The following is a 57,671-nucleotide window of genomic DNA, read 5'->3' as shown; positions in this document are numbered from 1 at the left end:
AAGCGTTGGTACATCTCGTCAACCAACCACTGGTTCTGTCCGAACTGGGAAGTAGAGCTGCTGCTCACGGCAGGTGTTCGCCTCGTTTCTTTCTTCGGTACCCGATCAGAGCGCCTATACACATGAGGCTAGCCTCCGCGCGTCGAGCTCGGGCATCCGGTCCGTCGCGTGTCGGCTGTCTCACATTGTTGCGATGCGGTCACCATCGATGACGGTTCTCGACGACGAATTATTCCCCTGATGACTGGCCGCCGCATCACAGAGCCTCGAGTAGTGCCCGCCCGAATGTCGAAGTGTGCTGTGAGCACCGGTTTCGACGATCCGGCCACCGTCGACCACCACGATCAGATCCGCCCGGGCGGCGGTCGCCAGGCGATGCGCGACCACCACCGACGTGCGCTTTCGAGTGACCATTCGGTTCGATTCGAGGACCACGCGCTCGGTCGCCGGGTCGAGGGTCGCGGTCGCCTCGTCGAGCAGGAGCAGGTCCGGATCGACCATCTCGGCACGCGCGAGCGCGATGAGCTGACGCTGACCCGCGGACAGCCCCTGCCCGCGTTCGCCGATCGGCTGGTTCATGCCGCCGCGCAGCGCCGCGATGGTCGGCAGTGCACCCACCGCCCGCGCCGCCGCCTCGATCTCGCCGCGGCTCGCATCCGGTCGTCCGTACGCGATGTTGCTCGCCACGGTGCCGGTGAACAGGTGTGCCTCCTGGGGGACGACCCCGAGCCGGCCCCGGTACGTGTGCAGCGGGTAGCGGCGGAGGTCTTCCGCGTCGACCCGGACCGATCCGGACGTCGGATCGTAGAAGCGAGCGAGCAGCTTCACGACGGTCGACTTGCCTGCGCCGGTGCGGCCCACCAGCGCGACCGTCGTGCCGGCGGGGATGTGCAGGTCGATGTCGCTGAGGGCATCCGAGTCGGCGCCCTGGTAGCGGAAGGTCACGTCGTCGAACGTCACGTCGCCGCGCAGATGACCCTCGATCGGGACGGTGTCGCCGGCGTCGGCCGTTTCGATCGAGCTCGGGGTGGCGAGCAGGTCGGCGATCCGCCGCAACCCGACGGCGGCCTGCTGGTAGCCGTCGAACACCTGCGACAGCTGCTGGATCGGCCCGAACAGCAGGCCCAGGTACAGCACGAACGCGACGAGCGTGCCGGCCGTCGCGGAACCGTCCGCGACACGATGCGCGCCGACGAACACGACCGCGGCGAGAGCGAGGTCCGACAGCAGCGTGATGAACGGGAAGTACACCGAGATGGCCCGCTGCGAGCGCATGCGGCTGCGGCGGTAGCTGTCCGCGCGCTCGGCGAACCGCTGCGCCGCGAACCCTTCACGGCGGTAGGCCTGCGCCGCTCGCAGGCCGGCGATGTTCTCCTGGAAATCGGCGTTGACGATCGAGATTCGTTCGCGGGAGACCGAGTACGCGGTACCGGACACGCGGCGGAACACGATCGTCGCGACCGCGAGAGGGATGAGTGCGGCAAGGGCGACCAGCGCGAGTGTCGCATCGGTCACCAGCAGGGCGACGGCGATACCGCCGAGCGTGAGCAACGCGACCACCGCCGTCGACAGTCCCGTCTGGATGAACGACGACAGCGCGTCGACGTCGGTCGTCATGCGGGTCATGATCCGGCCCGACAGTTCACGTTCGTAGTAGTCGAGGCCGAGTCGCTGCAGGTGTGCGTAGCTGCGCACCCGCAGCCCGAACAGCACGCGCTCCCCGGCACGGGAGGTGATCACCGTGAGCACCGCGACCACGAGCCAGCCGACCAGCGCGAGCAGGGTGCCCACGGCGGTCGCGGCCCACAGCGGACCCGAGTCGGCGGCGGCCACGCCGTGGTCGAGCGCGTACCGGACGATCGACGGGAACGTGATGCCGATCAGCGAGTCCAGGGCCAGACACGCGACGACGCCCGCCAGGATCCAGCGCACCGGATGCAGCAGCCGACCCAGTCGGAACTCGGAGTCGTCGCGGCGCAGCCCGGTGGTGTCGGTGTGCGGGTCCTCCTCGGCCGGCGGCAACGCCTCGACGGCGCGGAGCAGTTCGGGGGTCGCGGCGACACCACCCAGGGCGCCGGCCATCGGGCCGCCGCCGTGGCCGCCGCCCCCGTGCCCGGTTCCCGGACCTGCCTGCGCGGACCCGTTCCCGGCGGTCGCCGCGTCGTCCGCCGTGCCCGCGTCCACGGCCGGCCACAACTGCGCCTCGGTGGGCTCCGCGATCGGTGCCGTGACTGCGGCGAAGCCGTCTCCGTCCGGGTCTGCGGGGTCGGCCGGGTCGGGCGCCGCGAGCAGCGTGCGGAACAGCGCGCACCGCTCGTCCAGTTCGTCGACTGTTCCGATGTCGACGATGCGGCCGCCGTCGAGGACCGCGACACGGTCCGCCAGGGTCAGCGTGGACCGTCGGTGCGCGAGGATCAGCGTCGTCCGGCGCCGACCGTCGCGGAGTGCGTCGAAGATGACAGCCTCGGTGTTCGCGTCCACCGCCGACGTCGCGTCGTCCAGGATCAGGACCCGGGGATCGACGAGCAGGGCGCGGGCCAGCGCGACCCGCTGGCGTTGCCCGCCGGACAGCGTCAGGCCGCGTTCGCCGACCACGGTGTCGTAGCCGTCGGACAGTGACGAGATGAACTCGTCGGCCTGGGCCAGTTTCGCGGCGGTGCGGATCTCCTCGGAGCTGGCGTCGGGCCGGCCCAGTGCGATGTTCGCAGCGACGGTGTCGGAGAACAGGAACGGCTCGTCGAAAACGAGGCCGACCGCCTCGCGGAGTTGGTCGGCGCGCAGCGCCGACACGTCGAATTCCCGGCCGTCGCTCGTGAGGGACACCGTCCCGGCGCTCGGGGTGTAGAAGCGCGGTAGGAGCAGCGACAGTGCGGTCTTGCCCGAACCCGCCGGACCCACGACGGCCACCGACTCGCCCGGCGCGATCGACAGGTCGAGACCCGAGAGCACGCTGCGGTCCTCCTCGAAGGCGAACTCGACGTCGCGCAGTTCCACGCCGAGGGGACCGCTCGGGAGATCGACGGGGTGCGGCGGATCGGAGACGTCGGGCTCGGTGTCGATCACCTCGTAGACCCGCTCGACGGCGGCCCGGGACAGCTGCGCCATGATCACGACCTGCGACAGCGTCCGGGTCGCGGTCGTCATCATCGTGACGTACGCCGCGAACGCCAGGAACGTGCCGACGGTGATCGTGCCGTGGAGGGCGAGGTAGCCGCCGAGCGCGACCACACCGACGAGACCGAGTTGGGGGAGCGCGGCCATCGACGGCGCGAACCGCGCGTTGATCCGTGCCGCCCGCATGCGTTCGGCGTACAGCGTGCGGCCGAGGTCCTCGAGCTGGTCGACCGCCCGCGCCTCCTGCCCGAACCCCTTGACGACCCGGACACCGGTGACGGTCTCCTCGACGTGCTGGGCGAGGTCGGCGGCCCGCTGCTGCGCCGACCATGTCGCGGCGAACAGGACCGGGCGCACCAGGTAGACCACCAGGGCCACCGCGGGGACCACGACGAGGGCGACCAGCGTCAGCAGCGGCGACAGCCAAGCCATGATCCCCAGCGCGAGGACGAACTGCAGCACCACTCCCGCCGACATCGGCACCATCGCCAGCAGTCCCTGCACCAACTGGAGGTCGGTGATCGAGCGGGAGACCACCTGGCCGGTCCGGATCTGGTCCTGGCCGCGGCCGTCGAGGCGCTGCAGCGATCCCAGCAGCCCGAGGCGGAGGTCGTGCTGCACGTCGAGGGAGAGCCGGCCGGCGAGCATCCGGCGGCCGTACTGACAGCCGAAGCGGACGACAGCGAGGACCGCGATGAGTCCCGCCACACCGGTGATGACCTTGGTGACGGTGGATTCGCCCGCTGACGCCGCGTCGAGCGCGACCTTCGTCAGCAGCGGGAAGACGATGTCGATGATCGCCGCCACCACCGTCACGGTGAGCGCCCCGACCGCGGTTCTGCGGTGGTTCCAGCACTCGGCTCCGAGTCGTCGTATCCAGCCGCGGTGCTCGCCGGACACCGTTGTCGCGTCGTGTGTACCCATCGCGATCAACGGTAGTCCGGCCCGGTGACAGGTCGTGTCGAGGCCGGTGTCCGTGTTGCCCGCGGTGTCAGGTGATGTCGCGCGAGCGGGTGGCCCACCAACCGAGTCCGCACGACGCGACGGCCCACAGACACAGCACCAGCAGCGACAGCGGCCAGCCGGGCATGCCGTCGAGGGCGCTGTGGTCGATCGTGCCGACGAAGGCGGTGACGGTGACCGAGCCCGGGAGCCATTGGGCGACCGCGTCGGCACCGAGCCCGGCCAGCACCAGGCGCACGATGCCTTCGCCCATCACGTACCAGACCACGAGCCCGACGGCGCTGGCGATCGACGAACCCGTCGCGAGAGCCAGACCGGCGCCGATCAGCGCCCACAGCGTCGACGCGACCAGGCCGATCGCCAGTACACCGACGATCGTCCCGTCGATCTCGAAGTTGTCCGACAGGGCGAGCAGCAGGGGCACGCTCACGACCTCGATGACGAGGCAGTAGAGGAGGCCGAACAGGGCCGTCACCGCGAGCTTCGCGGCCAGGACGCCGTCGCGCCCCCGGGCGGTGAGGAAGGTCGTGGTGAGCGTGTTGTGGCGATACTCAGTGCCGGCGTTGACGGCCCCGAACAGCGCCGAGAACAGGAACACCAGGCCCAGCGCGACGAACAGTCCGATCGCGGCGGCGGCGGTGTTCGCCTCCTTCGAGGCGACCTCGTCCGCGACCGCATTGAACATCGGGATGCTGATCGCGCTGGACATCACGCCGACCAGCAGCGGGGCCAGGCCCAGCGCCCACCAGAACCTGAGCGATGTGACTTTGCGGAACTCCGCGGTGAGCAGGCGTGTGGTCACTGTCCGCCTCCGTCGGTCGGACCGAACCACTGCTGGGGCGGCGGAGTCGGCGTGTATCCCGGTGGGGCGCCGTATCCCGGCGGCGGGGGACCGGGCGGACCCTGCGGCGGCAGGCCGGGGCCGAAGCCGTGACCGGGGGCCGCGTACTGCCCCGACGTCATCGCCAGGAAGACCTGCTCGAGATCGACGTGCTCGGTGGACGCGCCGAACACCGTCACCTCGACGTCGGCGGCGACCCGTCCCACCGTGGCGGGGTCGGATCCGGAGATCGCGATCCGCCCGTCGGCGAGGTGCTGGATGTCGATGATTCCGGCGGCCGCGAGGGCTGTCGCGAGCCGGACCGGGTCGGAGCACGCGACGAGCAGTCGTGCGCGGTGGGCTCCTCGGAGCTGATCCATGGCGCCTTGGAACACCAGCGACCCACGGCTGACGATCACCAGGTGATCGACCATCTGCTCGACCTCACGCAACTGGTGGCTCGACACCAGCACGGTGCGACCGGACCGGGCGAAGGCGACCAGGAAGTCGCGCAGCCACGCGATGCCCTCGGGATCGAGACCGTTGGACGGCTCGTCGAGCACGAGGATCTGCGGATCGCCGAGCAGGGCGGTCGCGAGGGTCAATCGCTGGCGCATGCCCAGGGAGAAGGTGCCGGCCTTGCGGTCGGCCGCGTCGGCCAGCCCGACCAGGTGCAGCACGTACAGGGCTCGATCGTCCGGCACGCCGATCGCAGCGCAGTACATCCGGAGATGGTGGAGTGCGGTGCGTTTCGGGTGCAGCCCGCGGGAGTCGAGGACGGCGCCGACGGCTCGCGCGGGCTCGTCGATCGCACCGAACGGCCGACCGAAGATCGTCGAGCCTCCGGCGCTCGGGCGCACGAGCCCGAGCAGCATCCGCAGAGTGGTGGTCTTTCCCGCCCCGTTGGGCCCGAGGAACCCGGTGACCGAGCCGTGCGGGACCGAGAAGCTCAGGTCGGACACGGCCCGAATCGTCTTGAACTGTTTGGACAGTCCCCGCGCCTCGATGGCCGGCGCGGCCGGTCCCGCCGGCCCGTAGCTCCCCGCCGGCCCGTAACTCCCTGCCGGCCCGTAGCCCCCGGGCGGACCGAACTGCATGGCTGAACTCACGAATCCCCCTCCGTGGCGATCACAGTCGATCGAGTTCTTGAGAGAGTACCGGCCGGTCTGCACTACGCACTCGGCGCTGTGCGGCGCCGAGTGCGTAGGTCTGCAGCTGGGACTACTTGTTCAGGAGAGCTTCCATCTGGGCGATCTCCGCCTGCTGGCTCGCGACGATCTGCTGGGCCAGGTCGCGCACCTGCTGGCTCTCACCGGTCTGGAGGATCTGCTCGGAGCTGGCGACCGCGCCCTGGTGGTGCTCGATCATCATCTCGAGCCACATCCGGTCGAACTCGGGTCCGTTCGCGTTCTCGAGGGCCTGCATCTGCTCGCCCGTCATCATCCCTTCATGACCGCCCTCCATGCCGGGCGTGCCGGACATCGATGCCATGGGGGCCGAGGTGCCGTGGCCCATACCGTCGTGGTCAGAGCCGTCGCGGTCCATGCCGTTGGGGCTGGCGGTGGCACCGGGCGTCCCGACATGGCTCGGTTCGGGAACGCCCCAGGCCTTCAGCCAGCCCTCCATCTGCTCGATCTCGGGGGCCTGGGCCTTCTCGATCTGGGCGGCGAGGGCGACGACGTCGGGATTCCCGCTCCGGCTCGGCACCAGTTCGGCCATCGCCACGGCCTGCTCGTGGTGCGGGATCATCATCTCGACGTAGGCGACGTCCGCGTCGTTGTGCGGGCCGCCCTGTTCGGCGGTTCCCGCCGCGCTCGCCGGCGTGGTCGTCGAGGTGCCGGTGGCCGAGGTGGCGGTGCCCGAGTCGTTGTTCGAACAGCCGACGACGAGGGTGACGGCGGCCGCCGCCGCACCGATTCCGGCGAGCATGCGCTTGGTTTTCATGACGTGTCGTTCCTTACGTGTGTGCACTCGTGTGCGGGATCAAGGACCGGACTGCGGCCGGAACGACCCGAAGGTCGCGCCGCAGTGGCCCTGTCACACCCGCAGGATGCACAGTGACGAGAGGAAGACCGAGGTGGACGGCGCGAAGGGCGGACCGCGTCCCGCCCGGCGCGCCGGCCCGGAAGCACGGCGCGGGCGCACGCGCTGTTCCCGCGCGGTCCGCAGCAGCAACCACACGGCGAGGGTGAGCGTCGCGGCGAGGAGTACCGCCAGACACATGTGGAAGCTGTCGTGGTCCGGCGGGTGGATCGGGGCGTCGGCGGAGCCGTCCGACCCCGTGCCGCTCTGGTGGCCGAGTGCGTGATGCGCGGAGTCCGCGCCCGACGGTGTCGAGACGAGGGGGCCGGTCGTGACGTGGTGCATCGCCAGGACACCGAACGCGAGCGCACACAGTGCCGCGAGTCGAGCGAACGACACTCGGACCTGGGCACGCATGGCTACAACTGTACCGATCGGCACGGTGCTCACCGTTCGAGAAAGGGGATGACCTCCGCGAGAAATTCGCTGGGGCAGTCCAGCTGTGGGCAGTGCCCGCAACTCGGGATGATCGCAACCCGGCGGTCGACGGACCGGGTGATCCGGTGGGCCGCGCGGGCGGGGGTGAGCAGGTCGTTGGCGCCCCACAGCAGGAGGGCCGGGACGGTCAACTCGTCCACCATCGTCGCGACGGGCAACTCCGCGATCTCCCGGATGACGACCCGCCCGATCGCGAGCAGGTCGGCTACCTGCGCCTTGGTGGCGTAGTGCTGGGTGTAGTCGGCGAGCACCCGGGCATCGGCCCGGCGCGGATGTCGCAGCGCTGCACCGGCATACAGGGTGCCGATCATCTGCTGCAGGTACCGGTCGGGCACCGGGCCGGTGAGCGCCCGCGTCACGCGATCCACACCGAACCGTGCGCCGCGGGTCCACGAGCGCGGAATCCCGGTCACCCCCGGCATGTCCGCGAGGACCACGTCGGTCACCAGGTCGGGGCGCGCGGAGGCGAAGGCGAGGGCGGTCACCGCGCCGAGCGAGTTGCCGATCACACTCACCGGTCCGGTCTCGTCGTCGACGAGGGCGGCGAGGATGTCGACGTAGCCGTCGATCAGCGGCTCGGACCACGATCCGGCGCTGAGGCCGAAACCCGGCAGGTCGACGACGAGGACCCGGAAGCGCTCGCCGAGCGTCGGCACCACTTTCTGCCAGGTGCCGCCGTGATCCGAGTAGCCGTGGAGCAGCACCACCGTGCGATCGCCCGATCCGGAGGTGAGTACGTGGGGAATCTCGGGGGATACGGGGAACACGACGACATCCTTTCGTCGGAGCTGACCCGGTCTCAGGACCGCATGCGGCGAGCCTCGCCCGGCAGTGGTGGGACCACCTGCAGTCGTGCTGCGCCGTCGACCGCGCGGAGTCGGTCCGGCCAGAGGGCCGGTGCCGGGCCGAATGCCTCACGCGCATTGTCGACGACGCCGCGGCCGATCGCGCGATTTCCGGCACCACCGATCACCGCGCCGACCCCGGCGGGGAGCAGCTTGCCGAGGATCAGGGCACTGCGCTTGGCCGCGTACTTGGTCACGAACTTGCGGACCAGCGAGCTGTTCATCGCCCGCATCGTGCTCGGCGGAATCCGGCCGGTGACAAGTCGTGCCCAATTGGTCGCCGTCAGGCCGGTCGCACGCTCGACGATCTCCATGCCCGATTCGCCCAGGGCCACCGCCAGCACGAGCGCGCGGCGCTGCTGGTGATCCTGCGGGGAGATGCCGTGCACCGCGGCGATCGCGAGGGTCAGCAGGGCCGACGCCTCGAGGAAGAACGCGGTCTCGGCGCCCACCGCCGCGATCGAGGTCACGGTTCCCACGGCCGGAACGGCCGCTGCCGCCCCCACCGCGCTGCCGCTGCCGGTGACCGCGGTCAGGAACATCTTCTCCATCCGCGCGACGATCTGTGCCGGGTTCTCGTCGGGATGGGCGCGGCGGACCCGCTCGACGTACTTGGCCACGGCCGGAGCCTGCAGCCGGCTGGCATTGTCGAGGACGGAGACGATGGTCGACTCCACACGTCCCTGCTTCTCGCCCATCATCAGTCCTCACTTCGGTATCCGGCGGTCGGTCGTCCGGTCACGCGATATCCGACTGTCTCGCTATCCGACTATAGGGAAACCGGGCTGTCGACCCCCGAATTCCCGGGGCCGGGACGGAGGCTCCGGGATACGCTGGACGGGTCTGTGACCGCGAGTGGAAGCAGGTGTCGGATATGGCCGAGACGACCAGGGTGTGGCCGGGAGGCGGCATCATGCTCGGCTCGCCCCGCGCCGACTCCGTCCTCGTCGACCTGCCCAGCGGGGTAGGCGCGGTGTACCTCGTCACCGACGATCCCGGCGGGCTCTACACGCGCGCCGTCGACGCCGGTGCGTCGGTGGTGCAGGGGCTCGAGGACGAGGACTACGGTTCCCGGGGATTCACGTGCCGGGATCCGGAGGGCGTGTACTGGAGCTTCGGTACCTATACCGGTGAATAGCGGGTCAGTCCCGCTGCGCGCTCGCCCAGTGTGACAGCGGCACAACCTCTTCCGGTCGTGGCGGGTGCGGCGCAGTGCCGCTGCCGAACGGCCGGCCGCCGAGTGCTTCGCGGCCGTGCGGTTCGAGCCAGTGCGACAGGTCGGGGCCCTTGGGCACGATCTGCGTCGGATTGATGTCCTTGTGGACGATGTAATAGTGCTGCTTGATGTGGGTGAAGTCGATCGTGTCCCCGAAACCCGGGGTCTGGAACAGATCCCGCGCGTAGTTCCACAGCACCGGCATCTCCGACAACTTGCTCCGATTGCACTTGAAGTGGCCGTGGTAGACCGCGTCGAACCGGGCGAGCGTGGTGAACAGGCGGACGTCGGCCTCGGTGATGGTGTCGCCCACCAGGAACCGCTGCGTCGACAGACGTTCGGTCAACCAGTCGAGGCGCTCGAACAGACGGTCGTACGCGCCGTCGTACGCCTCCTGTGAGCCGGCGAAACCGCAGCGGTAGACGCCGTTGTTGACGTCGTGGAACACCAGTTCGGACACCTCGTCGATCTCGCCGCGCAGGTCCTCCGGATACAGGTCCGGGGCCCCCTCGCGGTGGAATTCCTTCCACTCGGTGGACAGGTCCAGCGTGATCTGCGGGAAGTCGTTGGTGACGACCTGCCCGGTCTCGATCTCGACGATCGCCGGCACCGTGATCCCGCGCGAGTATCCGGGGAAGCGGGCGAAGTACGCGTCCTGCAGTCGGGGGATCTTCAGCACCGGGTCCACCCCGCCGGGATCGAGATCGAACGTCCAGCTGCGTTCGTCGTGGGTCGGCCCGCAGATCCCCATGGACAGAACGCCTTCCAGCCCCAGCAGACGTCGCACGATGATCGACCGGTTGGCCCACGGACATGCGCGGGCCACGATCAGGCGGTACCGGCCGGGCTCGACGGGATAGCCGTCACGGCCGTCGGCAGTGATCCGTGTCGTGATGTAGTTCGTGTCGCGGGTGAACTCCTTGCCCGGTTCCACGAAATCGGCTCCGACGTCTTCGGTGTCTTTCCTGTCCGTGCTCTCGCTCATCGCGCATCAGCTCCGTGTCTCGGCCTCGCCGCTGCCGTGTCACCCCCACTTCACACGGTACTGGGAGCGACCTCGATCGACACCGAGGTTCCGAGTTCCTCGTATCCCAGCGTGGAGGCCAGTCGGCGGGAAGCGACGTTGTCGCGGTGCGCACGCCACTGGGGGATCAGCCCGGCGTCGAGCGCATCGTTGGTGGCCAGCAGTGTTGCGGTCGCACCGAACCCACGCCGGCGGGCACCGGGTGCCGTCAGCGCGCCCATGTCCGCGACGATGCCCTGCCACTCCGTGTAGCCGGCCGAGGAAAGTGGACGGTGGGCGTCGTCTACGACGGTGAACCAGGCGCCCTTGTCGGCGAGTCCGGCCTCCGCGACGTCGTCGGGCGGGCAGAGGTTCTGCAGTTCGAGAACGTGCGCGAGGTCGTGCGAGACAAGCGGTTCCTCGACCGCGATGTCCGTCCCGAAATCCGCGGCCCAGGCCAGTTCGGTGGGTCCGCCGCTGCGACCCGCGTGATCCTTCGCGAGTGCGGACAGAGCGCCGGAGCGGGCCAGCTCGTCGTCGGACCATTCTTCCGCGCGTTCGGTGGCCCACGCCGGGCCCACGAGCGCGCTGGCACCGGCGATCGTCACGAACCGGATCCGGTTCGCGGTCTCGTCGACCCGCACGTGGCGGGTGCCGGGGGAGTCGAGGGCGCGGTCGGGGAGACCGAGTTCCCGAGACCAGGCGAGCCGGATGATGTCGATCTGATGCGCGTCCACGGGCCCAACGGTAGTGCGGGTTCGCGGCGTACCGTCGAAGCTGCAGGGAGCGCGAGGGAGCGTGACGGTTGATGGCGACCACCGTCCGGAGCAAGGTCGGGAATCTGCCCTCCGCGCTGACCACGTTCATCGGACGTCGGCGCGAGCTCACTGCGGTCAAGCGTTTGCTCTCGTCGGCGCGGCTGGTGACGTTGACGGGTATCGGGGGTGTCGGCAAGACTCGGCTCGCGCTGCGGGTGGCCGAGGACGTGCGGCGCGATTTCGCCGACGGTGTGTGGCTCGTCGAGCTCGCGGAACTGCACGACCCCGAGCTGGTGCCCGACACCGTCGCCGCCGTCTTCGGGCTGCACGACCAGGCGGCCCGGTCTCCGATGGACCTGCTCGTCGAGCACTTCGCGGATCGGGACGCGTTGTTGATTCTGGACAACTGCGAGCACCTGGTGGCCGCGGCCGCCGAGTTGACGTCGGTGCTCCTGCGCGAGTGCCCCCGCGTACGGGTGCTCGCCACCAGCCGGGAGCCGCTCGGTGTGGGTGGGGAGGCGATCTTGCGGGTGCCGCCCTTGGCGGTTCCGGATCCGGACGCACCACCGACACTGCACGCGCTTCCCCGGTACGAAGCGGTGACGCTGTTCGTCGATCGAGCACGCTCGGCGCTGCCGGATTTCGTTGTCACCGAATACAATCGAGTTGCGATTGCTCGCATCTGCCATCGCCTGGACGGTTTGCCCCTGCCGATCGAGTTGGCCGCTGCCAGGGTCCGTGCCCTGTCCCCGGACCAGATTCTCGAGCGCCTGACGGACAGGTTCCGGCTCCTCACCGCGGGTAGCAGGGTCGCTCCGACGCGGCAGCAGACTCTGCGCTGTTCCGTCGACTGGAGTTACGAGTTGTGCACGCCGAAGGAACGTCGGATGTGGACTCGGTTGGCGGTGTTCTCGGGTGGTTTCGAACTCGATGCTGCAGAGGGCATCTGCGTGGATGACGCCGCGCCGGGGGAGGTTCTGGACGTCGTGGCCTCGCTGGTCGACAAGTCGATCCTCCTCGTGGAGGGTTCCGGCCCGGTGGTGCGGTACGGCATGTTCGAGACTCTGCGCGACTACGGCCTGGAGAAGCTCGAGGAATCCGGCGAGCACGTGCGCTGTCGGCGGCACCACCGCGACTGGTTTCGTGGCTTCGCCGAGCGCGCGGCGGCCGGCTGGATCGGGCCCCGACAACCGGAGTCGATCGCCCGACTCGACCGGGAACAGGCGAACCTGCGTGACGCGCTGGAGTTCTGCGTCACCGAACCGGGCGAGGCAGACGCGGGGGTGGGCATGGCGGTCGCGATCTTCCCGTTCTGGTTCTGTCGCGGGATGTTCGGCGAAGCCCGACGATGGCTCGCGCGGACGCTCGAGCGGGCCGAGGACCGTCCCGATCGGGTCCGGGTGGGGGCGATGTGTGCGGCGAGTCAACTGGCGGGCATGCAGGACGACTTCGCGGCGGGTGCGGACTTGATCGCGCACGCCGCACACCTCGCCGAGCTCATCGGAGATCCGCTGGTCGACGCGACGGTCGCACACGCCTGTGGTCGCCAAGCGATGTTCCGGCGTGAGTTCGAGCGCGCGACCGGCTTCTTCGAGCAGGCGGTCGGTCCGTTTCGGGAGGAAGCCGATCCGCATCGGCTGATCTGCGTCCTGCAGGGTCTCGGACTGGTCGGCGGCATGAGCGGCGACATCGCGCGAGCGAAGGCCTGTCACGAGGAGGTCGTCGCGATCACGGCCGCACGTGGTGAGTGCGAGTTCCGGGCGCGGGCGATGTTCATGCTGGGCGTGGCCTTGTGGTGGCAGGGCGACCGTGCTCGCGCGTCCGGATTGTTCGTCGAGGCGCTGCAACTGACCCGCCGGGTCGACGATCACTTCGGGGGCGCGGGCTGCCTCGAGTCGATGGCGTGGGGGGCCGCGGCTCTCCGGGAAGGCGAGCGAGCGGCGATCCTGTCCGGTGCCGCGGAAGCCCTTCGGCAGTCCATGGGTGTGTCCGTCGCGCTGATAACGACCATGCTCGCCCCCCACGAGGAATGCCGGCGGTTGTGCCGTCAGATTCTCGGCGACCGGGCGTTCGAGGCAGCGTTCGCGAACGGGGCGGCACTCGAGTTCGCCGAAGCCGTCGACTACGCGCTCGGCCGCCGGGACGGGTTCGAACTGTCCCGCGCCGAGATGGAGGCCCCGACGGCGCCGATGCGGATCGTGATGCCGACCCCCGAGACGCCGGCGCTGACCCGCCGCGAAAGTCAGGTCGCGGATCTCGTCGCCCGCGGGCTGACGAACCGCGAGATCGCGGAGAAGCTGGTGATCTCGCCGCGCACCGCGGAGGGTCACGTCGAACGCGTGCTCGCCAAGCTCGGATTCGGCTCACGCGCCCAGATCGCGGCCTGGGTGGCCGAACACGATCGAACCTGACCTGGTCATTCCGTGTGTGGCGCGGATACCCGCCGTAGCGAAGCACGTATGGATACCGGTAGATCTACCGTCCCCGACGGGACGATTCCAGGGCACGCTGCGACCTGTCCCATCCGGTTCCGGAAGTCGAGGTCGTCCTGTGCGCCAGTATCCACCCGTTCACAGTTCGATCGAGGCCCGCTCTGCGGAGGTCCGCTGGCGGGACGTCGTGGTGGACGGGCGGAACGCGCCGTACGGCGTGGCCGGATCGGGGTCACCGGTGGTGTTTCTCCACGGGTTCGGGCTCACCCACCGCACCTATGCGGGCGCAGTCGAGCGACTCGCGGCCACCGGTGTGCGCGTGTACGCGCCCGCGTTACCCGGCTTCGCCGGCACCGACGCGCTGCCCCCGCACCGGGACGGGTTCGGAGGCTACGCGCGGTGGCTGGACCGGTTCCTCGACACGGTCGGTGTCGACGGGCCCGTGATGCTCGTCGGGCACTCGTTCGGCGGCGGGGTGGGGATCGCGTCGACGCACGACCTCGGGGCGCGGGTGTCGAGGTTGGTGCTGGTCAATTCTGTGGGTGGTGGGGCCTGGGCGCCCGGTGGGCCGCCGCGCGAACTCCGCGAACGTCCCCTCTGGCGGTGGGGCGCATCCGCGGCCGTCGACGCTGTCCTCGCCCGGACCCCGGCGAGCGCGATCGCGTCGATCGCCGGCGACGCGCTGCGCAACGCGGTCCGCAACCCGGCAACGCTGTGGCGGATCGGTGAACTGGCCCGCGGCGCCGATCTGCGGGCCGAGGCGTCCCGGATCGCCGAGCGCGGCGTACCGACCACGATGGTGTGGAGCCACGGCGACACGTTCATCCCCCGCGCCAGCTTCGAGTCACTGCGGGGAGCGCTGCGCGACCCGCACGTGCACCGGGTCCCCGGCTGTCACGGCTGGCTGATCGGCGATCCGGACAGCTTCGGCCGGGCGATGACCACGGTGCTGGGGCTGCCGATCGCGCCGGCCGCGTGACGGTGGCATTCTGTGCCCATGACCGAACCTGACGCCGTGTCCGCCGCAGGATCCCGTCCGACCCGACTCGAGCGCGTCATCACCGACGCCGGTGCCGAGATCGCGATCCTCACCTTCGCGCACGGGCCGCTGAACCTGTTCGACCGGGCCATGTTCGACGCTGTCATCGCCGACATCGCGGACCTCACCGCCCGGCCGCCGCGGGCGGTGCTGTTGCGGGCCGAGGGCAAGGTGGTCTCGGGCGGCGTGGATGTCCACGTGTTCGACGGGCTCACGGTGGAACAGGGCACCGCACTGTGGCAGTCGCTGTTCGCGCAGATCGGGCATCCACTCGAGACGTTGCCGTGCCCCGTCGTCTTCGCCGCCCACGGGTTGACCCTCACCGCCGCGTTCGAGATCGCGCTCGCGTGCGACATCGTCGTTGCCGGTCCGAAGGCGAAGTTCGGACTGGTCGAGACCGTTGTCGGGTTGACGCCCTCGATGGGCGGCCCGCAGCGTCTGGCCGAACGCGCCGGATCGGGACGCGCCCGGGAGTTGGTGATGACCGCGGACCTGTACGACGCGGCGACCATGCACGAGTGGGGTGTCGTCAACTACGTCCACGAGGACGTCGACGGCGCGGCCCGGTCGCTGGTCGCGCGCCTCGCGGACGGTCCCACCCGCGCGCATGCCGCCACCAAGGAGATTGTCTCGGCGTGGCGTTCCGGCGGTGTCGCGCACGCGGATTCGATCACACCGGAGACCTCCGGTGCGCTGTTCGCGACGGCCGATCTGCAGGGGGCCGTCCGCAGCTTCCTCGACGTCGGGCCGGGGCACGCGACGTACACCGGGGAGTAGCGGCGCGCCGAGGGTGCGGTTCGACGGACGCGAGTGTGACGGCGGTCATATAGTCGTGCTGGTGGAACCTACTCGGTGGAGGTGGGCATGGCGTCGCTGCTCGAGTACCCGGCCGGGCCCGGTCGCCTGCGGGACGACCGCTTGGTGCGCGGTACGGACGGTCTGCTCCGATACACCGGGCTGACCTCCTCGCTCACCGAACTCCTCGACGTCGCCGCGCACCGCTTCGGCTCCCGGGAGGCCGTCGTCGAGGTCGGCGGTGCGCGCCTCACGCACGCACAGTTGTGGACGTCGGCGTCGCGGGTTGCCGGGGGTCTACTCCAGCAGGGGATCGACATCGGTGACCGTGTCGCGATCCGCATGCCGAACGGGGCCCGCTGGGTGCAGGCGTTTCTCGGTGTGCTGCTGGCCGGGGGAGTGCCGGTGCCGATCCATCCGGGCCACGGCGTCGAGGAGACGTGGCACATCATGGCCGACAGCGGCAGTGTCCTCGTGCTGGACGGCGAACTGCCGCAGGGGGTTCCGTTCATCGACGACGGTGCGGGACCCGACGATTCGGCGCTGCTGTTCTATACCGGCGGCACGACGGGCCCGCCGAAGGGTGTCGAACTCTGCCACGAGAACGTGCTCTCGACGATCGAGTCGGTGATCCGGGCCTGGGACCTGGATGTGGGAGCCGCCGGAGCCGTCGGCGGCGTACGCCACGCGATCGCGTTGCCGCTCAGCTCGGCGGCGGGCTGCGTGTCGCAGTTGCTTCCGACGCTCGTCGTGGGCGGCACCGTCGTCCTGCAATCCCACGCCGACGTCGGCGGTCTGCTCCACGCTCTCGATGTCGAACGAGTCGAACGTCTTTCGGTGGCCGCGCCTCTCTACCGGCAGATGGTCCGGGCGCCCGGCCGCGAGTTCGATGCGGTGCGGTTCCTCGCACTCGACGACGAACCGCTCTCGACCCCGATGCTGCGTCGCCTGCGCGACCGCTTCCCGGCAGCCGACGTCGCCTCCGGCTGGGCGATGACCGAGACGGGTGGTGCCGGACTGATCCAACGGGTCGGTGCCGCCTCCGGTGACGACCACCTACTCGAATCACCTCACGGGGGAATGGAGTTCGCGGTCGCCGAATCCGATCCGGGTATCGGCGAGTTGTGGTGCCGAGGCCCCAGCGTGATGCGGGGCTACTGGGGTGATCCCGCGACCACCGCCCGCACCACGGTCGGGGGATGGCTGCACACCGGTGACGTGATGCGGGTCGGTCGCAACGGTTCGTTCCGCATCGCGGGCCGTGCCGGGGATGCGATCGAGTTCCCCGGCGGGGTCGTCTACAGCCGAGAGGTCGAGGTCGCGCTGCTCGAATGCCCCGGGGTGTCCGAGGCTGCGGTGGTGGGGGTGACCACCGCCGGCGGGCCGGACCTGGGCGTGGCCGTCGTCCGGGAGTCCGGCGCCGACGCCGGTCTCGACACGGTCCGTGAGCACGTCCGAGCCGTGCTGTCGGGGTATCGCCCGTCGCGTCGCCTGTGCGCGAGCGTGCCCATGCTGCCGCGCACGTCCACGGGACGCGTCGACCGGCGGTCGGTACGGTCTTGGCTACAGCGTGTGCACGGTTCGCCAGGTTTCTGCTCCACGACGAAGGGATATGTCGATGTCGGATGAGGTCCTGCTCGACCGCCGCGATCGGGTGCTCGTGATCACGATCAACCGTCCGGAGGCGCGCAACGCGATCAACGGCGCGGTGAGCCGCGGTCTCGCCGCCGCCGTCGACGAGTTGGACGAGGATCCGGATCTGTCCATCGCGATCCTGACCGGTGCCGGTGGGAACTTCTGCGCGGGTATGGATCTCAAGGCATTCGTGGCCGGCGAGAACGTCGTGGTGCCGGGCAGGGGCCTCGGCTTCACGGAGGCGCCGCCGCGCAAGCCGATCATCTCGGCCGTGGAAGGGTATGCGCTGGCGGGCGGCACGGAACTGGTGCTCGCGACGGATCTGGTGGTGGCGTCGCGCGAGGCCAAGTTCGGCATTCCGGAGGTCAAGCGCGGGCTGGCCGCCGGGGCCGGTGGCCTGTTGCGGCTGCCCGAGCGGATTCCGTACCAGAAGGCGATGGAGTACGCCCTGACCGGCGATCCGTTCACGGCCGCGGAGGCCGCCGCGTACGGGTTCGTGAACACGCTGACCGAGCCGGGCGGCGCGCTCGACGGCGCGCTCGCGCTCGCCGACCGGATCACGGCCAACGGCCCGCTCGCCGTCGCCAAGACCAAGGAGGTGCTCGTCCGTGCCCGCGACTGGCCCGCCGCCGAGGCGTTCACCAGGCAGCTCGAGGTGATCGGCCCCGTGTTCGGTTCCGAGGACGCGCGGGAGGGGGCCACCGCGTTCGCGGAGAAGCGGGCCCCCGTGTGGAAGGGGCGTTGACGAACATGGCCGCGTTGCCGTTCGCGGAGTTGCACATGCACATCGAGGGGGCTCTCGGCCCGGAGCTGATCTTCGCGTTGGCCGAGCGCAACCGCATGCACCTGCCCTACGTGGACCTGGCCGATCTCGAATCGCGCTACGAGTTCACCGATCTGCAGTCGTTCCTCGACCTGTACTACGCGAACATGGCGGTGCTGCGGACGGCGGAGGACTTCGCCGACCTCACCCGGGACTACCTGCGCCGTGCGGCCGCCGCGGGAGTGCGGCACGCGGAGATCTTCTTCGACCCGCAGGCCCACGTCTCGCGCGGTGTTCCGCTGCAGGTGGTGCTGGACGGGATCCTCGACGCGCTCGCCGCCAGTGAGCGGGAGTTCGGCGTGAGCAGCGGCCTGATCGCGGCGTTCCTGCGCGACCAACCCGTGCACGACGCGGAGGAGGTGCTCGCGGAGATCCTGAGACTGCAGGCGCCGATCATCGGCGTCGGACTCGATTCCGCGGAGGTCGGCTACCCGCCGACGCTGTTCGAGGACGTCTTCGCCCACGCCCGCGCCGAGGGTCTGCACGTGGTGGCGCACGCCGGCGAGGAGGGCCCGCCCGAATACATCTGGCAGGCATTGGATCTCCTCGGCGCCGAGCGGATCGACCACGGTGTGCGCTGTCTCGAGGACCAGGCACTCGTGCAGCGTCTGGTGGACGAGGAGATCCCCCTGACCGTGTGCCCGCTGTCGAATGTCCGTCTGCGCGTGGTGGATACGATCGCCGAACATCCCCTGCGCACGATGCTGCGCGCGGGTCTGCGGGTGACCGTCAACTCCGACGACCCCGCCTACTTCGGCGGTGATGTGGGCGAGAACTTCGCACAGCTGCGGGCCGGGATCGGGTTGACCGACGACGAGGTCGAGACGCTGGCACGCAACTCGATCGAGGCGTCCTTCGCGTCGCCCGCCCGCAAGGCCGAACTGCTCCGCACCTAGGCGGACGGGCGGTCCGGGCGCCCCCGACGGGCGCCCGGACCGGGATCTGGTGGATGCGCTGGTGCGTGTGGCGGGTACCGGTCAGCGCACGGCGGCCGCGGCCTTCTTCTCGGTGGGCTCGCCCTCGTTGGCCAGACGGCCCCCGGAGTTCTCGAGGTGGGCACGGACGAACCACTGGAACTTCTCCAGTTCCGCGGTCTGACCGATCAGCATGTCCTCGGTGATCGGGTCGATCTCGCCGACCTTCGCAATCGCCTTCCGATTGTGCTCGATCACGCCGGTGTACACGAGATCGAGAGCAGCGAGGTGCGCCTGGGCGCTGTCGCGCCCGACGGAGTAGTCGTCCCACGACCGGTCCTTCTCGATGGCGCCGGGCGTGCCCTGGGGGGAGGCACCCAACGCTGCGATCCGTTCGGCGACCGCGTCGGCGAAGCCGCGGACCAGGTCCACCTGCGGGTCGATCATCTCGTGGACGCCGATGAAGTTGGGGCCCACGACGTTCCAGTGGATGTGCTTGAGCGTCAGGTGGAGGTCGTTGTAGGCGCTGAGTCGATTCTGGAGCGTGTTCGCGACCGTGGCGCCCTGGTCTGCGGTCAGTCCGGGAACGGTGAAGTTCGTCATCGTCTGTCCTTTCGATCCTGTGTCCACACCTGCCGGCCGATTCGAACTCTTTGTCGGCCGAGCGATGTTGTCCTGTTCAACAGTACTACAAAATCTATGTCCTGCACGGTAGATAAGTTGACGCAGGTGGGGCGAGAATTTTCGAACCCTGGTCGGTGGGCGAGCGCGGTGTCAGGATCGACGCGTGGACGTCGAGGAAGTGGCCGACGAGCTGTACGGGCTGGATCCGTCCGTGTTCGTCGCGGCCCGCACCGGCCGTGTCGAACAGGCGAAGGCGAGGAAGGATCGTGACGCGGCCCGGGCGCTGGCGGCGTTGAGGAAGCCCACGACCGTCGGGTGGCTCGTGAACCTGCTGGCCCGCGAGTCGCCCGACGACGTCTCCGCGGTGCTGGCGCTCGGGGATGCGCTGCGACAGGCGCAGCGACGCCTCGACCCTACGGCGCTCCGCGAACTCTCCGATCAGCGGCAGCGGGTGGTGCGGGCGCTCGCGGAACGCGCGGGCCGGTTGGCTGCGGAGCGTGGCAGGGCGGTGGGCGAGGCGGCACTGCGAGAGGTCGCGCAGACGCTGCATGCCGCGATGGCGGACCCGGACCTGGCGCGCACCGTGGAGCGGGGACGGGTGCTCTGTGCCGCGAGGTACAGCGGTTTCGGGCCGGCCGTCCTGGAATCGGTGGGTCGCGGAGAGCGCTCGGCGGCGGGCGCCGCGGCGGCTCGGAAAGGCTCTGGCGCAGTGAGTCTCGGTGCGGACGCCCGGGAGGTCGCGCGGGCCGAGCTCACCGCCGCCCGCGCCTCGGCCGAGGCGGCGCGGGAGGCGACGGACGTCGCCGAGCGTGAGGTGTCCCGGCTCGATGCGGAAGCCGCGGAGATCGCGGACCGGATGGAGGTCCTGCGGCGCGACCTCGAACATCTGGAACAGCGCGACGCGTTCGTTCGGGAGTCGGCGCACGCGGCGAACGCGGCTGCGCGGTCGGCGCGAAGCGATCTCGAGCGTGCCCGCCGCTGGGAGTCGGAGGCGGAGGCGGCTGTCGAGGACGGCAACTGAGGTGCGTATTCTCGTATTCCAAGGAGTGATGGAATATGAGTGAGTCCGATGCGGACATGTACGACCAACTCGCACGCACAGCGAAGGCGATGGCGAACGGCAAGAGGCTGGCACTACTCGAGTTGATGGCGCAGGGCGAGCAGTCCGTCGAGACCCTCGCTCGGGGAGCGTCGCTCAAGGTGACGAGCGCGTCCTCGCACCTGCAGATCCTCAAGAGTGCCGGCCTGGTGCGCACGCGGCGCGAGGGCACCACGATCTTCTACCGGCTCGCCGGGCTCGACGTCGCGCGGCTGTACGTGTCGATGAAGGACGTCGGTGCGGCGCACCTGCCCGGACTCGCGCACAGCGAGGGGACCGAGTTCTCCGACGAGCTTGCGACGCAGATGCGTTCCGGATCCGTCGTCGTTCTCGACGTCCGGCCGCACGCGGAGTTCACGGCGGGACACCTGCCCGGCGCGGTATCCATCCCGCTCGACGAGCTCGGCGCGCGCGCCGATGAACTGCCGGTGAGGACGCACGTCGTCGTGTATTGCCGTGGTGAGCTGTGCGGAATGGCCCGCGCCGCCGCCGACCTCCTCCGGCAGCGGGGACTGAGCGCGGCCGCGTTGGACGAGGGCATCCTCGAATGGCGGGCCTCGGGCATCGAACTCGCCGGGACCGCCGGAGACGCCTCGTGACGGCGCAGCGGGCGCTCGTGACGCCGGACCTTGCCGCCAGTCAGCGCCGGATCCTCGCGGTCCTGGTCGCGGCGCAGATCCTCAGCGGTGCCGGCCTCGCCGCCGGGATCACCGTCGGCGCGCTGCTGGCCCAGGACATGTTGGGCGGCACCGGCCTCGCCGGTGTGCCGAGTGCCCTGTTCACGATCGGTTCCGCGGCCGCCGCGGTCTCCGTCGGCCGGATCTCGCAGCGCTTCGGCCGTCGACCCGGTCTCGCGCTCGGCTACGGTACCGGCGCGCTCGGCAGTGTGGGAGTGGTCGCGGCGGCGGTCGCCGACAATGTCGTGCTGTTGCTGATCTCGCTGTTCGTCTACGGCGCCGGAACGGCGACCAACCTGCAGGCGCGCTACGCCGGTGCCGACCTGGCCGCCCCGGCCCACCGGGGCCGCGCCGTGAGCACGGTGCTCGTGGCGACCACCGTCGGTGCGGTCGTCGGCCCGAACCTCGTGACGGTCATGGGTGATTTCGCCGAGGGGCTCGGAATCCCGGCACTCGCAGGACCGTTCATCCTGGCCGCAATCGCGTACGCAGCCGCCGGCGCGGTGCTGTGGGTGATGCTGCGCCCGGATCCGCTGTTGCTGGCGCGTGCCGCCGCCGACACTGCGGACCACGCGGCCGGCCCTGACATCGAACCGTCCTCGGCGCGCACGTGGAATCCGTCCGTCGTGCTGGGCACGACCGTCATGGTCGTCACGCAGCTGGTCATGGTCGGTGTCATGACGATGACCCCGATCCACATGCAGCATCACGGGCACGGAACCGGGGCCGCAGGCCTGGTCATCGCGATCCATGTCGCCGCGATGTACCTGCCCTCGCCACTGTCGGGGAGGCTCGCGGACCGGTTCGGCCCGCGGGTCGTGGCCGCCGCGGCCGCGGTGACGATGCTGGCCGCGGGTGTCACGGCCGCCGCCGCTCCGGTGCACTCGGTGCCGGCGCTCGCGGTCGCGCTGGCGCTGCTCGGGCTGGGCTGGAACTTCGGGCTCATCAGCGGCACGGCGATCATCACCGATGCGGTCCCGCTGGCGACACGTGCCCGCACGCAGGGCACCGTCGATCTGACGATCGCGATCGCCGGCGCGGGCGGCGGACTGTCGTCCGGTGTCATGGTCGCGGCCACCAGTTACGGCTGGCTGGCGCTGCTCGGGGCGGCGATCTCGTTGCTCATCGTCCCCGCGCTCGCCCTGCACGCGCGCCGGGTCTGACGAAACTGAAGGCGGCCGGCTCCGAAAGGAACCGGCCGCCTTCACGACGTGCGGGAGGTGCTAGATGCGCTCGTAGATGGTGGCGTTCGCGGTGCCGCCACCCTCACACATGGTCTGCAGGCCGAAGCGGCCGCCGGTGCGCTGCAGGTGGTGGACCAGCGTGGCGGCCAGACGCGCACCGGAGCCACCGAGCGGGTGGCCGAGCGCGATCGCGCCGCCGAGCGGGTTCATCTTGTCCATCGACGCGCCGGTCTCGAGCTGCCACGCCAGCGGCACCGAACCGAACGCCTCGTTGACCTCGAACGCGTCGATGTCGTCGATCGACAGACCGGCCTTCTTCAGCGCGAGCGCGGTGGCCGGGATGGGGCCGGTGAGCATCTTGACCGGGTCGTCGCCGGCGACGACGGCGGTGTGGATGCGAGCGAGCGGGGTCAGGCCCAGGGCCTTCGCCTTCTCGGACGTCATGACCAGCACGGCGGCCGCGCCGTCGGAGATCTGCGAGGCGCTGCCGGCGGTGATGACGCCGCCCTCGAGGAACGGGGACTTGAGCTGGCTGAGCTTCTCGGTGGTGGAGCGGCGGCGGATGCCCTCGTCGGCGGAGAAGACGGTGCCGTCCTCGAGGGTGACCGGGGCGATCTCCGCCTCGAACGCGCCGGCGTCCTGTGCGGCGGCGGCACGCTCGTGCGAGGCAACCGAGTACTCGTCGAGCTGCTCGCGGGAGATCCTCCACTCCTGCGCGATGAGCTCGGCGCCGACGCCCTGGTTGAAGCGGCCGTTGAAACCGGGTGCCTCGAGCTGGGCGGCGTAGCGAGTGCGGGCGGGACCTGCGGAGTCGCCGGTGCCCGGAACGTTCGAGGAGCCGAGCGGCACCGCGGTCATCATCTCCACGCCACCGGCAACGATGATGTCGGCCTGGCCCGAGATGACGGACGCGGCCGCCATCGAGATGGTCTGCTGCGACGAACCGCACTGGCGGTCGACGGTCAGGCCCGGCACCGACTCGGGCCAGCCGGCGCCGAGGACGGCCATGCGGCCGATGTTGCCGGTCTGCATGCCGACGCTGTTGACGTTGCCCCAGTAGACGTCGTCGACGATCGCCGGGTCGATGCCGGTGCGCTGGGCAATCGAGCGCAGGACGTGGGCGGACAGCTCCACCGCGTGCACGTCCGCGAGCGAGCCCTTCCGCTTGCCGATGGGGGTACGAACTGCCTCGACGATCACTGCGTCACGCATGGCGCCTCACTCTCGATGAAGTCGGTCGAATCTAAAGAGTTAAACGAATGTACTTCATCGGTGGTGCGGCCTCAGGAGCGGGCGGCGATTCCGGTGCCGGCCATCCGGCCCGCCAGTGCGAGCAGGTCCCGGTCCCGGCCGGGTGGACCCACCAGGGACAGGCCCACCGGCAGGCCACCCGGCGAGGTCACGGGCACGGTCACCGTGGGCAGTCCCGCGACGGCCGCAACTGCGACGAGCATCCCGGTGGTCCGAAGCTTCTCCGCGACAAGGACATTGCCGGGATCGTCGGCGGTCGACGGTGCCGGGGACGCCGCCGTCGGCATAACGAGGACACGGGCGCCCAGATAGTCGCGGACGGAGCGGCCCGCGGCGCCGAGTTCGTCGAGGCTGCGCCGATACGTGGATTCGGAGATCTTCGACGCCGCGAGGAAGTTCGCGCGGGCCTCGTCGCCGACCGACCCGACGGCCGTCGACACCCAGGCGCCGTGCTGCTGCCACGCCTCGTAGCCCTGCACGGTGGTCACGGCGTCGTACCAGTCGGGGAGTTCCGCGATGTCGAGGTCCTGCTCCGACAACGGCGGTAGCGCCGACCGCCTCCACGATGCGAGCGCCTCCCGGACCGCGGGTTGGACGTGCTCGTCGGCGACGGCGGTCACGCCGGGCGCCGTCACCGCGGCACCGAACGGACTCGCCGACGCCGGGGGGAGCAGCGCGTCGCCGACGGCGATCAGGGTCGTCGGGTCGGCGCACACCCAACCGACCCGATCGAGGGTCTTCGAGAGCGGCATCATGCCGAGTACCGAGACGGTGCCGTGCGTCGGGCCGAAACCCCACAGCCCTTGATAGGAGGCAGGGATCAGGACGGATCCGGTGGTGTCGGGGCCCAATCCGACGGACGCGCTGCCGAGCGCGACGGCGGTGGCCGCCCCCGAGGTCGCGCCTCCCGGAATGCGGCCGGACGCGGCGGGATTGGCCGGCGTCCCGTAGGCCGCGTTCACGCCGGAGTGGCCGAAGCCGAAGTCGACGGTCTGCGTGATTCCGGCAACGGCGGCGCCCTGCCCGAGCAGGCGGGAGATGCTGTCGGCGGTGGTCGTCTCGGTGGGCGCCAGCCCCAGCCATCGGGGATTGCCCGCGCCGACCCGCTGGCCCTCGACGGCGAACAGGTCGGTCACGGCGACCGTACGGCCCGCGAGCGGCCCGGAACCGCTACCTGCGATCAGCGGATCGCCCTGGAGTCGCCACGTCGCGGTGTCGGCGGGCTTGGTGTCCCCGCCGGGTAGTGGCGGCACGCCGGGGTCGCGGAGGTCGTCGCCACATCCCGCCAGCAGCGTCGCGCCGCCCACCGCGGCGCCGAGCGCGCCGGCCCGCAGGAACGAACGACGGTCGAGGCGAGGGGAGTTCGGTCCGGTCGGCACGCCGCTCACAGTAGCGACGCGCCGACCGGATCCGGACGGTTCGAGCCCCGTGTCAGGCGAGAACCTGGCGGAGGTACTCGTTGTCGAACGTTCGCGACGGGTCGTGCTTGTCGCGGACCGTGCAGAAATCGTCGAACCGGGCGTACGTGGGGCGCAGGTCGTCCGCGGTGCGGCTGTGCATCTTGCCCCAGTGCGGACGGCCGTCGACCGCGCGGGCGATCGCCTCCACCGCGTCGAAGTACTCGCGGTGATCGCGGCGGTGGTACTGGTGCACGGCGATGTAGGCGCTGTCGCGGCCGTTCGCGGTGGACATCCACACGTCGTCGCCGGGAGCGAAGCGGACCTCGACCGGGAACGCGATGTTGCAGTCGGACCGGTCGAGCCAGTTCGAGATCTCCCGGAGGGTGTCCTTCACGGCCTCCTGCGGCACCGCGTACTCCATCTCGCGGAACCGCACCCGGCGCGGCGACGCGAACACGCGGTAGCTGCGGTCGGTGAACTCGCGGGCCGACAGTGCCCGCGCGCTGACCTGGTTGACCTGCGGAATCGTGGCAGGGAACGCCGACGTCAGCCGGTTGACGCCCTCGAAGAGCGTGTTCGACATCAGCTCGTCGTCGATGAAGCCGCGGATGCGGCCCACGGGTTCGAGCGGCGTGTCGCCGGGCAGTCGTGTGTTCCGCTTCGTCAGAACGCGATTGGTGTGCGGGAACCAGTAGAACTCGAAGTGGTCGACGGTCTCGAGATCGTGCGCGAGTCCGTCGAGCGTCTCGTCGAGTCGCGCCGGTCCCTCGACGGCGCGCATCGCGTAGGCCTGGGTGACCGCGAGGTCGAGTTTGGTGATGATGCCGAACGCGCCGAGGCCGATTCGGGCGGCCTGGTAGAGCTCGGGGTTCTCGGCGTCGGAGCAATCCACGACCGACCCGTCCGCGAGCACGATCTGCAGTCCGCGGATCAGCGTCGCGAGCCCACCGAACCGCGCTCCCGTCCCGTGCGTGCCGGTCGAGAGCGCGCCGGCGATCGACTGGACGTCGATGTCACCGAGGTTGATCATCGCCAGCCCGCGCCCCCACAGCTGCTCGTTGAGGCTGCGCAGGCGAGTCCCGGCCATCACCGTCGCGACCGGACCCTCCGGCGTCGTGCGGACGGATTCGATGCCGGCGAGGTTGTCGAGGCTCACCAGAACGCCGTCGGTGACAGCAACTCCGGTGAACGAATGGCCCGCCCCCACGGCTTTGACGCGTAATCCCCGCTCGGTCGCATTCGCGACCAGCGTGCTCAGCTCGGCTACCGATCGCGGTGTTTCGAATCGGTGAGGTGTCGACGAGTGGGTCCCCGCCCAGTTGCGCCACGTGTCCTGTGCCATTCCCGTCACTATTCACCTGGACGAGCGTCCAGGCAAATGAGACACGTTTTTTCCGTTTCGGGTTTTACGATCGGGGGATGTTGAATCGGCTTCCAGCGGAAGAACGCCGCGCCCAACTCGTCGAAGCGGCGCTGTCCATCGCCGAACGCGGCGGGATCGCAGCGGTGACGATCCGTGCTGTCGCGGAGGAAGCGGGCGTCTCGCTCGGCGTGGTGCACTACTGCTTCGAGAGCAAGGAAGCCCTGGTCGCGGCCATGGCCGAGAGTCTGGTGCTGCAGCTGAGCGCCGGGATGCGCGAGTCGTTCGCGTCGGTGTGGGACTCGCAGGAGTTGAACGGTCTGCGGGATCTGCGCGAGGTGCTGCACACCGGGCTGACCGGGATGTGGCCGCTGGTCGAGGCCACCGCGGATCGCCAGTTGCTCACGTACGAGATCACCGCGTACGCGCTGCGCCACCGCGCGGCGGGCGCGCCGCTCGCCGGGAGTGTCGCGGACGAGCAGTACCGAACCATGGACATCGAGGCCACGGTGTTCCTTCAGGAGAGCGCCCGCAGGACCGGGACCACGTGGACCGAACCGGTCGAGGCGATCGCGCGGTTCGCCCTCGCCGTCATCGACGGCATCGTCCTGCGCTGGCTCGTCGACCGCGACAGCAATGCCATCGTCACCGAGCTCGACGATCTGGTGCGCATCGTCGCGAGCAAGGCGGTCGACGCGGACCCAGACCTGGACAATCGTTCAGGAGAGTGATCGACTGGTCCGAACGCCTACGACGAACGGACTGATGTGACTGCTGCGATCGACCGACTCACCGCTGCCACGGCTCATCTCGATCCGCCGCTGGCGGCTCTGGACCTCGCCACACTGCACACCAATGCCGCCGACCTGGTGCGGCGTGCCGCCGGCACCCCGGTCCGGGTTGCCAGCAAGTCGGTGCGGTGCCGTGCGGTGCTCGAGGTGGCGCTCGGCTCCGGGCTCACCGCGTCCGGAGGGTTCCGCGGCATCATGTCCTACTCGCTGCGCGAGGCGATGTGGCTCGCGCAGCGAGGCGCCGAGGACGTGCTGATGGGTTATCCCACCGCCGATCGCGCGGCGCTGGCCGAACTCGGCGCCGACCGCACGCTCCTCGACCGCATCACCCTGATGGTCGACGACATCGCGCAACTGGACCTCATCCGGTCGGCGGTCGGATCCGAGAGCGTCCGGCCGCGGGTGTGTCTCGACGTCGACGCGTCGTTGCGCCTCGGCCCGGCCCATCTCGGGGTGCGCCGGTCGCCGCTGCGGGAACCGGGGCAGGTGGCACGGCTGGCTCGGCTGGCGGCCGACCGCGGCTTCGCCGTCGTCGGGGTGATGTTCTACGAGGCGCAGATCGCGGGCCTGCCCGACAGCAGTTTCGCCGTGCGCATGGTGAAGAAGGCGTCGGCCGCCGAACTCGCCACGCGCAGAGGCGCAGTCGTGGACGCCGTCACCGAGGAAGTCGGGAAGCTCGAGATCGTCAACAGCGGCGGTACCGGCTCGCTCGAGGTCAGTTCGGCCGACTCGGTGGTCACCGAGGTCACCGCCGGATCGGGGCTGTACGTGCCGACGCTGTTCGACCGCTACCACTCGTTCACGCCGCGTCCGGCGCTGTTCTTCGCCCTGCCGGCGGTCCGCAAGCCGACGCCGAGGATCACGACGTTGTTCGGTGGCGGCTACATCGCGTCGGGTCCCGCCGGGAACACGCGCGTGCCGGCTCCGGTGTGGCCGCGCGGGTTGAAGCTGCTGCGCAACGAGGGCGCCGGCGAGGTCCAGACGCCCGTCACCGGCGCGGCGGCCGCCGAGTTGGCTGTGGGCGACCGGGTCTGGTTCCGCCACGCGAAGGCCGGCGAGCTGTGTGAGCGTTTCACCGAGGTGCACCTCGTCGACGCCGACGGCACGGCCACGTCCACACCCACCTACCGCGGCGAGGGCAAGTGCTTCGGGTGACCTCGGGTCACTCGCCCAGACGCGTGAACGCGCCCAGTTCGGTCAGCCCGGCAGGTGTCGTCGGAAGGTAGTGCGTGAGCAGCCGCGACCGCACGATCACCGCACACCACTTGCCGCGGGAGACCGCGACGTTGAGCCGGTTGCGGGACAACAGGAACGACATCCCGCGCGGCACGTCCTCGGCCGACGACGCCGTCATCGACACGAGCACCACGGCGGCCTCTCTGCCCTGGAACTTGTCGACCGTCCCGACGTGCACGTCGGCCAGTCCGGCGGCGGCCAGGTGCCGTCGGATCAGGCTCACCTGCGCGTTGTACGGCGCCACGACGAGGACGTCGGACTGTCCGAGCGGGCGGGTCCCGTCGAAGCCGGTCGGATCCGTCCACGCCCGGCCGAGCAGTGCCTGGATCCGCCGGACGACCTCGCGTGCCTCCTCGACGGATTCCGTTGCGTTGCCGCGGTGGTCGAGGACCGTGCTGTCCACGCCGGGCTCGACACCGGCGAGGTGGCGCGCGGTAGTGACCGGTTCCTCGGACTGCAGGCGCCCGCCGTACGACAGCGCCGACACCCGGGCGCACAGCGCCGGATGCATCCGCCAGGTGCGCGCCAGGAAGTAGCCGTGTTCCGGTGGCAGCGCGTCGTGGCCGGCGGCGAGCCAGCCCAGCGCCGACTCGTCCACCGGTTCGGGGTGGGTGCCCTGACTGACCTGCGGTAGCTGCTGCGGGTCGCCGAGGAGCAGAAGATTGCGGGCCGAAGCTCCCGCCGCCACGGTGTTCGCGAGCGCGAACTGTCCGGCTTCGTCGATCACCAGCAGGTCGAGACTGCGGGGTGGGATCCGCTCGGCGTGCGCGAAGTCCCAGGCGGTCCCGCCGACGACGCACCCGGTCGCCGCGGCGTCGTCGAGGAACTGCGGGTAGGCGTTCGCGGTGATCCCCGTCCACGCGCGGTCCTCCGCGCGGCCGTCCTTCTTCGCGACCATCCGGCCGTCGAGTCCCGCCGCGACCACCGCGTCGAGCATGTTCTCCACCACCGAATGCGACTGTGCCACCACGCCGATCCGCCAGCGGTGGTGTGTCACGAGGTGGGTGATCACGCGCGCGCCGGTGTGGGTCTTGCCGGTGCCGGGCGGGCCCTGCACCGCGAGGTACGAGTGGTCGAGGTCCAGCAGTGCCGAGACGATCGCGGCGGCGTGGTCACCGGCGCCGTCGGCCGTCGGCAGCCCCGCACCGCTCCGGGTACGCGGAGGGATCCGGCGCAGGACGTCGACGGCCGCGTCCGGCGGCATCGCCGGCAGCATCGCAGCCATCTGCTCGGCCGCTGCCCCGATCGCGGTCTCCATCCGCACCGTAGCGATCGGGTGACCGGGCGCCACGGCCATCGGCAGTGCCGTGTATTCGTCCGGACCGGTGAGCAATTCCTCCACGACGATGACGTCGTCGAAGTTCTCGTCGGCGCCGACCGACAGCACCACCGCCGTCGCTGTCCCGCGTTGCGTGGGGGTCGATCCGGTCATCGCCTTCGCCGGTAGCGGCGGGTCGTACAGGGTGAACGCCTCCGCACCGGGGACGACGGTGCTCCCGGTCCCGTACCGGCCCGTCAGCCGCAGATGGCGGCGCAGCTTCCGCTGACGAGGGGTGCTGCGGTGCCAGTCCTGCACCACCACGGCCTGGTCCACCTGCAGCACGTCGCGGGTGTCGGCCCACTCGTCGACCACCTGTGTCAGCCGGTCGAAATGCGCCCACCAGAACGGTTTACGTTCCCGCCGGTGGTAGCCGACGGCGGCTGCCATCAGTGCGGCGGCCTGCTGGTCGGCGCTGCGGGACCCGCGTGGTTCGTCGCCGGCGAACCGTCGCAGAGCCTGCTCGGTGAGGTCGACCTCGCCCTCGTCCGGGACGGGCGGAGGGTCCTCGCGTCGATGCGGCGACACGTCGTGGTCCGCCGCGATCGCGAGCAGCCAGTTGCGCAACTCACGGGTCGAAACGCAGTCGTACTCGTTGTAGTCGCCGATCCCGCGCAACAGCTCGGCGGCCTCCGGCCGCCCCTGGTCCCGGAGGTCGCAGTAATCGGCATATGCCACAACGGAATCGGCGGCGTTGGTGACGTCGCCGTCCCGCAAGCGGGTGCCCATGTAGAGCGGCTCGAGCTTCTTGATGCTGTACGACTGCGCCCCGACCCGCAGTGATGCCCGGACGATCGGATAGAGGTCCACGAGCACCCCGTCCCGCAGGAGTTGGTCGACGGCCTCCTCGCCGACTCCGTGCCGACCGGACAACCGCAGCAGCGCGGACTTCTCGTACGCCGCGTAGTGGTAGATGTGCAGGCCCGGGTGCGCGGCGCGGCGGGCGGCGACGTAGTCGAGGAAATCGATCAGCGCCCGACGCTCCTGCGCTCGATCGTGGGCCCAGAACGGCCGGAACACCGGATCTCCGGCGCCGGTGGGCGGCTCTTCGAGCACGCCGAACAGGTACTCGAGCCCCCACTGCGCCGATCCCGCCTCGGCCCACAGCGGGTCGCCCTCGAAGTCGAAGAAGATGTCGCCGGCGTCCGGGCGGGGCAGGCCGGCGAGGGCGGTCGGGTCGAAGACCTCGAAGGGGTGGCCGCCCTGCGCCTCCCGGCGCAGTTGGAGTGCGGCCTGCGAACGGAGGGCGGAGAGTGTTCGCGCCGACACGTCCGGGACCGGGTCGACTCGCTCCGCCAGGGCGTCGATGGTCGACACTCCCGCCGATACGAGGTGCTGGCGGGTGCTCGCGCGAATCCCCGCGACCAGCAGCAGATCTCGATGCGCCTCGACCTCGGCGGCGCAGGTCTCGCAACGCCCGCAGGACTGGCAGTTCGCGTCACCCCACGCGACCGGGACGCCCCGGGATCGGTGGTCGTCGAGGATGCGTTGCAGGCGTGCGCGGCGCGCGGTGTACACCGGGACGAGGTCGGCCAGCGCGTGCACCGAGTCGGAGCCGTCGCCCAGCAGGAGGTGTGCCCGCGGTGCCGGGCGCACACCGCCGGCCGCGAGGGCGTCGGCGTACGCAGCCAGTTGCAGCAGCGCGGGGACCTCGACATGGCGGGCCAGTTTGGTGTCGTACACCGCATACATGTCGCCGTCCGGCCCGTCCTCACGGACGAGGAAGTCGCTGAAGCCGAGGAACCGGCCGTCGAAGAACGTGCCCTGGTAGATCACCGGCGCCCCGGACCGGGCGGCCGCGACGGTCGCCCGGTGCGCGTCGTGCAGGCCGACCGTCGTGTACTCGGGCCGCGCGATGGTCTCGATCCGTCCGAGACGGCGCTCGAAGTCGTCCCGGACCCGTCGTTCGTGGGCCTCGCCGAGCAGGGAGGTCCGCTGCAGCATCGGATCGGCGGCCGAACCCGCCGCGGCCGGAGCGAATCCGAGCAGCCCGTCGAGGCGGCGCAGCAGAGCGAACTCGCACGTCGCGGCGAGCGTCAGATCGCCGGTGCTGTAGACCACCACATCGTCGAGCAGGAACATCGCGCCCCTTTCCCGGTCGGTTCGGGCCGATTGTGCCATCGGGCGGCGACAACCAGGGGAGGGCTCGCGGCCGCCGCAGCGTCCCCCACCACAATGGAGCCATGCCGTTCTTCACCGGGGCGACCGGACAGATCCACTACCGTCGCTGGACCGTCGATCAACCGCGCGCCGTCGTGGTGTTCCTGCACGGGATGGGCCAGCACACCGGGCACTATCACCGGTTCGCCGCCGGACTCGCCCGGCACGACATCGAGATGTGGGGGATCGACCAGGCCGGGCACGGGCTGTCGGAAGGCACTCCCGGTGTGCCCGGCGCGTTGGGGGATCTCGCGGACGACGCGGCCCTCCTCGCGACGACGGCGGCACAGGCGTGTCCCGGGGTGCCGCAGGTACTGATGGGCCACTCGCTGGGCGCGGCCGTGTCGATCACGCTGCTGCGGCGCGGACCGGAGCGGTTCGCGGCAGCCGTCCTCTGTGGAACACCCAAATCCGTTGTGCAGCACGCCGAGACATCGGACTTCGCGAGACCGGATCTTCCGGTGCTCGCGATCCACGGCGTCGACGACCGGTTGGCGCCGATCGACGGGGTGCGCGCGTGGACGTCCGGCCTGCCGGGAGTGACCGTGCGGGAGTACCCCGACACCGGCCACGACCTGCTGCACGAAAAGATCCACCGGGCAGTCACGAACGATGTCGCCGCCTTCGTGCTCGACGCTACGGTGTGCTGATGGAATACACGCGTCTGCTGTCCGCTCTGCGCGACGAGGGTGAGACACTGGCTGCGACGCCGGTCGTTGCGCTGTCCGAACCTGTTCCCACGGTGCCGGACTGGACCGTCGAACACGTCGTACGACACACCGGCAAGATCCACCAGTGGGTGGTCGCCGCGTTGCAGGCCCCGCCGGAGGCATCGGTGTCGGAGATCCGTCGCTCCGGCGACATGCCCCGAGGGCCGGAATGTCTTGCCGCCTACAGGGTTGCGCTCGAGGCGCTACTCGACGAGTTCACCCGACTCGACCCCGGGAAGCAGGTTCCGACGATGGTCGGCCCCGGCACCGTGGCGTGGTGGCTCCGCCGGCAGACGCACGAGGTCTCCGTGCACCGGATGGACGTGTCCGACACGCTGCAGGCTGCCGGGGGTCCCAAGGTCGCCGAGCTGGATCCGGAGATCGCGGCCGACGGCGTCGACGAATGGGTGGACGTGTTCCTGGGCCGCCTCGCCGCCGGCGGCCGGCTGCCGGACTCGCTCGCCGGGCGCACCATCCACCTCCACGGCACCGACACCGACGCCGCGGAGTGGCATCTCGCGTTCGCACCGGGAACGGTGGAGGTTACTCGCGAGCATCGCAAAGCCGATGTGGCGCTGCGTGGTCCGGCGCAGGACCTGCTGCTCACGCTGTGGCGGCGCCGCCCCCTGGTGGGCCTCGACGTGATCGGCGATTCCGCGGTGGCGCGGGCGCTGCTGGGCTCGGCGGCCCTGTAGCGACGCGGGCAAATCCACCGACACTGACGACGGTCCGGGCCCGGGTGCGGTGTCGCACCCGGGCCCGGACGTGAACAACTAGGAGTAGATCGCCTCGATCGCGACCGCGTGCTCCTGGTGGATGATGTTGCGCTTGAGCTTGAGCGTCGGGGTCAGCTCGCCCGAATCGACCGTGAAGTCGACCTCGAGGATGCGGTACTTCTTGATCTGCTCCGGGTTGGAGACCTTCTTGTTGCCCTCGGAGACCGCGGCGTCGATCTCGGCGACGAGGTCGGCATGCTTGACGAGTTCCGAGATCGGGGTGTCGGCAGGCAGGCCGTTGCGTTCCTTCCAGCCGGGTAGCGCCTCCGGGTCGAGCGTGATGAGGGCGCCGATGAACGGCTTCGCGTCGCCGACGACGAGGCACTGGCTGATGAGCGCGTGCGCGCGGAGGGCGTCTTCGAGCACGGCCGGGGCGACATTCTTGCCGCCGGCGGTCACGATGATCTCCTTCTTGCGCCCGGTGATCGACACGTACCCCTCGGCGTCGATGGACCCGAGGTCACCGGTGTGGAACCAGCCGTCGCGGATGGAATCGGCAGTGGCCTGGTCGTTGTGCCAGTAACCGTCGAACACGACCGGGCCGCGGACCAGGAGTTCGCCGTCCTCGGCGATCTTCGCGGCGTGACCGTTGATCGGCTTGCCGACGGTCCCCACCTTCTGGTCGCGGATGGTGTTGACCGTGACGGCAGCGCTGGTTTCGGTGAGGCCGTAGCCCTCGTAGACCGGAACGCCGATCCCGCGGAAGAAGTGACCCAGGCGCGCGCCGAGCGCGGCACCGCCCGAGACTGCACGGTCGCATTCACCGCCGAGCGCGGCGCGCAGCTTGGCGTAGACCAGCTTGTCGAACAGTGCGTGCCGCAGGCGCAGGCCGAGTCCGGGGCTGCCCTGCTCCTGCGCCTCGCTCCACGCGATTGCGGTCTCGGCGGCCTTCGCGAAGATCTTGCCCTTGCCGCCGTCCTCGGCCTTCTGCTTGGCCGAGTTGTAGACCTTCTCGAACACGCGGGGGACCGAGAGGATGAAGTTGGGCTTGAAGATCGCGAACTGGTCGATGAGTGTCGTCAGGTCGGCGGTGTGCGCGACGGTGACCTTGGCGTCGAACGCGCCGAACGAGATCGCGCGCGCGAACACGTGGGCCAGCGGCAGGAACATCAGGGTGCGATTGCCCTCCTGCAACGCGTCACCCAACGCAATCCTCACCGCGGCCGACTCGGCGTAGAAGTTCGAGTGGGTGAGCTGCACGCCCTTGGGCCGTCCGGTGGTGCCGGAGGTGTAGATGAGGGTTGCGGGCGAAGACGCGCGCACCTGCTGTCGACGCTCGTGCAGTTCGTCGTCGCTGATACCGGCGCCGCGGGTGATGAGCTCGTCGAGGGCTCCGGCCTCGATCTGCAGGACCTCGCGCAGCGCGGGGGCGGCCTCGGCGACGTCTTTCACGGTCTCGGCGTGCGTCGACGTCTCGACGATGAGTAAGGACGTGGCCGAGTCCTCGAGGATCCACTGCGCCTGGTCGGAGGACGACGTCTCGTAGATCGCGACCGTGCATCCGCCGGCGGTCCAGATGGCGTAATCGAGAACGGCCCACTCGTAGCGTGTGGCCGAGAGGATTGCGACGCGGTCGCCGAGTTCCACGCCGGACGCGATCAGGCCCTTCGCGATGGCCTTGACCTCGCCGGCGAACTGGGCCGCGGTGACGTCGACCCATCCACCGTTGCCCGGCTTCTTGAAGGGCACGAGATTCGGACACTCCGCTTCGTACCGGAACACAGTGTCGGCCATGGACGCGTCTTCCGGAATGGTGAACGACTGTGGAACCGAATACTCACGCACTTTGACCCCTCCGAGAAATGACATGATGGATGTGCATTGCATCACATTCAGGGTCTCTTTGCACTAAGTCTCGAGTCCGGTTTGCGCATTTCGGCTGTCGACCTGCGGAAATAAATGTAACCGTATGTAATGCTAACTTTCTCCAGGTAGGGGGCTGTGCGAGTCACGCAACGGGATGAAAGTGGTCCTCGCGCGTGCATCGCCACCGCCGGACCGCGTGCTCGAGCGCGGCTGCCGGGACACCGAGGCGATCGGCGGCCGCGGCGAGGATTTCGGTCGGCGGAGCCGAGGGTGCGGGATCGCCGGGGGTGTCCGCGAGTGCAGACCGCACGAACTCGTCGGTGGCCGTGGCGGTGCCGGGCGAACCGGGTGCACCCGTCAGGGTCATCAGGTGCTGCCACATCGCGTCGTCGGGTCCGCCGCAGCACTCGTCCCACGCGGCTCGCAGGTCGCTGCGGGTGCGGTCGTCGCGGGTGGCGCCCACCAGGTCGCCGACCGAGTCGATGTGCAGGGCGTACAGGCGTTCGGCGGTGCGCTGGATCTCGGCGGCGCGCAACGGGGCGGCGTTCTCGGAGTAGCGGCGCTTGTAGTTGCCGATCTTCCCGGCCCACTGATCGGAACTGCCCACTTCCTCGAACGTGCGCAGAAGTTCACGAGCGCCGTCGGTGACCCGGCCCGGAACGTGGGCCTGCCGGTACGCGCGGTATCGGTCGACCACGGTTCCGGCGTCGGCGTACCGATCGCCGGCTGCCTGGACCGACTCGATGATGCAGAGTGCGAGGCTGTCCCGATACTCGTCGGGCGGCACCCAGCCGGCCGGGTCGCCGAGTCTGTCGCGGCAGGCCTGGACCACCGTCTGCACTTGCTGTTCCGAGACGCTCACGAATCCTCCCTCGCTGCGCAGGGCCTGACGAGACGTGTATCGGTGCTGCGGCGCCGAATGTTGCACCGGTCACGTCCGGGGCTCGCCGGCGCGGGCGAGCAGCTCGGTGACCTCGCGGTCGTCCAGCTGGTGGAAGTCGACGTATGCGCCGCCCACGCCACCGAGATTCACGGGCGTGAATGGGCACACCACCTCGTCCGCGGTGACTCGCAGCCGCGAGACTGCCTCCGGCGATGCCACCGGTATCGCGACGACGATCCTGGTCGCCCCCGCGGCACGTGCAACCTGACAGGCGACCGCTGCGGTGGCGCCGGTCGCCATGCCGTCGTCGACGAGTACGACGGTCCGTCCCGTCAGCGGTGTGCGTGCCCGCCCGCCGCGCAGGGCATCGGCGCGTCGCGCCAGTTCCTGCCGCTCCTTCGTGCGGACGGACTCGAGGGCCTGGCGCGTCACGCCTCCGCGATGGATCACGTCGTCGTTGAGGACCTCCGCATCCCCCTCGCCGATCGCTCCCATCGCGAGTTCCGGCTGCCACGGCACGCCGAGCTTGCGGACCAGGATGACATCGAGGGGAGCGCGGAGAGCCTGGGCGACCTCGTATGCCACCGGTACGCCGCCGCGGGGGAGTCCCAGAACCACCGGATCGGACCCGCGCAGATGGCTCAGCGACTTGGCCAGTGCCCGTCCGGCTCCGGCACGCGTCGCATAGTGCATGACGTGCTCCGTCGAAGAGATTCGATCTCGATTTCGACGATACGCCGCAGACCGCGCACAGGTGCGGCGCCCGGAAACGGACTCCCGGGCGCCGCAACCACGAGTGCGAACTATGCCGTCGAGACCAGGTTGCCGTCGATGTGCGCCTGGTAGGCGGGCAGGTCGAGCATGCCGTGACCGGACAGCCCGATCACCAGCACCTCGGGCTCGGTGAGCCCGCGCGCGTACTCGGCGGCGGCAGCGATCGCATGCGCCGATTCGGGCGCGGGGACGATGCCCTGGGTCCGCGCGAACAGCACGCCCGCGTCGAACGAGTCGGTCTGGTCGACGGCCTGTCCCTTGACGTAACCGAGTTCGACGGTGTGACTGAGCAGCGGCGCCATGCCGTGGTAGCGCAGGCCGCCGGCGTGGATCGGGTCCGGGACGAAGTCCTGGCCGAGCGTGTGCATCTTGAGCAGCGGGGTCAGGCCCGCGACGTCGCCGTGGTCGTAGCGGTACTCGCCCTTGGTGATCGACGGGCACGCGGCCGGCTCGGCAGCGATGATCCGGGTCTGTGCCTTGCCGTGCAGGACCTCCCGGATGAACGGGAATGCGAGGCCGGCGAGGTTGGAACCGCCACCTGCACAACCGAATACGACGTCGGCGTTCGCCTCACCGGCGGCGCGCAGCTGCTCCACGGCCTCGAGGCCGATCACCGTCTGGTGGAGCACCACGTGGTTGAGGACGCTGCCGAGTGCATAGCGTGCGTCGGGATCGTTCGCGGCGACCTCGACGGCCTCGGTGACGGCCATGCCGAGCGAGCCGGGGGTGTCGGGGAAGTCGGCGAGCATCTTGCGTCCCGACTCGGTGAGGTCGGACGGGCTCGGGTGCACGATGCCGCCGTAGGTCTCCATCAGATGGCGGCGGTACGGCTTGGACTCGTACGACGCGCGCACCTGCCACACCTCGAGCTCGATGCCGAACTTGGCGCACGCGAACGACAACGCGCTGCCCCACTGGCCGGCACCGGTTTCGGTGGTGATCTTCTTGACGCCGTCCTGGGCGTTGTAGTACGCCTGCGCGACCGCGGTGTTGGTCTTGTGGCTGCCGACCGGGCTCACGCCCTCGTACTTGACGTAGATCCGAGCGGGGGTCCCCAGCGCCTTCTCGAACTCGCGCGCGCGGATCAGCGGTGCCGGCCGCCAGGTCCGGTAGGCCTCACGGATGGGTTCGGGGATCTCGATGTACTGCTCGGCCGTGGCCTCCTGCTCGATCAGTGCGCTGGGGAACAGCGCCGCCAGATCGGCGGGGGTCACCGGCTCCCTGGTGCCCGGGTGCAGGTGGGGCGGCGGGGCGACCGGCAGGTCCGCGACGATGTTGTACCAGTGGGTGGGGATGGGCGTCGGGATACTCGACTCGGACACTGCTGGTTCCTCTCCAGGGGTGACGGGCGGTCGTCCACATTGTGATGTCAGTCATTCCCGCGCTGCATTCGGGGTGCCGCCCATCCGCCACCGCTCATCTTCGGTGGCCGTGCGAGTGGCCATGCGCCGAACGGGAGTTCACGGCACGCGCGGGGCCCGGAAACGGTCACCGAATTCCCGTTCAGGCGTCGGGGTATGGGCGGAGGGGAGGCGCGCCAGACGCGCGGCGTCGCGCATCGACTAAACTGACTGGTCAAATGAGTGACACCGAGCGTGACCCGCAGTCCGACAACAATCCCATCACCTTCGCCGACCTCGAGATCGACGAACGTGTGCTGAAGGCCCTTTCCGACGTCGGATACGAGTCGCCCTCGCCTATCCAGGCCGCGACCATCCCGCCGCTGCTCGCCGGCAAGGACGTCGTGGGTCTCGCGCAGACCGGCACCGGCAAGACCGCCGCGTTCGCGATCCCGATCCTGTCTCGCCTGGACGTGGACCGGAAGGTCCCGCAGGCGCTCATCCTGGCCCCGACCCGCGAGCTCGCGCTGCAGGTCGCGGAGGCCTTCGGGAAGTACTCGGCCCACATCCCGGGTCTGCACGTGCTGCCGATCTACGGTGGTCAGGCGTACGGCGTGCAGCTGTCGGGTCTGCGTCGTGGCGCCCAGATCATCGTCGGAACTCCGGGTCGCGTCATCGACCACCTGGAGAAGGGCACGCTGGACCTGTCGAATCTCGAGTACCTCGTCCTCGACGAGGCGGACGAGATGCTCAAGATGGGTTTCCAGGACGACGTCGAGCGCATCCTCGCCGACACCCCGGAGTACAAGCAGGTGGCGCTGTTCTCGGCGACCATGCCGCCCGCGATCCGCAAGATCTCCAAGCAGTACCTGCACGATCCCGTCGAGATCACCGTCAAGTCGAAGACGGCTACCGCGTCGAACATCACCCAGCGGTGGGTGCAGGTGGCGCACCAGCGCAAGCTCGACGCGCTGACCCGGATCCTCGAGGTGGAGACCTTCGAGGCGATGATCATCTTCGTTCGGACCAAGCAGGCCACCGAGGACCTGGCCGAGCGGCTGCGGGCGCGCGGCTTCTCCGCCGCCGCGATCAACGGCGACATCGTCCAGGCACAGCGTGAGCGCACGATCGGGCAGCTCAAGTCCGGTGCCCTGGACATCCTGGTCGCCACCGACGTCGCGGCCCGCGGTCTCGACGTCGATCGCATCTCGCACGTCGTGAACTACGACATCCCGCACGACACCGAGTCCTACGTGCACCGCATCGGTCGTACCGGCCGCGCCGGGCGCACCGGTGACGCGCTGCTGTTCGTGGCCCCGCGCGAGCGTCACCTGCTCAAGTCGATCGAGCGCACCACGCGGCAGCCGCTCACCGAGATGCAGCTGCCCACCGTCGAGGACGTCAACGCGCAGCGTGTCGCGAAGTTCGGTGACTCCATCACCGCGAGCCTGAGCTCCGACAACCTGGCACTGTTCCGCAAGCTGATCGAGGACTACGAGCGTGAGCACGACGTGCCGCTCGCCGACATCGCTGCGGCGCTGGCGGTCCAGTCTCGGGACGGCGAGTCGTTCCTCATGTCGCCCGAGCCGCCGGCTCCGCCGCGTGCCCCGCGTGAGCCGCGGGAGCGGCCCGCGCGCCGCTTCGACGACGGTCCGCCGCGCCAGAACCGCGACGGCCAGGAGTTGGCCACCTACCGCATCGCGGTCGGCAAGCGGCACAAGGTGGTTCCCGGCGCGATCGTCGGCGCCATCGCCAACGAGGGCGGGCTGCGCCGCAGCGACTTCGGGCACATCAGCATCCGGCCCGACCACAGCCTGGTCGAACTCCCGGCCGACCTGTCCAGCGAGACGGTCGAGGCGCTGCGCGCGACGCGCATCTCGGGTGTGCTGATCCAGCTGCAGCCCGACCAGGGCGCTCCCTCCGGTCGGCCCTCGCGCGGTGGTCGTGACGACCGCGCCGGCGGAAAGTACGGCCGCCCCAAGGGCGATCGGTCGTCGGACCGTCGTCGCCCGCGCGACTGATTCGTCGGGCCCTCCGACAGGACAAATCGACGCCAGGACGGGTGTCGGCGAGTGTGAACTCGCCGACACCCGTTTCCTGTGAATGCGAACGATCCTGTGACGGGAGTGACGCCTGCTCTGTAACGTGCCTCACAGTTTGCGGTCGGGGATCGGCGCAATCTTCAGCAAGGAGGCACGAGCGTGGTCCACACGATTCGTCGAGGTCTCATCGCGGCCGCCCTGATCGTGGGCGGTGCAGTCGGTCTGGCCGCACCAGCGGCGGCAGACCCGAGTTCGCTGTTCGGGAGTTCGGGCGGTAGCGGCAGCGCGAGCCTGTTCGCCGGCAGTGGCGACATCGCCATCCCCCTGCCCATCCCCAGCCCGCGCGGTATCGCCGCGCTGGCCGCGGCCACCACGCAGACCGGCAAGCCCTACCTGTGGGGCGGCAACGGTCCCGACTCGTGGGATTGCTCGGGACTGGTGCAGTGGGCGTTCCGCACGGTCGGGATCAATCTCCCGCGGACCAGTCAGGAGATGGCACGGTTCACCGGCGGCATGCTGGTCCCGCTGTCGGTGCTGCAACCCGGCGACGTCATCACGATGGACACCTACGACATCGCCGGGCACGTGGGGATCTACGCCGGCAACGGCATGGTCTTCAACGCCTACGGCACGGGTGTCCCGACCGGGCTGCGACCGCTGTCAGACTTCCGGATCCACAACATTCGCCGCTTCTTCTGAAGCGGCGCCGAGGTCAGCGCAGTACCTCGGTGAGGACCGGGGCTCCGGGCGTGCCGGTGTCGAACTGGGTCCGGTGCAGCTCGGCGTAGCGTCCGTCGGCCGCGAGCAGCTCGGAGTGGTTGCCGCGCTCGACGATTCGACCGTTCTCGACCACGAGGATGAGGTCGGCCGCGCGAATGGTGGACAGCCGATGCGCGATCACGATCGCGGTCCTGCCGTCGAGCGCCTCGGTCAAGGCTTCCTGGACTGCGGCCTCGGAGGTCGAGTCGAGGTGGGCGGTGGCCTCGTCGAGGATCACGACCCGCGGCTGCGCGAGGAGTAGACGGGCGATGGTGAGTCGTTGCCGTTCACCGCCGGACAACCGGTAGCCCCGCTCGCCGACGACGGTGTCGAGGCCGTCGGGCAGTGACTCGATCAGGGCGGTGAGGCGCGCCCGTCGCAGAACCTCCCACAGCTCCGCCTCGGTCGCTTCGGGCCGGGCGAGCAGCAGGTTGGACCGCACGGATTCGTGGAACAGGTGGCCGTCCTGCGTCACCATTCCGACGGTCCGTCGAATCGAATCGGTGGTCAGATCCTTCACGTCCACGCCGCCGATGAGGACGGACCCGGCGTCGACGTCGTACAGCCGTGGAACGAGCTGCGCGATGGTGGACTTCCCGGCACCGGAGGACCCGACCAGCGCGACCATCCGGCCCGGTTCCAGTCGGAAGCTGACGTCGTGCAGGACCGTCGACCCGGTACGGGTGTCGAGTCCGGCGACCTCCTCGAGCGACGCGAGCGACACCTTGTCGGGGGAGGGGTACGCGAAGTCGACGGACCGGAACTCGACCGACGCCGGGCCTGCCGGGAGGTCGACGGCGTCGGGCTTCTCCGTGATGAGCGGCTTCAGGTCGAGGATCTCGAAAACCCGCTCGAAGCTGACCATCGCGCTCATGACGTCCACTCGGGCACTGGCCAGCGATGTGAGGGGCGAGTACAGCCGGGTGAGCAGGAGCGCCAGGGAGACGACCGCGCCCGCCTCGAGTTGGCCGCGCAGCGCGTAGAAACCACCCAGCCCGTACACCAGTGCGAGTGCCAGCGCCGACACCAGCGTCAGCGCGGTGACGAACACCGACTGCAGCATCGCGGTGCGGACACCGATGTCGCGGACCCGCCGGGCGCGGACCGCGAACTCGGCGGACTCCTGGGCTGGGCGGCCGAACAGCTTGACCAGTGTGGCCCCCGGCGCCGAGAACCGCTCGGTCATCTGCGTGCTCATCACGGAGTTGTGGTTGGCGGCTTCGCGGCTGAGCTGGGCGAGGCGTGCGCCCATCCGGCGGGCAGGCAGGACGAAGATGGGAAGCAGTAGCAACGACAGCAGCGTGATCTGCCATGAGATGCCGATCATCACGATCAGCGTGATCACCAGTGTCACGAGGTTTCCGACGACGCCGGACAGGGTGTCGCTGAACGCGCGTTGCGCGCCGATCACGTCGTTGTTGAGTCGGCTGACCAGCGCGCCGGTGCGCGTGCGGGTGAAGAACGCGACCGGCATCCGTTGCACGTGGTCGAACACGGCTCGGCGCAGATCGAGGATGAGGTCCTCTCCGATGCTCGAGGACAGCCATCGGGTGACGATCGCGAGACCCGCCTCGAACACGGCGATCGCGGCGATGAGCAGCGCAAGCCGCACCACGACGTCGGCCGAGTCGCCGGCCACGATCGCGTCGACGACGCGGCCGGCGAGAACTGGGGTGGCCACCGCCAGCGCCGCGGTGACGACGCTGAGCAGCAGATACCACGCGATGTGGCTACGGTGTGGGCGCGCGTAGCCGGCCACCCGGCGCAGCGTGGCGCGGGAGAAGGGACGACGGTCCTGCTGCGCGTGCATCGCGTTGTACATCGCGTTCCACGCGGTGACCTCCATGCTCATGGTGCGCCCCTCTCGTCGGCCCGGTCACGATACGACCGGGGTCCGACACCGAAGGTAAGACCTCAACATTGCTCGAGGTCAAGGCGCGGGCAGTCAGTGAGCGATGTCGACGACCAGTCGGGTGGGATCGCTCAGGGTGTAGACGCGGTAACCGACATCCCGCTGGGACAGCCCGATCAGCGTCTGCGCCCGACCCTCGAAGACGCCCGCGTCGCGGACCTCGGTCACGACACCGCCGGACCCGACCTCCAGCGGATTGGGTCCCGCATACGGCTCGACACCGGACTGGGGCTGCATGGTCGACCCCTCGATGAGAACCTGGAGGATGCCCTGGCCCGCGACCGCGAGGGGCTTGCCGCTGCCCTGCTGATTCGCGGTGGACACGATCTCGGCCTGCCACCCGGGCGTGCCGACGCCGCCGAACTCGTACACCACCCGGTCGAAGCCGTCGTGCCTGCCGACTCGCATGTCGGTGATGGTCAGCGCGGCGTCGGGGGAGGCCTGCCCGGTCTGCGGGGCAACCTCGGTCGGGGCGTCGGTCATCGTGCCGTCGGCTGCCGCGAGCGGCGCGATGTTCGTCGGAGAGGCCTCGGACGTCGACGTGGTGATCGAGGTCGTCGACGCGGTCTGCTCGGCGTCGGTGCTCGAGCAACCGGCGAGCGTGAGCGCCGCGACGGCGACGGAGGAGATGGCGAGCGTGCGGCGGGACCGAAGGTACGTCATGAGTGGCGATGGTAGGTCGGGCACGTTCCGCGGTCGCGGTCCGACGCGGCGTCGTGTCCGATTCGGTATGTGTGACGTCCGACGCGCTCAGTCGCGCTCAGTCGCCGGCGAGGGCGTCGCGCAGGTAGGCCAGATCGTCGGCGATGCCGTCGGCGGGGGTCTCGAGGATGACGGGGGCACCGGCCGCGGACGCGACGGCGGTGAGCATCGCGGGGTCGATCAGGCCGGTGGTGAGGTTCGCGTGCCGGTCGCGGGCGGAGTCGAACTCGTCGCGCGAGTTGTTCAGGTGGACCAGGTCGATGCGCCCGGTGATCGCGCGGATCCGCTCGACGATGCCGAGCAGTTCCTCGCCGCCCGCCCACGCATGGCAGGTGTCGAGGCAGAATCCCGCGCCGAATTCGCCGACCGCGTCCCACAGGCGTCCGATCGCGTCGAGGTGGCGGGCCATCGCGAAGTCGCCGCCGGCCGTGTTCTCGATCAGGATCGGGACCGGGAAACCGCCCTTGTCCTGCTGGCGCTCGAACAACTTGCGCCAGTTCTCGACGCCCGCGGCCGGATCCTCGCCGTCGCGCACGTGACCGCCGTGGACGACGAGGCCGACTGCCCCGATGTCGGCGGCAGCGGCTGCCTGGTCTGCGACGGCCTTGCGGGACGGCATCCGGAGTCGGTTGTTGAGGCTCGCGACGTTGATGACGTACGACGAATGGACGACGACATCGATCGGGCTCGCGAGGATCTGCTCGGTCTGTGGGTGGGGTTCGGGCTTGTCCCACTTCTGGGGGTCGGTGAGGAACAGTTGGACGATGTCCGCGCCGAGACGCTCGCCGGCCCCGATGGGGTCGGCGTCCTGCCGGACATGGGCTCCGATCCGCATGTCCCGAGAGTAGCCGTGGGGCGGTCCCGGTCATCGAGAAACGCCCGCCGTGGATGGACGCCGCCTGGTTATGTGGCTGTCAGCACACCGACAGATGCGGGAGATTGAGACCACATGGGCAAGTTGGACGGAAAGGTCGCGCTCATCACGGGCGCCGGCCAGGGCGTCGGTCAGGGAATTGCGTTCGCACTCGCCAAGGAGGGCGCGAGGATCGCCGTGTCCGGGCGGACGGAGTCGAAGCTGATCGACACGTGCGAGGCGATCGCGGCGTTCGGCGGGATCGCCGAGCCGGTCGTCGCGGACGTGTCGAGCGCCGACGACATCACGCGTTCGGTGGACACGACCGCGGCGCTCTTCGGCGGCGTCGACATCCTGGTCAACAATGCCAGCCTCAACCCGCTGGGTCCGATCAACGATCTCGAGGCGGGTCTCCTCGAGCGCGCGTACACGTCGGGTCCGGTTGCGGCCCTGCGCACGATGCAGGCTTGCTACCCGCACATGAAGGAGCGTGGCGGCGGAGCGATCGTCAACATGGTCTCGTCGGTCGCGGTGCGCTGGGATGCGAGCGGTTACGGCGGCTACGCGTCGGTGAAGGAGGCCGTCCGGTCGCTCACCCGCGCCGCCGCCTGCGAGTGGGGTGTCGATAACATTCGCGTCAATGCTGTTGCACCGCATGCAATGTCGCCGGGTCTGCAGCGTTGGGCGGACGCCCGTCCGGAGGAGGCCGCCGCCTTCGTTGCGAGCATTCCGATGCGACGGATCGGTGACGCCGAGACCGACATCGGCAGCGCGGTCGCGTTCCTGGTCGGACCCGATGCGGCCTATCTGACGGGTGCCACGATTCCGCTCGACGGTGGTCAGGCCCGCTGGGCCTGAGCCTGTCGAAGGTGATGCGGGCCGATCGGACGTCGTGGACTTTCCGGACTGCACAGGCGGTTTCGGCGTCGTGACGGAAAGCCGAACGTAGTCCGACGATCCGGCCCGCGGTCCTCCCTGTGCGTGTGATGATGAGAGTCTCACCGCATCGGGAGGACCCGGTTATGGCTGCGGAATTCACGGGCAAGGTTTCGGTCGACATTCGGGATTCGACGCCGGACTGGGCGCCGTTCGCGGAACCTCGTGCCCCCGAGGGGGCGCCGAACGTGCTGTACGTCGTGTGGGACGACACCGGAATCGGTACGTGGGACATGTACGGCGGGCTGGTCGAAATGCCCAATCTGAAGCGGATCGCCGACCGCGGCCTGCTGCTCAGCCAGTTCCACACGACGGCACTGTGTTCACCGACCCGCGCGTCGCTGCTGACCGGTCGCAACGCGACGTCGGTCGGAATGGCCACGATCGAGGAATTCACCGACGGGTTCGCCAACGCGAGTGGTCGCATACCGGCCGACTGCGCGCTGTTGTCGGAGGTCCTGGGTGAGCGCGGCTGGAACACCTACGCGGTGGGCAAGTGGCACCTGACACCGCTCGAGGAGGCGAATCTCGCCGCGACCAAACGGAACTGGCCGTTGGCGCGGGGATTCGAGAGGTTCTACGGGTTTCTCGGCGGTGAGGCCGACCAGTGGTACCCGAACCTCGTCTACGACAACCATCCGGTCGAGCCGCCGTACGCGCCCGAGGACGGGTACCACCTGTCGAAGGACCTGGCGGACAAGTCGATCGAGTTCATCCGGGACTCCAAGGTGATCGCTCCCGACAAGCCGTGGTTCATGTACCTTTGTCCGGGTTGCGGGCATGCGCCGCACCATGTCTCGAAGGAATGGGCGGACCGGTACCGGGGTCGCTTCGACATGGGCTACGAGAAGTACCGGGAGATCGTCCTCGAGAATCAGAAGCGGCTCGGCCTGATCCCGGCGGACACCGAACTGTCCCCGATGAACCCGTATTCCGGGGAGGTCAGCGCGGAGGGCCTGCCTTGGCCGCCGCTCGACACGGTCCGCCCGTGGGACTCCCTCGGCGACGACGAGAAGCGGCTGTTCTGCCGGATGGCCGAGGTGTTCGCCGGGTTCCAGAGCTACACCGATGCCCAGCTCGGCCGGCTGCTGGACTACCTGGAGGAATCGGGTCAGCTGGACAACACCATGATCGTGCTGCTGTCCGACAACGGTGCCAGCGGTGAGGGCGGGCCCAACGGGTCGGTCAACGAGTACAAGTTCTTCAACGGGTACGCCGACAAGGTCGAGGACGGACTGGAGAAGATCGACCAGTTGGGCAGCCCGGAGACGTACAACCACTACTGCCTCGGCTGGGCGATGGCGTTCAACACCCCGTACAAGCTGTTCAAGCGGTACGCGTCGCACGAGGGCGGGATCGCGGACCCGTGCCTGATCTCGTGGCCCGACGGCATCGCGGCCCGCGGCGAGATCCGCGACCACTACATCAGCGTCTCCGACATCACGCCGACCGTCTACGAGTGCCTCGGTATCGATCCGCCGCTTCTGGTCGGCGGTGTTCCGCAGCGGCCGCTCGAGGGCACCAGCTTCAGGCCGATCCTCGACGACCCCGATGCGGCGACCGGGAAGTTGACCCAGTTCTATTCGATGCTCGGGACCCGCGGGATCTGGCACGACGGCTGGTTCGCGAACACCGTCCACCCCGCGGCGCCGTCGAACTGGTCGCACTTCGACGACGACCGGTGGGAGCTGTTCCACATCGCGCGCGATCGCAGCCAGGTCCACGACCTCGCCGCCGCGCGGCCGGACAGACTCGACGAGATGCGCGCGCTGTGGTTCGAGGAGGCGGAGAAGTACGGCGGGCTGCCGCTCAACGACCTCGACATGGTGTCGGCGTTCCTGCGGTATCGGCCGTACCTCACCGGTGCCCGCGAGTCGTTCGTCTACTACCCCGATGCCGCGGAGGTGGGTCCGGGTGCGGCACTGGAGATGCGGGGCCGGTCGTTCTCGGTGCTCGCGGAGGTCAGCATCGAGGCCCGCGACGGCGGACCCGCCGCCGGTGCCGCCGAGGGTGTGCTGTTCGCGCACGGCGGCCGGCTCGGTGGGCACACGCTGTTCGTGCAGGACGGGTTCCTGAAGTACGTCTACAACTTCCTGGGCGAGGAGGAACAGGTGGTGGTGTCGACGGAACCGGTGACGGCCGGCGACCACGTGCTCGGCGTCCGGTTCGTCCGGACCGGCGCGGCCGACGACCAGTTCACGCCGCTCGGCGACACGACTCTGTACATCGATGATCGTGCGGTGGGCTCGCTCACCGGGATGCGACTGCAACCGGCGATGTTCTCCGGGGTCGGGCAGGGCATCCGCATCGGTCGCGACCCCGGACAGTCCGTCTCGGCTCTCTACCGGGCGCCCTTCCGGTTCCGTGGTGGCACCATCGCCAAGGTGGTGGCCGACGTCTCCGGTGAGCCGTATCTGGATCTCGAGCGGGAGATCGCCCGCGCGTTCTCCCATGACTGAGGCTTCATCCGCAGGTCGGGGTCCAAGATCAGGGATGTCCCCGATGGTCTTCTGTCGGGCCCGCGGGTGAGGATGGTTGGCATGCCAACCGAAACCGAGTTGCCCACCGAAACCACAGTCGCCGCTCGCGCGGTCAACCTGACGAAGGTCTACGGGTCGGGGGACACCCAGGTCCACGCGCTCGCGGGCGTGTCCGCGGAGTTCGAGCGGGGGGAGTTCACCGCCATCATGGGGCCGTCCGGCTCCGGCAAGTCGACGCTCATGCACTGCCTGGCCGGCCTCGACGAGGCGTCGTCGGGTTCGGTGTTGATCGGAGCCACCGATCTCACCACGCTCTCGGACAAGCAGATGACCCAGCTGCGCCGCGACCGGATCGGGTTCGTGTTCCAGGCGTTCAACCTGGTGCCGACGCTCACCGCCCTCGAGAACATCACGTTGCCGCTCGACATCGCCGGCCGCCGCGCCGACCAGCAGTGGCTCGACACCGTGATCGACCGGCTCGGGCTGCGGGACCGGCTGGACCACCGGCCCGGTGAGTTGTCCGGCGGGCAGCAGCAGCGTGTCGCGTGCGCGCGGGCGCTGGCCGGGCAGCCGGAGATCATCTTCGGTGACGAGCCGACCGGCAACCTGGACTCGAGTTCCTCGGGTGAGGTCCTGTCGATCCTGCGCGCCGCGGTCGACGAGTTCGGCCAGACCGTCGTCATCGTCACGCACGACCCGCGTGCCGCGAGCTTCGCGGACCGCGTGGTCTTCCTGGCGGACGGCCGGATCGTCGACGAGTTGCGCGAGCCCACCGCGGAGTCGGTGCTGGACCGCATGAAGAACCTCGAGACGGTCTGACGCCATGGCAGTGACCAATTCCCCGATGCGCAAGGTTTCGCTGCGCAATCTCGCCGCCCACAAGGTGCGGCTCGTCCTGACTGTGTTGTCGGTGGTGCTCGGCACGGCGTTCGTGGCCGGTTCGTTCGTCTTCACCGACACCCTGCAGAAGACGTTCGACAGCATCTTCGACGGCACCGCGCAGGGCGTCGACGTCCGCGTCAGTCCCGAGGAGCAGGGTTCGAGCGGCGTCCCCCTCGCGGACGTCGACACGATCCGCTCCGTCGACGGTGTCCGCACCGTCGCGCCGTCAGTGGGTGGCCAGATCGTTGTTCTCAACTCGGCCGGCAAGCCGATGCAGAACGGTGGCGCACCCAGTATCGGTTCGTCGTACCTGCCGCCGGATCAGGCACTGGGAGAGCCGACGGTCTTCGTCACGGGTACCCCGCCGGAGCAGCCGAACCAGATCGCGCTCAACGAGGGTGCCGCGAACCGGGCCGGCCTCGAGGTCGGCTCCGCCACGCGCGTCCTGACGATGCGCGGCTGGAACGACGTCACTGTGTCGGGCATCTACGCGCCCGAGTCCGACACGGGTGGATATGTCGGCGCGCTGTTCACCGACGCGCAGGCGCGCGAGCTGTTCACCGACGGCGGCCACGTCGGGTACATCGACGTCGCCGGGACGGGAGTGTCGCAGGACGAGCTGCGTGATCGGATCGCGGCGGCGCTGCCCGACACCAAGGTTCAGACCGGCGCCGAGGTCAAGCAGGAGACCAAGGACGAGATCGGTGAGGCGCTCAGCTTCGTCAACTACTTCCTGCTGGCCTTCGGCGCCATCGCACTGCTCGTCGGCACGTTCATCATCTACAACACGTTCTCGATGATCGTCGCGCAGCGCCTGCGCGAGCTGGCCCTGCTGCGTGCGATCGGTGCCAGCCGCAAGCAGGTGGGCCGGTCGGTCGTGTTCGAGGCGCTCATCGTCGGCGTGATCGGCAGCGCGCTGGGCATCGCCGCGGGCATCGGGCTCGCGTACGGCCTGCGGGGTCTGCTCAACGCGTTCGATCTCGGCCTGCCCGACGGCCCGCTGCAGGTGGCGCCGCGCACGATCATCGTGGCTCTCGTGCTCGGTGTGATCGTCACGGTCGTCAGCGCGTACGCGCCGGCCCGCCGGGCCGCCAAGGTTCCGCCGGTTGCGGCGATGCGTGAGGAGTTCGCCTCCACGGGTGACACCCTGCGGGTGCGCACGTTGATCGGCGCGATCGCGGCCGTGCTGGGTGTCCTTGCGCTGGTCGTCGGAGCACAATCCACCGGTGGCGGAGCGGCCGCCGTCGTCGGGCTCGGGGCGCTCGCCCTGGTTCTCGCGGTGCTGCTGGCCGCTCCGGCGCTGTCGCGTCCGGTGGTGGGTGCGCTCGGTGCCGTGTTCGCCAAGCCGTTCGGTCCGGTCGGGCGTCTGGCCCGCACCAACGCGGTCCGCAATCCGCGCCGCACCGCGGCGACGGCGTTCGCGCTCACCCTCGGGCTGATGCTCGTGTCGGTGATCGGGGTGTTCGGTGCGTCCGCCAAGGCGAGCGTGAACTCGCTCGTCGACAAGGGCGTGGAGGCCGACTTCGTGCTCACCGGCCCCCAGGGGATCGGGGTGCCGGCCGGTGCCGCCGGCGCCGCCGCGCGGGTGAACGGCGTCACCGACGCGATCTCGCTGCACGGTGTCGCCGCGAAGATCGGCGACGACGATGTCTACGGCACCGCGCTGAGCGGGTCGCCGGAAGGCGTGCTCGCCTACACGATGAAGGAAGGGGCCTCGTCGGTGTCCGGCACCGACATGCTGGTCAGTGCGACCGAGGCTGCCGACCGCGGGTGGGCGATGGGCACCCCGGTGACCCTCACCGACCGCGACGGCGAGCAGGTCGTCACGACTGTCACCGGTATCTACGAGGACAACCAGCTGCTGGGTCCGTGGCTCGTCTCGGACCAGGTGTACCAGGAGATGACGGCGCCGAACATGCGCACCGAGTGGGCGGTGCTGATCAAGGCGGCGCCCGGTGCCGACCTCACGGCGATGGCGACCGACCTTGCCACCGCGACCGACCCGTTCGTCGTGGTCCAGGTCCAGGACCGCGAACAGTTCAAGGGCACGCAGGGCCAGCAGATCGATGCGCTGCTCGCCGTGCTGTACGGCCTGCTCGCGCTCGCGGTCGTCATCGCGATCCTCGGCATCGTGAACACCCTCGCGCTCTCGGTCGTGGAGCGGCGCCGGGAGATCGGCATGCTGCGCGCGGTGGGTATGCAGCGGGCGCAGGTTCGCCGCACCATCTACCTCGAGTCGGTTCTGATCGCGGTGTTCGGCGCCCTGGTGGGCGTCATCCTCGGTGTCGTGTTCGGGTGGGGCTTCGTCCGGACGCTCGCCGACCAGGGCCTCGACCAGATCTCGGTGCCGTGGGGACAGGTGCTGGGGATGCTGCTGGGTTCCGCGGTCGTGGGCGTCCTGGCCGCACTGTGGCCCGCCAACCGGGCGGCCCGCACCCGGGCGCTCGAGGCCATCGCCGACATGTAGGCGCGGCGAAACCAGGGGCGGTACCTTCGTCGGCTTCGGCCGCGAAGGTACCGTCTTCGCGTGAGCAACCTGCAGGAAATCGGTGATCGTGACGGCTGGCGCTGTTGGCTGTGCGACGAGCCGGTCGACCCGGACATGTCGGTCAACGATCCGCGCGGACCGAGCGTCGACGGCATCAGCACCGCGAAGAAGAGCAAGGGCAAGTCGGTCCAGGAGCGCCTCGCGCACCGTGCCTGCAATACCAAGAAGGGCGCAATCAAGCCGCTCGTCGCGTGGCCCGACGAACTGTTCGTGGTGGACCCGGCGCCGATCATCGGTGTCGTCGAGCAGTTGACGCGCAAGGGCGGCCGGGTCGCGGTGGCACGCTGTCCCGGCGAGGCGGATGCGCGGGCGGCCGGTGAGTGGCTCCTCGACCGCCTCTCGCGGCTTGCACCGGACCTGGATCTGACCACCCGGGTCGACTCCGGTGGCGGAGGCGCTCTGCTGGTTCTCGAGACTCGCTAGGCGCCGCGGCAAAGCGCCGTTCACCGCCCTACATGGGAGTACCGTTCGCATCGAGGACCCGGATCCGGTTCAGGTGTGGAGGGAATCATCGATGAATCTGGCGTTGACCGCGGACGAGCGCGCGTTCCGCGACGAGATGCGCACCTTCTTCCGGAGCGAGGTCCCGGCGGGGATTCGTGAGCGGGTGGCGTCGGGTGCCACACTCGGCCGCGACGACGTGGTCACGACGCAGCGCATCCTGAACGCCGCGGGTCTCGCGGTACCGCACTGGCCCGTCCGGTGGGGTGGCCGGGACTGGACCGCGGTGCAGCGACACATCTGGCTCGACGAGATGCAGTTGGCGGCGGTCCCGGAGCCGCTGGCGTTCAACGCCAACATGGTCGGTCCGGTGATCGCGGCGTTCGGCTCGGACGAACAGAAGGCGCGGTTCCTGCCCGCGACGGCCAACCTCGACATCTGGTGGTGCCAGGGCTTCTCGGAGCCGGGATCGGGGTCGGACCTCGCTTCGCTGCAGACCCGCGCCGTCCGCGACGGTGACAGCTACGTGATCAACGGGCAGAAGACGTGGACCACGCTGGCGCAGTACGCCGACTGGATCTTCTGCCTCGTGCGCACCGATCCGGACGCTCCGAAGAAGCAGGCGGGCATCTCGTTCATCCTGGTGGACCTGACGTCCCCGGGCGTGACGGTGCGACCGATCCGCCTCATCGACGGCAGCTACGAGGTCAACGAGGTCTTCTTCGACGATGTCCGCGTGCCGGCCGAGAACCTGGTGGGGGAGGAGAACGCCGGCTGGAGTTACGCGAAGTTCCTCCTCGGCAACGAGCGCACCGGCGTCACCGGTGTCGGCCGCACCAAGATCAAGCTGGCGCGCGCGAAGGAGCACGCGGCGCGCACTCCGCTCGGTGCGGGCACTCTGCTCGACGATCCGCTGTTCGCGGCCCGCGTCGCGGAACTCGAGAATGAACTGCTCGCACTCGAACTCACGCAGCTGCGGGTGGTCGCCAGTTCGGTGCACGGCAAGCCGGACCCGGCGTCGTCGCTGTTGAAGCTGCGAGGTTCCGAATTGCAGCAGGCCGCAACCGAACTGCTCGTCGACATCGCGGGCCCGGACTCGTTGCCGTTCGAGGCCGGCGCCGACATCGAGAGCCCACTGTGGGCGCAGCGAGCCGCGCCCGCGTACCTGAACTACCGCAAGGTGTCGATCTACAGCGGGTCGAGCGAGGTGCAGCGCACCATCATCGCGTCGTCGATCCTCGGATTGTGAGGCGTGGCATGGACTTCGAACTCGACGACGAACAGAAGCTGCTGCGCGACACGACGCGGGAACTCCTCGGCCGCAGCTACGACCCAGAGGCACTCGCGGCGGTCAAGGCGACGCCGCGCGGTTGGAGCGAGGACGTGTGGCGGAGGCTGGCCGAGACCGGACTGCTCGGGCTCGGATTCTCCGACGAGGACGGCGGCTCGGATGCCGGCCCGGTCGAGGTCGGACTCGTGATGTCCGAACTGGGCCGACGGCTCGCGCCGGAACCGCTGCTGGATGCAGTGCTGGTGCCTGGTTCGTTGATTGCCGACGTCGGCAGCGAGGCGCAGCGGCGGAAGATCCTCCCGAGTGTCCTCGGCGGCGCGGTGCTGCTCGCGTTCGCCCACGCCGAGTCGGGGACCCGGTGGCCGGCGGTCGAGGTGGGCACCAGTGCTGTGCGGCAGGGAGATTCGTGGACCCTCACCGGCACCAAGAATCCGGTGCCGCACGGTGACTGCGCCGACTCGGTCGTCGTGTCCGCGGCGTTGCCCGACGGCGGCGTCGGCCTGTTCCTGGTGGATGGGGACGCGCCCGGCGTCGCTCGACAGCGATATGCGACGCACGACGGCTTGCGGGCCGCGCAGATCGAATTCCGGGACGCCCCCGCCGAGCCGTTGGGCGACGGCGGCGATGTCGTCGCCGCGATCCGCGCCGCGCAGGTCCGCGCGCAGGCCGCGCTGTGTGCCGAGGCGGTGGGCGCGATGGAGGAGACCCTGCGGCTGACCACCGAGTACCTGCGGACCCGCAAACAGTTCGGTGTGCCGCTGGCGAGCTTCCAGACTCTCACTCAACGCGCGGCCGACATGTATGTCTCGTTGGAACTGGCCCGCAGCATGAGTCTGTACGCGACGATGTCGCTCGCCGACGGCGTGATCGATCCGGTCATCGCATCGCGGGTGAAATTGCGGATCGGCCGGTCGGCCAGGCACATCGGGCAAGAAGCGATCCAAATGCACGGCGGCATCGGTATGACCGCCGAATACGTGGTGGGGCACTACGTGTCCCGACTGACCGCGATCGAACACACCCTCGGCTCGACCGACGATCACCTGCGGGTCCTCGTCGCCGACGTCGCGGGGCACGACATGGTCGACGTCGCGGGCTGACGGCGTCCGCCCGGACGGCGCGAAGGGAGTGACCGATGGCGAACGGAATCGAGTTCGCGGTCCTGGGTCCCGTCACGGCCGTGCGCGGGGGCAAACCGGTCTTGCTCGATCAGCAGCAGCGCGCACTGCTCGCGGCACTGCTGGTGGCCTTCCCCTACTCCGTCGACGTCGAACGTCTCCGCGCGCAGGTCCGGCACACGCGGGCGGCGGCCGAGAGGAACGGGCAGCCCGGTGGCGGGGAGACCGATCCACTCGAGCAGGCGCTGGAGGGGTTGCGGAGTCGGCTCGACGGTGACCGCCCGGCGCCCGGCGGCAGCATCCTGGTGCGTGAGGGCACCCGGTACCAGCTCGCCGTCGAGCGTGATGCCGTGGATTCGGCCCGGTTCGTCGACCACGTCCGCCAGGGCGACGCGATGCTGCAACACTCGTCGGTCGCGGCCGCCCACGCCTACCAGGAGAGCCTCCGTGAGTGGCGCGGCCTCGCCTATGCGGGAATTCCGTCGTCCGCGTTCACCGAGACCGTGTTCATCGAGAGCGAGGTGGCACGGCTGACCTCGATGAGGTACCACGCGCGGATGTCGTTGGCGACGGCACACCTCGAAGGCGCTGCGCCGGCGTCGGCGGTGGTCGAGGCCGAAGCGCTGGTGGCGGATCATCCGCTCGACGAACGGGCGTGGGAGTTGCTGGTGCTGGGGTTGTGCCAGTCGGGTCAGCTGCCGCATGCGCTCGCGGCGATCCGCCGTTGCCGCGCCATCATCGACGACCGGCTCGGCACCGAGATCAGCGCGGGTCTGCGACGCATCGAATCCGCGATCCTGACGAACGACAGCGTGTATCTGGAGTCGGCGCGGGTGTCGCCGCCGCCGCAGAAGGCGGGGTCGAATCTGGTGGTGCCGCGGACTCGTCTGGTCGATCGTGAACGGGACGTCTCGGCGGTCGTGCAGTTGCTCGACGAGCGGCGGATGGTCACCCTGGTCGGTCCCAGTGGCGTCGGCAAGACCAGGCTCGCGGTCGAGGTGTGTCGTCGGCGCGACGATCCGGACGGGCCGTGGGTCGTGGATCTGACCAAGGTGACGGACGGGGCGCTGATCCCGTCGACGATCGCGACCCTGTTGTCGCTACCGGGGGTGGGTTCGGCGACGCACCTGGCGGAGGTGATGGCGGTTCGATCGTGCGTGCTCGTCCTCGACAACTGTGAGCACGTCGCCGACTATGCGGCCGATGTCGCGCGAGCGATCGTCGCCAGGTGCCCGCAGATTCACGTGATCGTCACGGGCACAGCACGGCTCGGGGTCACCGGTGAGGTCGTGTACGAGGTCGAGCCGTTGCCTGTGGACGACGTCGCGGTCGAACTCTTCGCCGAGCGGGCGGGCGGTGTCACCGCCGGATGGGAGTTGGATCCGAAGAACACCGAGGCCGTGCACACGATCTGTCGTGCGGTCGACGGGCTGCCACTGGGCATCGAACTTGCTGCGGCGCAGTTGCGGTGGATGCGTGAGGACCAGATAGCGGCCGGGCTCGTGGACCGGTACACGCTGCAGCACGGGAACTTGACGGAGACCATCGGTACTCGCGGTCGATTGTGGGACACGATCGACTGGGCGAACCGGCTCATGACAGACGAGGAGGCCCGTCTTCTGCGTCGGGTCGCGGTGTTCGCCGGGTCGTTCGACGTGGAGGGTGCTGCGGCGATGTGCCTGCTGGGCACCACCGCGGAGGTGTCCGGGGTACTGACCTCGCTGGTCCGCCGCTCGCTGGTCCGCGTGGTTCCCGGAAGCTCACCTACCCGCTACCGGATGCTGGCGACCGTGCGACGGTTTGCGCGTGAGCAGGCCGACGACGCCGAGATGATCGCGATCCACGCGGCGCACCGGGCTTTCGTGCTTGCGCGCGTCGAGTCTGTCGCGGGTGCGTTGCGGAGTGCTCGGGCAGGGCAGGCAATGAACATGCTCGGACGGGACCAGGCGGAGCATCGGGCAGCGCTTGAGTCGGCCTTCGCGGTGGACGACGCACACTATGCACTGGAACTGGCCGGTGGTCTCGCCTGGTACTGGTATCGCGTCGGCAACATCGGGGAGGGGCTGCAGTTCCTGCGCACAGCGCTGGATCTTGTTGCGGGGGACTGGCGTCCACCGGAGCCTCGCGTCATGGCGCGGGCGCTGGACGGGCTCGCGTCGCTCACCTACCTGACCGGTGATGCCCCCACGGCGGAGGACGCGGTGCGGCGCGGCGCGCAGCTGTGGTCCTCGATCGGTGAGATCGGCGAGGTGGCGCGTGACGACGCCTGGCGCGCGCATTTCGTGGCGATGCAGGGCCGGCCCGAGGTGGCGGTCGAGCTGGCACGCCACGCGGTGCAGTTGGCGGCCGAGCATGACGCAGTGTGGGCCGAGGCGGAGGGGCGGATGGTGCTCGGCATGCTGCTGCGCTCGGTGGGCGAGCTCGAGGAGGCTCGGGTCGAACTTCGGGAGGCGATTCGTGTCGCGGAGCGGTGCGGTCACCGGTGGGCGGTGACGTCGTCGACGTGGGCGCTGATGAAGGCGGACGCGGACGCCGGCGATGTCGAAGGTGCGTTGGCCACGATGCGGGTGCTGCGGGCCGATCTCCAGGAGGAGGGTGATGTGACGTCGTGGCTGGTCATGATCCACTCGACTGCTGCGGTTCTGGCGGCGGCGGGGCGTCCCACCGACGGTGCGGTGTTGTTGGGGGCCGTCGACGCGCTGGGCGCGCAGGCCGGTTTCTTGCCGGCGTGGCTCGACGCTGTGGATGGGCCGATCGAGGCCGCCGTCGTCCACGACGCCCTGGACGACGAGGAGTACGAGCAGTACGCGGCCGTCGGCTCGCACCTCACTCGCGAAGAGGTCAACCGGTTGGTGGGCGAGCTCGTCGAGGGGCCGGTTCCGGAATCACATTAGAGCCCAACGGTATACGGACGAACAGTCCCTCGAGTGTGGCTGCTACGCCGCCCGCGGTCCGGCCCGGTTGTGGGCGGGGATGGGCTTCTTGTGGGGGTCGACGGTGCTTGGTGGTGTGAACCTGGGGGTACCCCCTGCACGAAGTGCTTGGGGGCGGATGTCGGTCGATGCCGATCTCGACGTCCCAGTGCGAGTGGTGGAGTAGTCGGTGGTGGTAGCGGCACAGGAGTACGAGGTTGTCGAGGTCGGTGGGTCCGCCGTCGGCCCAGTGTTTGACGTGGTGGCCTTCGCAGTGTGCGGGTGGTGCGCCGCAGCTGGGGAAGGCGCAGCCGTTGTCGCGGGCGACGAGGGCTCGGCGTTGTTTCTTCGAGACGGTGCGGGTGGTGCGGCCGAGGTCGAGTGGTACCCCGTCCTTCATGACGATCGGGGTGAGGTCGCAGTCGCAGGCGATGCGGCGGGCGGTTGCGATGGTGAGCGGCCCCATCCACGGCATCCAGGCGACGTCCTTGTCTCCCAACGTGTCCGCGTGATCGGCGGGCGTGGTGCT

At 69.7% G+C, this 57,671-nt stretch carries 46 protein-coding genes and 1 pseudogene (1 of these 47 running past the window's edge); 24 read left to right on the top strand and 23 right to left on the bottom strand.

The window, feature by feature from the left end; all coding sequences use genetic code 11:
- From J2X34_RS07210 to J2X34_RS07175, 8 genes are all read right to left on the bottom strand, one after another.
- A protein-coding gene (locus J2X34_RS07210; protein WP_114718476.1) for a multifunctional oxoglutarate decarboxylase/oxoglutarate dehydrogenase thiamine pyrophosphate-binding subunit/dihydrolipoyllysine-residue succinyltransferase subunit crosses the window boundary here: on the bottom strand, positions 1-68 show its 5' portion. 3,682 nt of this gene lie to the left of the window's left edge; 68 of the gene's 3,750 nt are visible here — the first part of the coding sequence; it begins with the start codon at positions 66-68; its stop codon lies off the left edge, out of view.
- A 112-nt stretch (positions 69-180) separates the two neighbouring features.
- Positions 181-4,038: an ABC transporter ATP-binding protein gene (locus J2X34_RS07205; protein WP_429516453.1), complete on the bottom strand. Its 3,858-nt coding sequence runs from the start codon at positions 4,036-4,038 to the stop codon at positions 181-183.
- Between the two features lie 67 nt (positions 4,039-4,105).
- On the bottom strand, positions 4,106-4,879 hold the full coding sequence (locus tag J2X34_RS07200; RefSeq protein ID WP_114718477.1) for an ABC transporter permease: 774 nt from the start codon (positions 4,877-4,879) through the stop codon (positions 4,106-4,108).
- The gene (locus tag J2X34_RS07195; RefSeq protein ID WP_254622861.1) at positions 4,876-6,006 is read right to left on the bottom strand and encodes an ABC transporter ATP-binding protein; all 1,131 of its coding nucleotides are present in this window, start codon (positions 6,004-6,006) and stop codon (positions 4,876-4,878) included. The genes J2X34_RS07200 and J2X34_RS07195 overlap by 4 nt, the downstream gene beginning before the upstream one ends.
- A gap of 112 nt (positions 6,007-6,118) precedes the next feature.
- The gene (locus J2X34_RS07190) at positions 6,119-6,841 is read right to left on the bottom strand and encodes a DUF305 domain-containing protein (RefSeq protein ID WP_114718478.1); all 723 of its coding nucleotides are present in this window, start codon (positions 6,839-6,841) and stop codon (positions 6,119-6,121) included.
- Positions 6,842-6,934: 93 nt separating this feature from the next.
- Positions 6,935-7,336, bottom strand: a complete 402-nt coding sequence (locus tag J2X34_RS07185; RefSeq protein ID WP_114718479.1) for a DUF6153 family protein — start codon at positions 7,334-7,336, stop codon at positions 6,935-6,937.
- Positions 7,337-7,365: 29 nt separating this feature from the next.
- Complete coding sequence (locus tag J2X34_RS07180; RefSeq protein WP_429516452.1) at positions 7,366-8,184, bottom strand: alpha/beta fold hydrolase; 819 nt, start codon at positions 8,182-8,184, stop codon at positions 7,366-7,368.
- Positions 8,185-8,216: 32 nt separating this feature from the next.
- Entirely contained in the window at positions 8,217-8,960 is a 744-nt protein-coding gene (locus J2X34_RS07175; protein WP_254622965.1) for a hypothetical protein, read from the bottom strand.
- A gap of 101 nt (positions 8,961-9,061) precedes the next feature.
- Here J2X34_RS07175 and J2X34_RS07170 point away from each other — a divergent pair, with 101 nt between their 5' ends.
- On the top strand, positions 9,062-9,400 hold the full coding sequence (locus J2X34_RS07170) for a VOC family protein (RefSeq protein WP_397484211.1): 339 nt from the start codon (positions 9,062-9,064) through the stop codon (positions 9,398-9,400).
- A 4-nt stretch (positions 9,401-9,404) separates the two neighbouring features.
- Here the strand turns inward: J2X34_RS07170 and J2X34_RS07165 are convergent, their stop codons facing one another.
- Positions 9,405-10,463: a glutathione S-transferase family protein gene (locus J2X34_RS07165; RefSeq protein WP_114718481.1), complete on the bottom strand. Its 1,059-nt coding sequence runs from the start codon at positions 10,461-10,463 to the stop codon at positions 9,405-9,407.
- A gap of 50 nt (positions 10,464-10,513) precedes the next feature.
- Positions 10,514-11,218 (bottom strand): GNAT family N-acetyltransferase, encoded by a 705-nt coding sequence (locus J2X34_RS07160; RefSeq protein WP_429516451.1) that lies wholly within the window; start codon positions 11,216-11,218, stop codon positions 10,514-10,516.
- Positions 11,219-11,289: 71 nt separating this feature from the next.
- Here J2X34_RS07160 and J2X34_RS07155 point away from each other — a divergent pair, with 71 nt between their 5' ends.
- The 6 genes from J2X34_RS07155 to J2X34_RS07130 all read left to right on the top strand — a co-directional run bounded on the left by J2X34_RS07155 (position 11,290) and on the right by J2X34_RS07130 (position 18,859).
- Positions 11,290-13,650 carry an ATP-binding protein gene (locus tag J2X34_RS07155; protein ID WP_429516450.1) on the top strand — a complete coding sequence of 787 codons (2,361 nt, stop codon included), beginning with the start codon at positions 11,290-11,292 and terminating at the stop codon, positions 13,648-13,650.
- A gap of 139 nt (positions 13,651-13,789) precedes the next feature.
- On the top strand, positions 13,790-14,650 hold the full coding sequence (locus J2X34_RS07150; protein WP_429516449.1) for an alpha/beta fold hydrolase: 861 nt from the start codon (positions 13,790-13,792) through the stop codon (positions 14,648-14,650).
- A gap of 18 nt (positions 14,651-14,668) precedes the next feature.
- Positions 14,669-15,487, top strand: a complete 819-nt coding sequence (locus J2X34_RS07145; protein ID WP_429516448.1) for an enoyl-CoA hydratase/isomerase family protein — start codon at positions 14,669-14,671, stop codon at positions 15,485-15,487.
- A gap of 87 nt (positions 15,488-15,574) precedes the next feature.
- Positions 15,575-17,134, top strand: coding sequence for a class I adenylate-forming enzyme family protein (locus tag J2X34_RS07140; protein WP_429516447.1), 1,560 nt, complete (start codon positions 15,575-15,577; stop codon positions 17,132-17,134).
- Positions 17,124-17,885, top strand: coding sequence for a crotonase/enoyl-CoA hydratase family protein (locus J2X34_RS07135; RefSeq protein ID WP_429516446.1), 762 nt, complete (start codon positions 17,124-17,126; stop codon positions 17,883-17,885). The genes J2X34_RS07140 and J2X34_RS07135 overlap by 11 nt, the downstream gene beginning before the upstream one ends.
- 5 nt (positions 17,886-17,890) lie before the next feature.
- Complete coding sequence (locus J2X34_RS07130) at positions 17,891-18,859, top strand: adenosine deaminase (RefSeq protein ID WP_174914562.1); 969 nt, start codon at positions 17,891-17,893, stop codon at positions 18,857-18,859.
- Positions 18,860-18,940: 81 nt separating this feature from the next.
- On the opposite strand, the gene J2X34_RS07125 is transcribed toward J2X34_RS07130, so the two are convergent.
- Positions 18,941-19,480 (bottom strand): Dps family protein, encoded by a 540-nt coding sequence (locus J2X34_RS07125; RefSeq protein ID WP_174909182.1) that lies wholly within the window; start codon positions 19,478-19,480, stop codon positions 18,941-18,943.
- Positions 19,481-19,664: 184 nt separating this feature from the next.
- Between J2X34_RS07125 and J2X34_RS07120 the strand changes: the two genes are divergently transcribed.
- The 3 genes from J2X34_RS07120 to J2X34_RS07110 are packed head-to-tail and all read left to right on the top strand — an operon-like array spanning position 19,665 to position 22,440.
- On the top strand, positions 19,665-20,522 hold the full coding sequence (locus J2X34_RS07120) for a hypothetical protein (RefSeq protein ID WP_429516445.1): 858 nt from the start codon (positions 19,665-19,667) through the stop codon (positions 20,520-20,522).
- Positions 20,523-20,557: 35 nt separating this feature from the next.
- Positions 20,558-21,199 (top strand): ArsR/SmtB family transcription factor, encoded by a 642-nt coding sequence (locus J2X34_RS07115; RefSeq protein ID WP_429516444.1) that lies wholly within the window; start codon positions 20,558-20,560, stop codon positions 21,197-21,199.
- Positions 21,196-22,440, top strand: coding sequence for an MFS transporter (locus tag J2X34_RS07110; RefSeq protein ID WP_429516443.1), 1,245 nt, complete (start codon positions 21,196-21,198; stop codon positions 22,438-22,440). Before J2X34_RS07115 ends, J2X34_RS07110 begins: the two co-directional genes overlap by 4 nt.
- A gap of 60 nt (positions 22,441-22,500) precedes the next feature.
- Here the strand turns inward: J2X34_RS07110 and J2X34_RS07105 are convergent, their stop codons facing one another.
- The 3 genes from J2X34_RS07105 to J2X34_RS07095 form a co-directional block, all read right to left on the bottom strand.
- Positions 22,501-23,673 (bottom strand): thiolase family protein, encoded by a 1,173-nt coding sequence (locus tag J2X34_RS07105; RefSeq protein WP_429516442.1) that lies wholly within the window; start codon positions 23,671-23,673, stop codon positions 22,501-22,503.
- Between the two features lie 71 nt (positions 23,674-23,744).
- Positions 23,745-25,091, bottom strand: coding sequence for an amidase family protein (locus tag J2X34_RS07100; RefSeq protein WP_114718583.1), 1,347 nt, complete (start codon positions 25,089-25,091; stop codon positions 23,745-23,747).
- Positions 25,092-25,143: 52 nt separating this feature from the next.
- Positions 25,144-26,454 (bottom strand): D-arabinono-1,4-lactone oxidase, encoded by a 1,311-nt coding sequence (locus J2X34_RS07095; RefSeq protein ID WP_114718494.1) that lies wholly within the window; start codon positions 26,452-26,454, stop codon positions 25,144-25,146.
- Positions 26,455-26,531: 77 nt separating this feature from the next.
- Between J2X34_RS07095 and J2X34_RS07090 the strand changes: the two genes are divergently transcribed.
- Both J2X34_RS07090 and J2X34_RS07085 read left to right on the top strand, forming a co-directional pair.
- Positions 26,532-27,203 (top strand): TetR/AcrR family transcriptional regulator, encoded by a 672-nt coding sequence (locus J2X34_RS07090; RefSeq protein ID WP_114718495.1) that lies wholly within the window; start codon positions 26,532-26,534, stop codon positions 27,201-27,203.
- 36 nt (positions 27,204-27,239) lie between these two features.
- Positions 27,240-28,418, top strand: a complete 1,179-nt coding sequence (locus tag J2X34_RS07085) for an amino acid deaminase/aldolase (protein ID WP_114718496.1) — start codon at positions 27,240-27,242, stop codon at positions 28,416-28,418.
- Between the two features lie 7 nt (positions 28,419-28,425).
- Here J2X34_RS07085 and J2X34_RS07080 read toward each other — a convergent pair whose 3' ends face one another.
- A complete protein-coding gene (locus tag J2X34_RS07080) occupies positions 28,426-31,899 on the bottom strand; it encodes a TM0106 family RecB-like putative nuclease (RefSeq protein WP_429516441.1) in 3,474 nt (1,157 codons plus the stop codon).
- A gap of 101 nt (positions 31,900-32,000) precedes the next feature.
- On the opposite strand from J2X34_RS07080, the gene J2X34_RS07075 reads away from it, so the two are divergent.
- The gene (locus J2X34_RS07075; RefSeq protein WP_429516440.1) at positions 32,001-32,627 is read left to right on the top strand and encodes an alpha/beta hydrolase; all 627 of its coding nucleotides are present in this window, start codon (positions 32,001-32,003) and stop codon (positions 32,625-32,627) included.
- Positions 32,627-33,382, top strand: a complete 756-nt coding sequence (locus J2X34_RS07070) for a maleylpyruvate isomerase N-terminal domain-containing protein (protein WP_114718584.1) — start codon at positions 32,627-32,629, stop codon at positions 33,380-33,382. The genes J2X34_RS07075 and J2X34_RS07070 overlap by 1 nt, the downstream gene beginning before the upstream one ends.
- A 78-nt stretch (positions 33,383-33,460) precedes the next feature.
- Here the strand turns inward: J2X34_RS07070 and J2X34_RS07065 are convergent, their stop codons facing one another.
- The 4 genes from J2X34_RS07065 to J2X34_RS07050 form a co-directional block, all read right to left on the bottom strand.
- A complete protein-coding gene (locus J2X34_RS07065; RefSeq protein ID WP_114718499.1) occupies positions 33,461-35,248 on the bottom strand; it encodes an AMP-dependent synthetase/ligase in 1,788 nt (595 codons plus the stop codon).
- Between the two features lie 163 nt (positions 35,249-35,411).
- The gene (locus tag J2X34_RS07060) at positions 35,412-36,131 is read right to left on the bottom strand and encodes a heme peroxidase (protein ID WP_114718500.1); all 720 of its coding nucleotides are present in this window, start codon (positions 36,129-36,131) and stop codon (positions 35,412-35,414) included.
- A 69-nt stretch (positions 36,132-36,200) separates the two neighbouring features.
- Positions 36,201-36,845 (bottom strand): phosphoribosyltransferase, encoded by a 645-nt coding sequence (locus tag J2X34_RS07055; RefSeq protein WP_114718501.1) that lies wholly within the window; start codon positions 36,843-36,845, stop codon positions 36,201-36,203.
- 110 nt (positions 36,846-36,955) lie between these two features.
- Complete coding sequence (locus J2X34_RS07050; RefSeq protein ID WP_174909206.1) at positions 36,956-38,248, bottom strand: TrpB-like pyridoxal phosphate-dependent enzyme; 1,293 nt, start codon at positions 38,246-38,248, stop codon at positions 36,956-36,958.
- 257 nt (positions 38,249-38,505) lie between these two features.
- Here J2X34_RS07050 and J2X34_RS07045 point away from each other — a divergent pair, with 257 nt between their 5' ends.
- Both J2X34_RS07045 and J2X34_RS07040 read left to right on the top strand, forming a co-directional pair.
- The gene (locus J2X34_RS07045; RefSeq protein ID WP_429516439.1) at positions 38,506-40,287 is read left to right on the top strand and encodes a DEAD/DEAH box helicase; all 1,782 of its coding nucleotides are present in this window, start codon (positions 38,506-38,508) and stop codon (positions 40,285-40,287) included.
- Between the two features lie 180 nt (positions 40,288-40,467).
- Complete coding sequence (locus J2X34_RS07040; protein ID WP_254622865.1) at positions 40,468-41,007, top strand: C40 family peptidase; 540 nt, start codon at positions 40,468-40,470, stop codon at positions 41,005-41,007.
- Between the two features lie 13 nt (positions 41,008-41,020).
- On the opposite strand, the gene J2X34_RS07035 is transcribed toward J2X34_RS07040, so the two are convergent.
- The 3 genes from J2X34_RS07035 to J2X34_RS07025 form a co-directional block, all read right to left on the bottom strand.
- A complete protein-coding gene (locus J2X34_RS07035) occupies positions 41,021-42,919 on the bottom strand; it encodes an ABC transporter ATP-binding protein (RefSeq protein ID WP_174909209.1) in 1,899 nt (632 codons plus the stop codon).
- Positions 42,920-43,012: 93 nt separating this feature from the next.
- On the bottom strand, positions 43,013-43,642 hold the full coding sequence (locus J2X34_RS07030) for an AMIN-like domain-containing (lipo)protein (RefSeq protein ID WP_174909211.1): 630 nt from the start codon (positions 43,640-43,642) through the stop codon (positions 43,013-43,015).
- Positions 43,643-43,739: 97 nt separating this feature from the next.
- Entirely contained in the window at positions 43,740-44,516 is a 777-nt protein-coding gene (locus J2X34_RS07025) for a deoxyribonuclease IV (protein WP_114718505.1), read from the bottom strand.
- Positions 44,517-44,630: 114 nt separating this feature from the next.
- Here J2X34_RS07025 and J2X34_RS07020 point away from each other — a divergent pair, with 114 nt between their 5' ends.
- The 8 genes from J2X34_RS07020 (at position 44,631) to J2X34_RS06985 (ending at position 57,124) form a co-directional block, all read left to right on the top strand.
- On the top strand, positions 44,631-45,392 hold the full coding sequence (locus J2X34_RS07020; RefSeq protein ID WP_114718506.1) for an SDR family NAD(P)-dependent oxidoreductase: 762 nt from the start codon (positions 44,631-44,633) through the stop codon (positions 45,390-45,392).
- 164 nt (positions 45,393-45,556) lie between these two features.
- On the top strand, positions 45,557-47,929 hold the full coding sequence (locus tag J2X34_RS07015) for an arylsulfatase (protein ID WP_114718507.1): 2,373 nt from the start codon (positions 45,557-45,559) through the stop codon (positions 47,927-47,929).
- A 72-nt stretch (positions 47,930-48,001) separates the two neighbouring features.
- A complete protein-coding gene (locus J2X34_RS07010; RefSeq protein WP_114718508.1) occupies positions 48,002-48,769 on the top strand; it encodes an ABC transporter ATP-binding protein in 768 nt (255 codons plus the stop codon).
- 4 nt (positions 48,770-48,773) lie between these two features.
- Positions 48,774-51,299 carry an ABC transporter permease gene (locus J2X34_RS07005; RefSeq protein WP_429516438.1) on the top strand — a complete coding sequence of 842 codons (2,526 nt, stop codon included), beginning with the start codon at positions 48,774-48,776 and terminating at the stop codon, positions 51,297-51,299.
- A gap of 60 nt (positions 51,300-51,359) precedes the next feature.
- The gene (locus tag J2X34_RS07000; protein WP_429516437.1) at positions 51,360-51,803 is read left to right on the top strand and encodes a hypothetical protein; all 444 of its coding nucleotides are present in this window, start codon (positions 51,360-51,362) and stop codon (positions 51,801-51,803) included.
- 91 nt (positions 51,804-51,894) lie between these two features.
- A complete protein-coding gene (locus J2X34_RS06995; protein WP_429516436.1) occupies positions 51,895-53,070 on the top strand; it encodes an acyl-CoA dehydrogenase family protein in 1,176 nt (391 codons plus the stop codon).
- A gap of 8 nt (positions 53,071-53,078) precedes the next feature.
- On the top strand, positions 53,079-54,212 hold the full coding sequence (locus J2X34_RS06990) for an acyl-CoA dehydrogenase family protein (protein ID WP_114718512.1): 1,134 nt from the start codon (positions 53,079-53,081) through the stop codon (positions 54,210-54,212).
- A gap of 35 nt (positions 54,213-54,247) precedes the next feature.
- Entirely contained in the window at positions 54,248-57,124 is a 2,877-nt protein-coding gene (locus J2X34_RS06985) for an ATP-binding protein (protein ID WP_429516435.1), read from the top strand.
- 42 nt (positions 57,125-57,166) lie between these two features.
- Here J2X34_RS06985 and J2X34_RS06980 read toward each other — a convergent pair.
- Positions 57,167-57,671, bottom strand: a pseudogene (locus tag J2X34_RS06980) (HNH endonuclease); the annotation flags it as partial.

The organism is Rhodococcus sp. BE178 (assembly GCF_050433545.1).
Classification (GTDB): domain Bacteria; phylum Actinomycetota; class Actinomycetes; order Mycobacteriales; family Mycobacteriaceae; genus Prescottella.
The sequence above is the reverse complement of the archived record's forward strand: the minus strand, read 5'-3'. Positions and strand labels throughout refer to the sequence as shown.

Bases quoted from the DNA above. Each gene is read 5' to 3' on its own strand.
- J2X34_RS07185 (WP_114718479.1), bottom strand. From the start codon at position 7,336: ATGCGTGCCCAGGTCCGAGTGTCGTTCGCTCGACTCGCGGCACTGTGT.
- J2X34_RS07155 (WP_429516450.1), top strand. From the start codon at position 11,290: ATGGCGACCACCGTCCGGAGCAAGGTCGGGAATCTGCCCTCCGCGCTG.
- J2X34_RS07105 (WP_429516442.1), bottom strand. From the start codon at position 23,673: ATGCGTGACGCAGTGATCGTCGAGGCAGTTCGTACCCCCATCGGCAAG.
- J2X34_RS06985 (WP_429516435.1), top strand. From the start codon at position 54,248: ATGGCGAACGGAATCGAGTTCGCGGTCCTGGGTCCCGTCACGGCCGTG.
- J2X34_RS07030 (WP_174909211.1), bottom strand. From the start codon at position 43,642: ATGACGTACCTTCGGTCCCGCCGCACGCTCGCCATCTCCTCCGTCGCC.
- J2X34_RS07090 (WP_114718495.1), top strand. From the start codon at position 26,532: ATGTTGAATCGGCTTCCAGCGGAAGAACGCCGCGCCCAACTCGTCGAA.
- J2X34_RS07025 (WP_114718505.1), bottom strand. From the start codon at position 44,516: ATGCGGATCGGAGCCCATGTCCGGCAGGACGCCGACCCCATCGGGGCC.
- J2X34_RS07205 (WP_429516453.1), bottom strand. From the start codon at position 4,038: ATGGGTACACACGACGCGACAACGGTGTCCGGCGAGCACCGCGGCTGG.
- J2X34_RS07010 (WP_114718508.1), top strand. From the start codon at position 48,002: ATGGTTGGCATGCCAACCGAAACCGAGTTGCCCACCGAAACCACAGTC.
- J2X34_RS07095 (WP_114718494.1), bottom strand. From the start codon at position 26,454: ATGGCACAGGACACGTGGCGCAACTGGGCGGGGACCCACTCGTCGACA.
- J2X34_RS07175 (WP_254622965.1), bottom strand. From the start codon at position 8,960: ATGGGCGAGAAGCAGGGACGTGTGGAGTCGACCATCGTCTCCGTCCTC.
- J2X34_RS07145 (WP_429516448.1), top strand. From the start codon at position 14,669: ATGACCGAACCTGACGCCGTGTCCGCCGCAGGATCCCGTCCGACCCGA.
- J2X34_RS07070 (WP_114718584.1), top strand. From the start codon at position 32,627: ATGGAATACACGCGTCTGCTGTCCGCTCTGCGCGACGAGGGTGAGACA.
- J2X34_RS06995 (WP_429516436.1), top strand. From the start codon at position 51,895: ATGAATCTGGCGTTGACCGCGGACGAGCGCGCGTTCCGCGACGAGATG.
- J2X34_RS07005 (WP_429516438.1), top strand. From the start codon at position 48,774: ATGGCAGTGACCAATTCCCCGATGCGCAAGGTTTCGCTGCGCAATCTC.
- J2X34_RS07015 (WP_114718507.1), top strand. From the start codon at position 45,557: ATGGCTGCGGAATTCACGGGCAAGGTTTCGGTCGACATTCGGGATTCG.
- J2X34_RS07115 (WP_429516444.1), top strand. From the start codon at position 20,558: ATGAGTGAGTCCGATGCGGACATGTACGACCAACTCGCACGCACAGCG.
- J2X34_RS07045 (WP_429516439.1), top strand. From the start codon at position 38,506: ATGAGTGACACCGAGCGTGACCCGCAGTCCGACAACAATCCCATCACC.
- J2X34_RS07055 (WP_114718501.1), bottom strand. From the start codon at position 36,845: ATGCACTATGCGACGCGTGCCGGAGCCGGACGGGCACTGGCCAAGTCG.
- J2X34_RS07190 (WP_114718478.1), bottom strand. From the start codon at position 6,841: ATGAAAACCAAGCGCATGCTCGCCGGAATCGGTGCGGCGGCGGCCGCC.
- J2X34_RS07125 (WP_174909182.1), bottom strand. From the start codon at position 19,480: ATGACGAACTTCACCGTTCCCGGACTGACCGCAGACCAGGGCGCCACG.
- J2X34_RS07035 (WP_174909209.1), bottom strand. From the start codon at position 42,919: ATGAGCATGGAGGTCACCGCGTGGAACGCGATGTACAACGCGATGCAC.
- J2X34_RS07140 (WP_429516447.1), top strand. From the start codon at position 15,575: ATGGCGTCGCTGCTCGAGTACCCGGCCGGGCCCGGTCGCCTGCGGGAC.
- J2X34_RS07130 (WP_174914562.1), top strand. From the start codon at position 17,891: ATGGCCGCGTTGCCGTTCGCGGAGTTGCACATGCACATCGAGGGGGCT.
- J2X34_RS07020 (WP_114718506.1), top strand. From the start codon at position 44,631: ATGGGCAAGTTGGACGGAAAGGTCGCGCTCATCACGGGCGCCGGCCAG.
- J2X34_RS07165 (WP_114718481.1), bottom strand. From the start codon at position 10,463: ATGAGCGAGAGCACGGACAGGAAAGACACCGAAGACGTCGGAGCCGAT.
- J2X34_RS07135 (WP_429516446.1), top strand. From the start codon at position 17,124: ATGTCGGATGAGGTCCTGCTCGACCGCCGCGATCGGGTGCTCGTGATC.
- J2X34_RS07080 (WP_429516441.1), bottom strand. From the start codon at position 31,899: ATGTTCCTGCTCGACGATGTGGTGGTCTACAGCACCGGCGATCTGACG.
- J2X34_RS07075 (WP_429516440.1), top strand. From the start codon at position 32,001: ATGCCGTTCTTCACCGGGGCGACCGGACAGATCCACTACCGTCGCTGG.
- J2X34_RS06990 (WP_114718512.1), top strand. From the start codon at position 53,079: ATGGACTTCGAACTCGACGACGAACAGAAGCTGCTGCGCGACACGACG.